Here is a 57,671-nt window from a genome sequence, read left to right as displayed (position 1 = left end):
CTTTCCTGGGCGCAGTCATTGAACGGGCTCGCCACCCGCATCTGCCCGATCGTGAGGCCTGCCTGGTACAGGAGGTCATAAAGGCGGTTGTAGTCAAAACCAAAGCGGGCATTGGCCGTCCAGACGTCACTGACGCGCCAGTCATAAAGAGGGTAGGCGCTGACGGTTATGGCATCAGCCCGTGTAATCCACTTCCTTCCCTCATAAGACGTCCTCTTATTGCCGCGGGCAACGGCGGCGTATCTGTTGAGACTTTCATCCGCCCGCAGCCCTACCATGACGGCAGTGCTTCCGTGTTTTTTGGCAAAATGGCGTGAAAGCTTATCCTGGAATTCATAGTCCACCATGCCGTGCCGGAACGGAACGTCCAGATTCTTTTCGTTGACTACATAGGGATTCTCCGGCATGGGCCGCACCCACAGTTTTTTTTGGGCGGCGCTCCACGGCGTCCAATAGGGTTCCCCCAGGGAGCATGCGGACTGGGCCCTGATCGGCACACAATACCACATTTTACGGATGCCGGGGAATTGCTCCAGAAATGTTCTGGTCACATACTCGGTCGTCATCTGGTATTGGGCCTCATAATCAAGGTGGTACATGGACAGTTTGTCCAGCAGGCCCTGTTCGGCGGCGTAACGATAGCAGAGATTAAGCATGACGCCGCTGTCCTTGCCGCCCGAAAAGGACACCAGGACATTGTCAAACTCCCGGAAACAATAGGCAATGCGTTCTAAAGCCGCCTCATAAACATTTTTATCCAGATATGTTTTCACAATTTTTCCAAAGCCTGGTTTCCGCCATCCGCCGCCAGCTCCCTGCCGGATGAGAACACGCCGCCCCGGATACGGTCGCCGGAAGCCATGCATTTTCCCTGAAACCGCTCTTGAAGCCTGCAGTTCATAGGGATATCCCCTGTTCTTTCAAACAGGATTGCAGCGCTTTTATTCCTGCATAAATAAGCAACATCATGTTTTTTCATGTTTTCAAACGCGCAGCATCTTATCGTCCGCTATTTTCCGTCAGCAATACCAACCTACTGAATTATTGCGGCAGGTCAATGTTTTTACTGCAATTATTTCAGTAATTTTATTGTCATCGCTCTTCTTCTCAAAATACCCGCGCTTTTTAGCGAGTAACGCCATTACCGAAACGCCTTGCCTATGGCGTCATGACCTTCTTTCCCTCTCCACGGCATCCCCGCCATGTTCAGAATGCACAAAGCTGCGGCGGCATACACGGTCCCGGAATAGGAGACGCAGAAACGATAATCCGCTTAAAATGATCGTGGCCGGGAAAAGCCCCCCTTTTCCTTGTTACAACCCGGGATCCCGACAGAACATGAATCTCCGGCGCACTCCTTAAACATGCCGCCAGATTAGCGCTTCAGGCGTTTCATGATTTTCTCTGAAACGCCAATGTTACGCCAAAACGGAATCAAAAAATGATATACGGCCAGCATTTATGGCTGTTTTTCCGTGGTTTTTTACACTTTCAGCCTCAAAACAGGCAAAAAAGAAGCCCTGTAATCCATTAAAATTACAGGGCTTAGAAAATTAGTGGCTCCCCCGGTTGGGCTCGAACCAACGACCTAGTGATTAACAGTCACCCGCTCTACCGCTGAGCTACAGGGGAGTTTGCATTCCATGGAACGCGGAAGGGTTTTTACTGGAGGCGCAGGCGTTTGGCAAGTACTTTTTTACTCTTGCAGGCTTTTTGACGCAAAAAGATTTCCGCGGCGCGGTCATGGCAACGGTGTTTTCTTGACCTTTGAAGGGAGAATGACCAGACTTTCAGCGACATGAGTGAACATCACCATCATATTGCTGTCCTGGCCGGCGACGGCATTGGGCCCGAGGTTATGGCAGAGGCCCTGAAGGTTCTGGATGCCGTAAGCGGCAAGTTCGGCTTCACTGTAAGTCGCAAGGAGGCTTTTGTGGGGGGTGCGGGCATTGACCACTGCGGCAAGGCCCTTCCCGAAGAAACCATTCGCGCCTGCGAAGAGGCGGATGCCGTTCTGTTCGGCTCCGTGGGCGGTCCCAAATGGGAGCATCTTCCCGCCAATGAACAACCGGAACGCGGAGCTCTGCTGCCTCTGAGAAAACATTTCGGCTTGTATGCCAACTTGCGTCCGGGCGTATGCCTTCCGGCCCTGACCCATGCCTCTCCCATCAAGAATGAACTGATTGAAGGCGGATTCGACATTTTATGCGTCCGGGAATTGACTGGAGGTCTGTATTTCGGCCAGCCCCGTTTCCGCGAACAGGAAGGAGACGACGAAGTCGTCGTGGATACCATGCGCTACCGTAAAAGCGAGATGGTGCGCATCGCCAAAGTGGCGTTCGAGGCCGCGCGCGGCCGCCGCAAGCGCGTCACCAGCGTGGACAAGGCCAATGTGCTGACCAATTCCCTGCTGTGGCGCGAGACGATGATTGAAGTTTCCAAGGATTATCCCGACGTGGAACTGCTGCATATGTACGTGGACAATGCCGCCATGCAGCTGGTGCGCAATCCCCGCCAGTTCGACGTGCTGGTGACGGAAAACCTGTTCGGCGACATTCTTTCCGATGAAATGGCCATGATTTGCGGTTCCCTGGGCATGCTTCCCAGCGCCAGCCTGTGCCAGGGCGCGCAGGACAACGGCCTGTTCTTCGGCCTTTACGAACCCTCCGGAGGCTCCGCCCCGGACATTGCCGGCAAGGGCATTGCAAACCCGATCGCCCAGATTCTTTCCCTTTCCATGCTGTTGCGCTACTCTCTGGGAGAAAAAGCCGCGGCAGACGCCATTGACGCCGCCGTCCGCCGCGTCATTGACCAGGGCTTCCGCACGGGCGACCTGGCTACGGGAGCGCCCGGAGAAATCCGCGTGAACACGGCGGAAATGGGCGACGCCATTATCGCCGCCCTGTAAGCAGAGCCCATTCTTCCGGTGCCGCAGGCCCCTTCCCCTGCGGCATCCCTTCCCTCCGTTTTCCTCTCTCATTTCCGGGATTTTCCGGTTCTTCATCCATCTATCATGAACATCCTTATCATTGGCCAGGGAATTGCCGGAAGCTGTCTGGCGTGGGAATTGAAACGCCTCGGCGCGGATTTCACGGTCGCAGACCGCCCCGTGGCGGAAACGGCCTCCCGGGTGGCGGCCGGATTGGTGAACCCTCTGACAGGCCGCGCCTTCCGGCCCGGATGGCGGCAGGAAGAATGCCTGGCGGCGGCAGAAGCCTTTTACCCGGAGACGGAACGGGAATTGGGCGGGTCCTGGTGGCAGAAAACTCCGATTTTCCGTGAAGTGGAGACGGAGGACCAGTTTGAAATCTGGCAGGAACGCCAGACGGCTCAGGAATCCTGCGCCTATGCCGGGCCTCTTTTTCCATGGCCGGAACACTGGGAAGGGCGCGGAAAAGCCGCTTATACGCGAGGCTCCGCCGTGTTGCACGTGGAGAACATGGTTACCGCCATGCGGCGGTTCTTTATGGAACAGGGCCGTTTTGTGGAAGCGGATGTGTCCCCCGCAGATATCCGGCCGGACGCAGACGGCCTCTTCCGCTGGAACGGCCGCACGTTTTCCCACATCGTCTGGTGTACCGGCTGGGAAGCCGGACTCCATCCGGACATGTCTCCGCTGAAGGGGCGCCCCTCCAAAGGAACTATTCTGGATTTGGATTTGAAAGAGCTGGACTGGCATGCCGGCGTCCTGCATTTCGGGCACTGGCTGGTTCATAACGGTTCTTTCTGGCGCTTCGGGGCCACTTACGCGTGGGCGTGGGATGCGCCCGGCATTCCGGAAGCCCCCGCCGTCCAGGAATTGATGCTGGATCTGGTTAAACGCTATTCAGGGAACATGGACGTCATCCGCGCCCGAGCCGCCGTCCGCCCCATCATCCGCCGCAGCCAGCCGGTCGCCGGCCCCATTCCCGGGCTGGACGGCCAGTTCGTCTTCTCCGGGCTCGGCAGCAAGGGGGTGACCACGTCCCCATGGTCCGCCGCCCAGCTTGCCGGGCATCTCGTGCACGGAGCGGACCTGCCGCCGGATCTGCTGCCTGCCGCGCTCTGGAAATGATGCGGGATGCCAGTCGCCCTGCCTTGAACGGAACAGCTATTTTCCTTGTCAAAAGGCTCTGAACGCGATTACATGCGGCCTTATATGCGAGCGGAGAAAGAGAACTGGGGAGATACGGTACGGGAGCGTCTGTTTGACCAGCGCAGCGCCGTCATGGTGCACTGGCTGATTCTGCTCAATGTAGTTGTCTTTATCCTGGGGTTCTTCTTCCAGGTGGACATCCCAAGGAACATTTACCCGCCCGTTCATTTGGACTTGATCCAGCTCTACGGGGCTTACAGCGAATATACGTGTTTTCACGAGGGGGAATTGTGGCGGTTGTTCACCTACCAGTTTCTTCACGCCAATCTGGGGCACATCATGTTCAACATGATTGCCCTGTGGTTTTTCGGCCCGGTTGTAGAGGAACGTTTCGGCCATGGGCGTTTCCTGCTGTATTACCTGTTTTGCGGCGTGGCGGCGGCTCTGTTTTCCTCCCTGCTGGGGTACATGGGATTCTTTGATCCGGAATGGCGCTTCATTCCCATGGTGGGGGCCTCCGGTTCCATTTATGGCATCATGGCCGCATGCGCGGTGCTCTTTCCCCATGCCCGGGTACAGCTTCTGTTTCCCCCGGTTAATCTGAGCGTGCGCCAGTTTGCCCTGGCCGTTCTCGGCATTGCCGCGGCCGTCATTATTTTCCAATGGAACAATGCGGGCGGGGAAGCCGGCCACCTGGGCGGCATGTTCGCCGGATTTATCCTGACATTGCTGATTCTATGGAAGGAAAAGCTGTCTTCTTCCAGACGGAGGGCGGCCTCTTCTTTCCACTATTCCCCTGAGCTTTCCGGCCGCCGCCCGGCGCAGGCCAGCCCCTCTGAAAAAGAAGTGGATGAAATCATGGAAAAAATATCCAGGTCCGGCCTGTCCAGCCTGACGGAGGAGGAACGGGAAATTCTCCGGCGCGCTTCCCGTCGCTGAACTATTTGTTAGATATTTTTATATTTTTCGTTATTTTCCTTCCTTTTCTGTCATCCATTCCCTAGCATGGACGAATGATGACGCGACTGTATTCCTCCACCGTCCTGGGCGTAGATGGGGTAGAAGTGGAGGTGGAAGTGGATTTCCGCCCCATGGCGGAAAAACGCACCTTTATTGTCGGCCTTCCGGATGCAGCCGTGAAAGAAAGCGGGCAGCGCGTGGACACGGCCATACAAAACAGCGGCCTTCCTTTTCAGCAGGGCGTCTTCGTCGTCAATCTGGCCCCGGCGGATTTAAGGAAGCAGGGCCCCGGATTTGACCTTCCCATCGCCCTGGGAATGGTTGCGGGAGCGGCGGAAAAGGAGATGGACGCTTCTGCCTGGTGCATTGTAGGAGAACTGGCCCTGGACGGAACCGTCCGCCCCGTGCAAGGCATTCTGCCGCAAATCACGGAAGCACGGCGCATGGGCAGGAGACGCATCATGCTGCCGCACGCCAACGCCTGTGAAGGGCTGCCCGTGCAGGGCGTGGAGATTTATCCCGTTTCTTCCCTGAGGGAAGCATGGCATTTGCTTACTTCCGACGCTCTGCCGCCTCCATTTACGGGTTCAGGGCAAGAGGTGCGCGCTTCCCGGGACAAAGACGCCGCTGTGGATTTTGACGAAATCAAGGGGCAGCCTTATGCACGCCGCGCCATGGAGATTGCGGCGGCAGGAGGCCATAATATCCTGCTTTGCGGCTCTCCGGGGTCCGGCAAATCCATGCTGGCGCAAAGGCTCCCGACCATTCTTCCGCCGCTGAGTCCGGAGGAAGCGTTGGAAACCAGCAAAATCCATTCCGTATGCGGCCTGTTGAAACGGGGGAATGGCCTGGTGGATCAGCGTCCGTTCCGGGCTCCCCACCACACCATTTCCGATGTCGGGCTGATGGGGGGAGGAGCAAACATCACGCCGGGAGAAGTATCCCTGGCCCACAACGGCGTTCTCTTTCTGGATGAATTGCCGGAATTCCGCCGCTCCGCTCTGGAAACCCTGCGGCAGCCGCTGGAAACCGGCCAGGTAGTTATTTCCCGCGCTTCCGGCACCATGACATTCCCGTGCCGTTTCATGTTGGCTGCCGCCATGAACCCGTGTCCCTGCGGTTATCTGGGAGACAGGAGACGGGCCTGCACCTGCCCCCCGGCGCAGATCGCGCGCTACCGCCGCAAGATTTCAGGCCCGCTGCTGGACCGGTTTGACCTGCTGATGGAAGTTCCCGACGTGGATCCCTCTATTCTGGCCTCCGCGCCTGCCGGAGAATGTTCCGCCAGTATCCGGGAACGCGTGGCGGCCGCACGGCGGCTCCAGGCCAGCAGATACGCAGGAACGCCTTTCCGCAATAATGCGGCCCTTTCCGGAAAAGCGCTCCAGAAATATTGCCGCCTGCAGCCGGAAGGACGGTCCATCCTGCTCCGCGCCGTGGAAGAACTGTCCCTTTCCGCCAGAGCCTACGACCGCATTCTCAAGGTGGCCCGGACCATCGCGGATTTGGAAGGAACTTCCGATATTCAGGATGCACATTTGTACGAAGCCGTGCAGTACCGGGCTTTCGAACAATCACTGAGGGATTAGAGCGCCATTAATCCCTTTTCTTTCGCAGTCAGCCAAAAATTATTCTCGTGCTAAAAATAAAAAAGAGGCAGCTTTTCAGCTGCCTCCCGAATAAAGAAGGTATTTACTATGAGCGTCTGCGGCGCAACAGCATAGCTCCCAGACCCAGCAGGCCCAAAGACGCGGCGGCAGGCTCGGGAACCGTTTCATAGGAAACCTGTATACCTGTAATTGTATAAGCGGAAGTAGCGGTTCCAGCGCCACCGCGCACCCCGGCGACTACCTTATACCCTTCTTCCCAGGTAAGGGGGAGCATCCGACATATCCAGAGAAACTGTTGTTGTTTCCGATGTAGAAGTAAATGAAAAATTCTGTACCCTGGAGAGCTCCTCAACCAGACTGCCGGTGGAATCATATACGGCAAGCACCACGGAATAACTGGTGATGACGGAAGAAGGAGTATTGCAGGAAAACGTAATGGAAGAAACGGAATCACCCTACTGCGACCCTCCAAGAACCATGGCGAAGGAATCCCCGCTAACTCCGACACGTCCGCATAATGTAATGGTTCCTGCATTGTCCTCATTCACCCAAGCGCCTTCATTATTTATCCCCCAATTTGAAATGGAATTGTTATTGCCGCCGGCATATATTCCATTTTGCAGGTCCTTTACTTTGTTCAGAAGCTCTTGCCCTGATGTTCTCGCCATAGTGGCGGTCTGTATTACGCTTTGCGATTCAGGAAGCTCGGCAATAACCGTAGCCGCCTGGACGGACATCATACATGCGCAACTGGCTGACAAAATATAATGATGAACTCTCATAACGCTTTGCGTTAGTTAGAGGATTTACAATCCGCTGTTCCCTTTATCCAATCCCTGATAATGAAAAAAGCCGCCTCAGCAACAGTGAGGCGGCTCTCTCCAAGAAGAAACTTTAACGAATAACTTCCAAAGCCTGTTTGAGATCCGCAATAATGTCTTCCGCAGCTTCCGTCCCTACGGAAAACCGGATGAGGTCGGGTCGTACGCCCGCCTCCATGAGCTGTTCATCCGTCAACTGACGGTGCGTATGACTGGCGGGATGGAGAACGCAGGTGCGGGAATCTGCTACATGGGTCACGATAGCGGCCAGTTTCAGACTGTCCATAAACTTGATGGAACGCTCACGGCCTCCCTTGATGCCGAAGGTTACTACGCCGCAGGATTGGCCGCCGCGGAATTGCTTCTGCGCCAGTTCATAATACTCATTGGAAGAAAGCCCCGGATAGTTGATCCAAGCAACATCTTCCTGCCCTTGCAGGAATTCCGCCACTTTTTGCGCGTTTTCACAATGCCGCGGCACGCGCAGGTGGAGGGTTTCCAGGCCCAGGTTGAGCAAAAAGGCGTTCTGCGGGGACTGGATGGAACCCAGATCGCGCATGAGCTGGACAGTCGCCTTGGTGATGTAGGCGCCCTTGCCGAAGCTTTTGCTGTAGGAGAGACCGTGGTAGGAGGGGTCCGGTTCCGTCAACCCCGGGAATTGATCCCTGTGCGCCTCCCAGTCAAAATTGCCGCTGTCCACAATCACGCCGCCTACGGCGGCGGCATGGCCGTCCATGTACTTGGTAGTGGAGTGGGTGACGATATCCGCGCCCCATTCAAACGGACGGCAATTAATGGGAGTGGCAAAGGTATTGTCCACAATGAGGGGAACGCCGTGCGCATGGGCAATGTCCGCCATTTTACGAATATCCAGCACGCAAAGCGTAGGATTGGAAATAGTCTCCGCAAAGAAAGCCTTCGTATTGGGACGGAACGCTTTGGCGATTTCCTCCGCCGGGGCGTCCTGGTCCACGAAAGTAACTTCAATGCCCATTTTCCGGAATGTGACGGCAAAGAGGTTGTATGTGCCTCCGTAAATGGCCGCAGCGCTGACGATATGATCTCCAGCCTCGCAAATATTGAAAACGGCAAAGAAGGAAGCCGCCTGGCCGGAAGACGTCAGAATGGCGGCCACACCGCCTTCCAGTTCAGCGATTTTTCTGGCAACCGCCTCGTTGGTGGGGTTCTGGAGGCGTGTATAAAAGAAGCCGGATTCTTCCAGATCGAACAATTTTGCCATTTGTTCGCTGGTCTCATACTTGAACGTCGTGCTCTGGTAAATGGGCAATACGCGGGGTTCGCCCTTTTTAGGCGCCCAGCCCGCCTGCACGCACAGGGTTTCCGGTCTCAATTCCCGATTCATCATGCGGGGCATGCTATGCCATGCCGCCTGCCTTGTAAAGCAGGGAAAACCAGACGTATGGCCAAATCCGCCCCATTCCCTGCCGAAGCGCGCTCCCATATTTTTTCCCGGCATAAAACTCCCTGTTCCCGGCAAATCAGCTGCAAAGGCAAGGTCGTTTTACCTGCGCGCGGGACGCTCCTACGATGGAATAAAGCGGCAATTCCGCCAATGGCCTTTTCCCGGAACCAACCGTTTTCCGGCGAATGAAGCCGGGCGCATGATTACCTGATTTCCGGCAGGGGGGTGGCAATTTCCTCTTCCGTCAGATAGCAGCCGGGATCTGATCCGTACCAGTGCCCATTGGCAAACGCGGCACGGGTTCGGAAGCCTCCGCCGCACAGGGCGAAGTGAACGCAGCGGCCGCAACGGCCTTCAATCTTTTTCTGCCGTTCCAGAGGGTCGTCGGAGCCGCGCAGCTCAGGCAGCATCTCCACCGCGGCTCCGGCCCTGGCGTCCCATAAATCGGAAAACCGGTCATTCTTCACATTGCCCAGAGTAACGGATTGCCAGAACTGGTCCGGATGCACGGCTCCCTGCGTGTCAATGTTGGCGATGCCCCGGCCGGAACTGTTCGCGCCGCCGCCATTCCACTGGAGCAGGCCAAGGGTTTCCTTCGCCAGAGGGGAGCCTTCCCGGAGCTGGCGCAAAAGCAGGTAAATGCCGTCCGCAGGCTGAGTCACAGTCAGCACTTCACGGTTTTTCCCCTCCGCTTTCCATTCCTCCACACGGGCAATCAGCGTATCCATGGCATTCCGCGCTTCTTCCTGGGTCAGGGTTTGCACTTCCACGCCGCGGCCAGTGGGAACCAGATGGTAAAAACAGACGCGCTGGATGTCGTTGGCGTCAATAAAGTCCAAAATCCGGCCCATGCACTGCACATTGTTGCGGGTCAGCGTCAGGCGCAGGCCTGTCTTCTGCCCCACTTCACTGCAAAGCCTGAACCCGCGCACCGCCTGTTCAAAAGAACCTTCCACGCCGCGGAATTTGTCATGGACGGCGCCAATGCCGTCCAGGGAAATGCCTACGTACGCCACGCCCAGTTCCTTGAACCGCGCTGCGGCCTCCGGCGTGATGCGGGTGCCGTTTGTGGAAATGGTCACCTTCAGCCCTTTCCCGGTGGCACGTTCCAGCAATTCCATAAAACGTGGATGCACCAGCGGCTCCCCTCCGGAAAAAAGGAGGGCGTTCACCTTGTAGCCCGCCAAATCATCAATAACCGCGCAGCACTGGTCCCAATCCAGCTCCCCCTCAAATTTCCGGGCTGAGGCATCCGCATAACAGTGTACGCATTTGAGATTGCAGGTGCGCGTAATGTTCCAGACCACAATGGGCTTGCGCACGCGGGACGAAGCCGGCGCACAGGAATCCACGGCGCCCCCTGCAAAACGACCGTGCCCGTGGCCCTGTCCGTATCTCAAATGGTCCGCGGGCTGTTCCGCCCCTGTCCAAAGTCTGGTAATATTAATCATGGTGTTGTGAAAGCCTGGGCTGATAAGGGCAGAGGTTGTCTTCCGCCATCATGTCTCCGTAAACGGCATAGGCGCGGGACCGGGACCCTCCGCAGATGGAACGGTACTCACACCGTCCGCATTTGCCCTGCAACGCATTGTCATCCCGGAGCTTGAGGAAAAGAGGGTGCGTGCGGTAGATTTCTCCAGGGTCATCCGTCCGGACGTTCCCTGCCGTCATGGGCAGAAAACCGGAGGGCTGGATTTCCCCGGTATGGGAAATAAACATAATGCCTTTGCCGTCCCGGGTGGGGATGGCGCGGCGGGCAGGCTTGCTGCCCTGGGCGCGGGCTTCCTGAAGCGCCACGCGGCGGTAATGGTGTCCTTCCGTAGTTTTAACGCCGAAGGATACCTCATGGCTTATCCTGCTCAGTTTTTTCCAGACGGCTTCCACTTCTTCCGCGGCAGGCATTTCATCCATGGCGGCGCGGCCTGTGGGCACCAGAAGAAACACGCTCCACATGCCCGGTTTCATCCTATTCATCAGCTCCACAAAGTCGTCAAATTCTCCCAGCGTGCTCCTGGTGATGGTGGTGTTGATTTGCAAGTGCATGCCGGCTTCCTTCGCCATTTCCGCTGCCCGGAGAGTCCGTTCATACGTGTGGGGAACGCCGCGGAAAGCGTCATGGGTACTCTCATGCGCGCCGTCCAGGCTCAACGACATGCTCTGGACTCCGGCTTCTTTCAACGCACGGAAATCCGTGTGCAGAAGCCGGGCGGTAGCAGCAGGGCTCAAGGCCACATGCAGCCCCTTGCCGGAAGCCGCACGGATCAATTCCAGAATATCCGGCCTCATGACCGGGTCGCCGCCCGTCAGCACCAGCATGGGAGGCCGCAGTTCCGCCAACTGGTCAATCAGGCGCAATGCCTCCTCATGGGTCAATTCATCCGGGTGGGGACGCGGCTGGGCTACGGCGCGGCAATGTCTGCACGCAAGCGCGCAAGCGCGCGTCACTTCCCAGAAAACCAGGAAGGGGCGTTCATTGAGATCTGTTTCACTAAAAACCGGTCGCATTTCTCAGGACAGTCAATTTAGAACAATTATAATTTTTGACCAGCTCAAAAGGACGCATCCCCTAAAAAGTTCACTTAACCGCCTCTTCACGGATTTTTTGAACTTCCTTAGGCAATTCGGAAAGGGAATTCACAGCTTCCTTCAGGCTCCTGGAAGCATCCGGAGAAAGCATGATGGCCGTCACATGCTTGACAATGGGCTGCATCATTTCCACAAGCTGCTGCTGCACTCCCATCAGCTTGGCCTGCTGGTTGCGGGTGAGAGGCGGCAGGGCGGCCTGTTTTTTGGCGACGTCCAGCAGAGCCTCCCGGTAACGGCCAATCTGTTTCACAGCAGCCTTGCTGGTTTCTTCATCCTTTGCCTTGGCCAGGGAATCATGAAGCTTTCTGACTTCATCCACAGTTTTGACCAGCAGGGTTTCATGCGTGTTGCCCTCCGCATCCTCCGGGAATGGCTCCGCATGCTCGGCCTTGTCCCGGGAAGCCTGCGCCAGTTCCGTCTGGACAGACCGCAAATCCGCCAGGGCCTTTTGCAAATCGGGCGTAAGCAGTCCTTCCTTCTTTAAACGGGCCAGGGATTCTACCAATTTGCCGGAAATTTTCTGCACTTCCGTCATCTGGGCAGAAACCTGAGCCTGCTCCTGAAGTGTAGCGCCGGGAAGTTCCAGCTGCCTTTTTCCAAGATCCAGCAGTTTTTCGCGCACTTTTTTAACTGTTTCCACAGCAGCGGCCGCGCCGGGTTCATCCGTCACCTTATCCAAGGCTGCCGCAATTTCATGCATGCTGGCAACGCTCTGTCTGGTCAGGGAAAGATGGGAATCCTGGGCAAATGAGGGAGCTGTCATGAAGACGGCAGCGCCTAAGCCGATGAAAGCAGCGGTTTTATTCATAATATGGAAGCCTTTCCGGCATGGAAGAATACGTTTTCCTCCCTTCCCCGTCAATGGCGGCTATTGTCAGGGCTACTGCATGAAAAAAGGGCTGCCCGCAAGCAAACGGACAGCCCTTCTGAGATTTTTAACAGCCCGGCTTTAGTCACGCTGCTGGCGTGAATACTTGTAGTAGCTCTGGAAGCTGAGTTCCGCAGGGAATTCGCTCAGACCGCCATTGGGATTGTACTCCTTGAGGCCGCTCATGCCGCAACGTCCCTGATACGGAGGCTTGTACGTGCATTTGTAAGTGGGAGCCCAGAAGGTGACAAGTTCATAGATTCCGTAGCCCATGCGCTCAAACATGGTAGCGGTGCCATCAACAATGCCTACGGAAAAACCGGCATAATCTCCTTCGCGGCTCGTCCAGTTGATGATTCCCAGCGGAATTTCTTCAACGGAATAAATAAGGTTGGCGATGGCGCGGCCCAGCTTGCGAGTGGGGGTGTATTCGGAAGCGGGGGGAGCCTGAATGTCCGCGCTGGCGACGCCAAGGACGCCGGCGGCAAAAAAAGCTGAGATGATGGCACGTTTCATACTGATTGTTTATATAGTATAATTTGTCGAGGAAAAGCAACTCAAAAAAACAGAAAATCAATCCGACTCCGGCCGGGGGTCACGCGTCATAAGTTCCGCAAGCGCTTCCATCGGCGGCTTGGATTCATAAAGAACGGAATAAACGGCGTCAATCAGGGGAGTCCTGACATCCAGCTTCCGCGCAATTTCATAGACGGAAAGGGTGTTGGGCACCCCTTCCGCCACCATGCCCAGGGTATCCAGGATTTCCTGGAGACTTTTCCCTTCCGCCAGTCTCCGCCCCACCGTCTGGTTGCGGGAGTGGCGGGAATAGCAGGTAACGATCAGATCGCCTACTCCGGAAAGGCCCATGAAGGTTTCCCTGCGGCCCCCGCTGGCGACGCCGATGCGCGTCATTTCAGCCAGGCCGCGGGTCAGCAGAGCGGCCTGGGCGTTGTCCCCCAGATTCAGCCCTTCACATAAGCCGGCCCCGATGGCAAAGACGTTTTTAATGGTTCCGCCCAGCTGCATGCCGATGATATCCGTAGCGGAATAAACACGGAAGGTTTTGGATGCAAATATCTGCTGCGCCCAATCCGCATATTTGGGATCTTCAAATCCAATCAGGGAAGCGGACGGAAGGCCCAGGCAGATATCTTCCGCATGATTGGGACCGGAAAGCACGCCTATGGGGTTGGAGGGCAGATATTCCTGGAGGATTTCCGTCATTCTTTTATGGGTTCCCTGTTCAATGCCCTTGGTGCAGGAGACGATGACGGCATCCGGCAGCACCGGCAGGCTGCGCAGCTGCTGGGCCACGGAACGCATGGCCACGGAAGGGACCACTACCACAATGAGCTCCGCGTCCCTTGCCTGATCCAGGTCGCAAGTAGGATGAATATTGGGGGCCAGAGGAAGGGCGGTTTTCGAAAGGACCGGGCTGCGCCTTGTTTCGGCCAGCTGCCTGGCCTGAGCCTCTTCCGGCGTCCACAGGACGACTTCACATTCCCGGGTCGCCAGAACCATGGAGAGGGCCGTGCCCCAGGAACCGGCGCCAATGACTGCTATTTTATGTAACCGATTCATCATCTTACTTGGACTTTTTGGAATAGAAGGAGTGCTCCGTTCCGTTGAGAAGCCTGATGATATTGGAACGGTGCTTGAGAATCACCAGCGCGCCCACTAACGTGAAAAAGGCGACGTAAAGTATCTGGGGGGAGACTGCCCCGGCTTGGCAAAGCGGATAAATCCACCATCCGGCGGCGATCATCACCACAGCGGCCACCAAGCTGGCCAGGGACACGATGCCGGAGATTCCCATAACCACCAGCCAAGAAGCCAGAGCCACACAGGCCACCACCGGATTGAGGGCAAATAAAACCCCCGCGGTTGTCGCTACGCCTTTTCCTCCCCTGAATTTCAGGAAACAGGTGTAAGTATGACCGAGTATAACAGCGAAACAGGAGAGAACGACCAAAACGTTGAAATCCCAGCCGCCCGCATCCCCCGTCAGGAACGGCAGCCAGTTCAAAGCGCCGAATACAGGAATGAATCCCTTTAAAAAGTCCAGAATGAAAACGGAAAGGCCCCATTTCCAGCCCAGCACGCGCCACGCGTTGGTAGCGCCTATGTTGCAGGAACCCTGCTGCCTCAGGTCAATTCCTTTGACTCTGCCGGCAAGGTAGCCGAACGGAACCGCTCCAATCAGGTAATAGAAAACTATCCAGGCGATCATGTTGTGTGGATTGTATTCTACCCCTCCGCCAGTCAAATGACAATGGGGAAATCAATTCCGGCCCAGTTCTTTCCGGAGGAGCCGCTCCTGTAAAAGAGCTCCATGCCTGAAGCTTCCTTCAACTCCGCATCTTCAGCATTCTCCGTCTCCCTGCCTGCGGAAAAAGCCTTGTTCAAAGCGCAATAAAAACAACGCGGACATTTTCCGCCCGTACAAAACCATGCTCCCGCATTTCCTTTGCCGGAATCAGCTTATTTCGCGCCCGCACAGGGTTTTCGCATGACGGCGGCCCAGACGGAAGCATTATCCTGCTGAGGCTCCAGCATATCCTTCACCTGTTCCATGATAGTTTCCACCAGCTCACGGCTGGAACAATCCCTGGCCTTTTGAAGAGCCAGGAAAGAAGGTTCTCTCAACAGCTCGCTCCAAACCTGCAGGCCATCCGAACAGGCCAGCACCGCATCTCCCGGATGCAGAAGCAGGGGCATGGCGCTGATATCCACCAGTTCCATGGGACCGCCCATGACGGCGGAACGGAGAACGGAACGCTGCCGAAGCGCGCCTTGAAGGGACATTTTCCCTTTCCGGTAAAGGCAATCCGCAATCGGTCTCATGGAATGGTCTTCATTCAGGCGGTCCATGCGGAAACTGTCTGCCCCGCTCCATAAATAAAGGGGGGAGTCTCCCACACTGATCCACCACAGGAAATGGTCGCGGATGAAGACGGCCAGCAACGTGGTCCCGGATTCCTCCGGTTCCTTCTGAATGGCGGCCAACGCCCTGTTGGCCGCATGCAGAGCAGCCGTTAAACGTTCCGGGATATCCTCTATGCCGCTTTCCGCAAAGACTGCGGCAAATTCCTGCGCTACCACACAGGAGGCACGATCCCCGCGAAGATGCCCTCCCATGCCGTCGCACACAATGCCCAGCGTCCCGCCGGCGGCGGGAAGACTTTTAACCACGTCTTCCTGTTCGCGGCGTTTGCCGATCCATTGGGCGGAAGCGCAATCCAGAATATCCAGGGTGCTGGAAGCCATGCAACGGTGGTTTGGATTAACTGTCCTTACGTTTCAGCTGCGGGAAGAGCAACACGTCGCGGATGGAGGAAGCCCCCGTCAGCATCATGACGACGCGGTCGATACCGATGCCGATGCCGCCTGCGGAGGGCATTCCGTATTCCAGCGTTTCAATGAAATCATAGTCCACACGCTGGGTCTCTCCGGCAGCCTGGTGTTCCAAGCGTTCCTTTTGCACGTCAGGATCGTTCAATTCCGAATAGCCGGGGGAAATTTCCTGCCCGTTGATCACCAGTTCATAAACGTCCACCACATCCGGATTTTCCCGGTTCAGTTTGGCGAGGGGGACCAGATCCTTGGCCACGTGGGTAACGAAGCAGGGGTTCATGGTCTTTTCCTCCACCAGTTTTTCATAAACCTGCTGGGAAACGTCCACATCTTTCATATCCGGGCTGATTTCCACTCCCAGCTCTTCACAGCGGGCGCGACGCGCTTCGGGGGAAATGTCAAACCAGTCTTCTCCCGCCACGCCGCGGATCAGGTCCTGATAGTCGGCGCGTTTCCAGGGACGGGTGAGGTCGATGGTGTAAAGCACGTTGCCCTCCGCGTCCTTGTGGTCAATCTGAAGGCCCCCGCAGAATTTTTCCGCCAGATGGCAGATGAGTTCCTCCACCATATTCGCCATGGTTTCAAAATCGCCGCAGGCGCAATAGGCTTCCAGCATGGTGAATTCCGGGTTGTGGCGGCGGTCAATGCCTTCATTACGGAAACTGCGGTTGAGTTCGAAAATTTTGGTGAAGCCGCCCACCATCAGACGCTTGAGGAAAAGCTCCGGGGCAATGCGCAATGTCAACGGCATATCCAGCGCGTTATGGTACGTTTCAAACGGCTTGGCGGCGGCGCCACCGGCCACATCCTGAAGCATGGGGGTCTCCACTTCCAGATACCCGCGTTCCTGGAGAAAGCGGCGGATTTCCGCAATCATGAGGGAGCGCGTAACGAACAGGGTGGCGCTTTCCTCATTGGAAATAAGGTCCAGGTGGCGCTTGCGGTAGGTGACCTCCTTGTCCGCCAATCCGTGCCATTTGTCCGGCAGGGGACGGAGGCTTTTGGAAAGAATGGTCAGTCCGGATACCTTCACGGTAGGTTCTCCGGTACGGGTCAGGAACGTGGTTCCCTTAATGCCGACCCAGTCCCCGCGATCCAGGAGCTTCCAAAGCTTCCAGGTAGTTTCATCCACCTCATTCTTATGCAGGAACCCCTGGATTTTCCCCCGTACGTCCCCAATGACGAAAAACTGGGACTTGCCCATGTCGCGAATAGCCAGAAGGCGGCCGGCGACGGCTACCTGTTTGTCTTCCTGGAAATCGGCTTTCAACCCGGCGGGAGTGGTGGTCACGTCAAATCTTGCGCCATAGGGATCAATTCCCAGCTCGCGGATTTTGGCGAGCTTGTCGCGGCGCACGGCAATAAGTTCGGATTCCGTCGTGGTCGGATGTGCCTGCTGTTGTTCGGACATAGTGCGGGGATTCTAAAGGCTTGCTTCCGTTTTGGCTAGCGCATTGTCAGGCAGAGGAGCATTTTTGGCAGCCGGGGTTGATCCGGAACACGCCCCGGCCTTCCCGCCGCTCTTGCAAAAAGCCCGGACAGAACCACATAAAACACGATATTCAAAGGAATTGAAAAGAAACTGGTCTTATTATTAAAAAATGACCCGCAAAACCCCACATACGCATAATTGCTTTTACCTTTGGCATCAGACATGTTATAAATATCCTCGTTAAGACGCACCTTATTTATCAATCTTATAACTATCCGTGCAGACTTATGAGTGATCAGACAACCGTAACTTACAGCACGATTGACGCTAACGAAGCCGTAGCCTCCGTAGCCTATCGTTTTTCTGAAGTCATTGCCATTTACCCCATTACACCATCTTCTCCGATGGGCGAATCAGCTGAAAGCTGGGCCGCCGTCAACAAGAAGAACCTGTGGGGCACCGTTCCCTCCGTGGTGGAAATGCAGAGTGAAGGCGGCGCGGCAGGCACCGTTCACGGCGCCCTCCAGACCGGAGCGCTGGCAACCACGTTCACCGCATCCCAGGGGCTCCTGCTGATGATCCCGAACATGTTCAAAATCGCAGGGGAACTGACTCCCGCCGTGTTCCACGTGGCCGCCCGCTCCCTGGCCTACCAGGCCCTCTCCATCTTCGGCGACCACAGTGACGTGATGAGCGCCCGTTCCTGCGGATGGGCCATGCTGTGCGGCTCCTCCACCCAGGAAGCGGCGGACTTCGCCGTCATTTCCCACGCCGCCACGTTGGAATCCCGCATTCCTTTCATCAACTTCTTTGACGGTTTCCGCACGTCCCACGAAATCGGCAAGATTGCAAACATCACGGACGACACCCTGAACGGCATGATCAAGCAGGAATGGCTGGATTCCTTCCGGGAACGGGCTCTGACTCCCGATGCTCCCGTCCTGCGCGGCACTGCCCAAAACCCGGACGTTTACTTCCAGGGACGTGAAACGGTCAACCGTTTCTATGAAGCCACCCCGGCCATTGTCCAGAACGCCATGGACAGGTTCGCGGAACTTACCGGCCGTTCCTACCATCTGGTGGACTACACCGGCGCTCCGGACGCCGAACGCGTCATTATCCTGATGGGATCCGGCGCTGAAGCCGTGGAAGAAACGGTAGAAGCCATGATGACCCGGGAAAACGCCAAAGTGGGCGTGCTGAAGGTGCGCCTGTTCCGTCCCTTCCCCGCCACCGAACTTGTCAAGGCGCTTCCCGCTACGGTCAGGAAAATTGCCGTACTGGACCGCACCAAGGAACCCGGCTCCCAGGGAGAACCGCTCCACCAGGACATCATCCAGGCCCTCTTCGACGCCCAGGCCAACGGCACGCTGCCCTTCACCGACGGCATGCCCAAGGTGGTAGGCGGACGCTATGGCCTCTCCTCCAAGGAATTCACCCCCGCCATGGTCAAGGGCGTCTATGACAACCTGGCTCTGGACACTCCCAAGAACCATTTCACCATCGGCATCAACGACGACGTGCTGGGAACCAGCCTTCCGTATGATGAAGATTATTCCACGGAAGCGGACGACGTGACGCGGGCCATGTTCTTCGGCCTCGGGTCCGACGGCACCGTGGGCGCCAACAAGGACGCTATCAAGATCATCGGCCAGCATACGGACCTGTATGTGCAGGGCTACTTCGTATACGACTCCAAGAAATCAGGCTCCTCCACCATTTCCCACCTGCGCTTCGGCCCCCGTCCGATCAAGTCCACATACCTGATCACCAAGGCAAACTTCCTGGCTCTGCACCAGCCCTCCCTGCTGGATCTGTTCGATTTTCTGAAGAATGCCGCCAACGGCGCCACTTTCCTGATGAACAGCCCGCATCCTGCGGACAAGCTTTGGGACACGCTGCCCGCCCGCATGCAGCAGCAGATTCTGGACAAGAACATCAAGCTCTACACGATTGACGCCTTTGCCGTAGCGCGTAAGACAGGCATGGGCGGCCGCATCAACATGATCATGCAGACCTGCTTCTTCAAGCTGGCCAGCGTGATTCCCGCGGATGAAGCTATCGGCTACATCAAAAAGGCCATTGCCAAAACCTACGCCAAGAAGGGGCAGGATGTTGTTGACAAAAACATTGCCGCCGTGGACGCCACGCTGGAAAATCTGCATCAGGTGGACACAACCGGCAAGACTGTCAACGGACACGCCATTCCGTCCGCCATGTCCCCGGACGCTCCGGACTACGTCCAAAACATCCTCGGCAAGATGATGTGCGGCGAAGGCGACAGCATCCCGGTCAGCCAAATGCCTGTGGACGGCACGTTCCCGAACGGCACGTCCCAGTACGAAAAGCGCAATCTGGCCCTGGACCTGCCGGAATGGGATCCGACCCTTTGCATCCAGTGCGGCAAGTGCACCGCCGTTTGTCCGCACGCGGTCATCCGCAGCAAATTCTTCTCTCCTGACGCCCTTGCGAACGCTCCGGAAAGGTTTGAATGCCTGGATGCCAAGCATCCGGACTGGAAGGGAGAAAAATTCGTCATTCAGATTTCCCCGAACGACTGTACGGGCTGTACGCTCTGCGCGGACGTCTGCCCCGCCAAGAGCAAGACGGACCCGACGCACAAGGCCCTGACCATGGTTCCGGCCGGGAAGATTCACGACAAGGAAGAAGCCAACTGGAACTTCTTCCTGAGCCTTCCGGACGTGGACCGCACCAAGGTAAAGACGGATAACATCCGCTCCATGCAGGTGCTGCGCCCGCTGTTCGAATTCTCCGGCGCCTGCGCCGGCTGCGGTGAAACTCCGTATGTAAAAATGCTCTCTCAGCTCTTCGGCAACCGCCTGGTGGTAGCCAACGCTACGGGCTGCTCCTCCATCTACGGCGGCAACCTGCCCACCACCCCGTGGTCCCATGACTCCGAAGGACGCGGCCCCGCCTGGGCCAACTCCCTGTTTGAAGATAACGCCGAATTCGGTCTTGGCTTCCGCGTCTCCCTGGACAAGCAGATGGAACACGCCATTGAGCTTCTTCATGAAGCCGCCGGCGTCGTGGGCCAGGAACTGGTGGACCGGATACTGTCCAATCCGCAGAAGGATGAGGCGGACATCGCCCAACAGCGTGAAAACATTGAAGAACTCAAGAAGAAAATCGCCGGCAAGCCGGAATGCGCTCGTCTCCTGACCCTTGCGGACAAACTCGTCCGCAAGAGCGTGTGGATTCTGGGCGGCGACGGCTGGGCCTACGACATCGGCTACGGCGGCCTGGACCACATCCTGGCCAGCGGACGGAATGTGAAGGTGCTGGTCATGGATACGGAAGTATACTCCAATACCGGCGGCCAGTGCTCCAAATCCACCCCGCGCGCCGCAGTAGCCAAATTCGCCACGACCGGCAAGCCCGGCGTGAAGAAGGATCTGGGGCTCATGGCCATGACTTACGGCAACGTGTACGTGGCCTCCGTCGCCCTCGGCGCCAAGGACGAACACACGCTGAAAGCCTTTGTGGAAGCGGAAGCCTATGACGGCCCGGCTCTCATCATCGCCTACTCCCACTGCATCTCCCACGGCATCAATATGGCCAAGGGCCTGCAGCAACAGAAGGCATGGGTGGATTCCGGCCGGGTTCTGCTCTACCGCTATAATCCGGACCTGACCCGCCAGGGCAAGAATCCGCTGATTGTGGAAGGCAAGGGCCCGAAGGGCGATCTGCGTGATGTGCTGCTCAGCGAAAACCGCTTCAAGCTTCTGGCGAAGACCAATAAGGAAGGATTTGAAAAACTCCTTGAAGAAGCCCAGAAGGATGTCTGGCACCGCTGGAACCTGTACCAGAGCATTGCCGGCATGGGTGCCGACAAGCCCGCAGAATAAGGCAAAGGCCGCTTAACTTCAACGCCCCTGTCCGGTGTATCCGGCAGGGGCGTTTTTTACTGCCGGATATTTCATGGGAAACAAACCATGAATATTTGGGAGGGGCCGTTTTTCCACCATGAAGCCGTGCAAGCAGGCTTTCCGAGCCAGAGCCGCCTTCCCTGAAAACCGGAATTCAGTCTTTCCACCCCTGCAACACAGAATAAGAACGCCCTATTATAGGGCTCCATTTCCGAACGGAGGTTCTAAAGGCTTCCATACAGCCGCAGCCTCCGCTGCCGACATGCCCAGGGCAAAGGCGAGCACTTCATGCGGCCAGGGAAATACCGGTTCCCTCGCGCCCTCCCACCAGAAAAGCGCGGCCCTTCTTTCCTGCGGGCCGCGCCAGCGGAGAAACCGGAAAAAGGAGTTAAAGCAGGAATGCTTCTTCAAGATTCCCGGAAATGGTGCACACCGGAGAAAGAGCATACCATTCCGGATGCCGTATCCGGAAAGTGGACCACATCGGGCGTCAGGCGGGTGCCCACATCCAGATAGACCAGCTTCTCCGTTGCGGATCCGTTGCGGATAACATGCGCTCCCTCCGGACTGGCGGGGAATGCAATCGCATCCCCTTCTTTCAAACTTATTTCACCCTCAGGAGTACGCACAACGGCATGGCCCCTGATGATATAAAATACCTCTTCATTCACTTCATGGTAATGATAGCCATAGGCGTACGCCCCCGGCTCCACTTCCACGAAACTGGCCGCACATTTTCCGGCATCCGCTTCCTGAATGACGGGTTTTACCGCAAAGGAATTGCCGTCCCGGCTGATAACCTGAGGCTCCGCCTCCCTGTAATTGGCTGTGATGATCTTGTTCATGACATTATCTGTTGATGCTTGCCGTAACGGCAGGCGCTTATTAAAATAGGCGGCAACATTCTTTCTGTAAAGTAGGCAGAAAATAGTGCCCTAGGTTCCTGAAAGAAACCATATCTTAAAATAAATGACTTATCATATTTCATCATGTCCTGTTGAAACGACTCTCCAACTGATTTCCTCCCGCTGGAAAGTGCTCATCCTCCGTGATCTGCTCCAAGGCACCCGGCGGTTTGGAGAGCTCCGCAAGTCCGTTGGTCCTGTGACGCAGAAGGTCCTGACCGCGAACCTGCGTTCCATGGAAAAGGATGGTCTCCTTACGCGAAAGGTGTACGCTGAGGTGCCTCCGCGCGTGGAGTACACTCTTACGGAACTGGGACGCAGCCTGCGCCCCATCCTGGCCTCCATGGAGGAATGGGGATCTCAATATCAAAGAAGAAACCGCTGATTCTCCCTGTCCGGCGTCTGAACCAAGCTCCCGGAAAGAGATGGAAATGCAGCGGTTTCTTTTTCCTCCGCGGAAAAGTCAGCGGGAAATTTCCGCCGTTTTACGGATGATTTCACGGGCTTTCCGCACATCATCCTCATGGGAATTCCCACGGCTTTTTTCCACGGTAAAGAGCCTGGAAAGCTCTTCATCCATGCGGGCTACAGCGGCTTTCGCCTTAGGATTTTTCGCGGCCCGGGCGCGCAGGATATTGACCTTTTCAAATTCTTCCAGGCCATCCCGCAGTTTTTCAAACCGCAGGGAACTGAGATTGCCGGGATAAACCAGGTAGCAGTCTCCCGCGGGCCAGTTCCCAAAATCCGTTTTTTCAAACGGATTGCGGTTCCAGGAATTATAAGCCCATCTCAAAAAGCCGTCCAGATGATTGGCGGCCGCAAAGAGGGGAAGCCATTCCGCCTCCGCCAGCGGGGAAATAGTGAAGGTGTTAGGCTTTTTGGGATGAACACAGACGTAGAACGTCGTCTTTTTCCCTTCCTTCTTGCGCTGCGCCAGCAAATCGCCCGTGACTGTGCCTGCATGGTCAATAACGGGAGAGACGTCATAAACGTCCCGGGTCATGGCCGTAGGCCGGTTGACGGCGGAAACGATTTTGAATTCCGGGGCATACTTGTCCAGCACGTTCTTGGCCGCTTTGACCATTGCGTCCGGCCGTTCATCCAGTCCGATGCAGGTTTTGTCCAGCCATCCTTTGCTCTTGACGTGTTTGCGGAAATCCGTCAGGAAAGGCCCCCAGATAGCTTCGTAAGAGGAATCATTCGGTTTAAGGTCCAGAAACTTGTACTTTCCGGTCGCCTCATCCAGATAACGGATTTTCATGTTCCAGGGAATCATGGTGTAGCAGGATATCTGCCCCTTAACGCCCACCTCGTTCATCATGAAGGAAACCCACTTGTCAAAATTGGCGTAATTCCAGCGCATGGTTCCGTTTTTGCCTCTGACCCATTCAATCATGGGCGGGAACCAGTCATAAGTCTGGGCATTCCAGGCTTCATCAATCAGGGAGCATGTAATGGCCTTCTGCCCGGCGTCCGCCAGCCTCTTCATCACCGGTTTCATCAGCGCGAAATGCTCCGGAGAGCACGGTTCCACATCATGCCAGCGGGCCACGGCCTGCGGATGCTGCCACAAGTCCAGATGAACTTGCCAATGAGCGGGAGCGGGCAGGGATTCCGGCGCCACCTCCAGAATTACCGGCACGCTGACGGGAGAGCCGCTTTCAGCGGAAACCACTATTTTTCCTTTGTACACGCCGGGTTTGGCAGACGGGGGTATATTGACTTCCACCCACACCGGACGCACGCCTCCGGCCTGCAGATCGCAGCTGTTTTCGCTGCCGATGATATCTGAAATCAGCCTGTTGCCGCCCCTGGTGTAGCGTATCATGGACGTCCGGACAGGGATAACCTGTCCGGCAGCGTTTTTTACCCCGGCGCAGGAGGCCGATAACTGGGGCTGCGCCCGGGAAGACCAGACGGCAATCTGCCCGCCGGCGCGTTCGCCTCTCCAGCCGGAGAGACGCACGGCATCCTGAAGCATTTCCTGCCCGGGAGCGCCGTTGTAAGGAATACGGTCATAATCCTTCACCGCTGCAGCTTGCAGGCTCAGGGCGGCATCGGGGCCGTACCCTTTGATTTCCACCAGGTGCCCCCCCTTATCATTGCCGGCGCTATTGTCTAAAAAAGTGATTTTAACGTAACGGACCGTCTGCGGATTGAATTTGAAGGGAACGCCTTCCGAAGTGGCGGCAATGCTGTTGGAAGACTGATCCGCCAACATGTTCCAATTCTTCCCGTCTTCGGATCCTTCTATTTTATATTTGTAAATGCGCCCTCCCTCCCAATAGGGCCATACATGCAGGGCGGAAAGCGTGCGGGGTTTTCCCATATCTATTTGAAGCCAGACGGGAATGCCCTCGCAACCCCAGTATTTGCCGGCGTTATTCGCCTGCCCGTCCACGGCCAGTTCCGGACGGTCACTGCCGTAATGACCGGAAGCGGTTACTTTGGCTCCGGCAAATAAATTACCCGCATCGCTTGGGGTTCCTGCGGAAACCAGGGCGGGTTCATACAGGGGATGCCTCTCTAGGGACTGGGCCTGGACAAAAGACGTTAAGGCAATGGCGGAGCATAGAGGGAAAAAAAGACGGCGCATACTTTATATATACGCCGGAATTCCCTTTTCTTTCAAAAGAAAAATCGTTGCCGCTATTCCGCCAGAGGACGTACGGGTATCCCTTTGGAAGCAAAGTAAGCCTTGGCTTCCGGCACCGTATATTCCCCGAAGTGGAAAATGGAAGCCGCCAGCACGGCATCCGCCTTTCCTTCCACCAGCACATCCACCATGTGGTCCAAATTACCCGCTCCCCCGCTGGCGATTACCGGAATGCGCACCGCACTGCTTACGGCGCGGGTCAACTCAATATCATAACCTGTTTTGGCCCCGTCCGCGTCCATGCTGGTCAATAAGATTTCCCCGGCCCCGCGGCGTTCCGCCTCCACGGCCCATTCCACGGCATCCAACCCCACGAACTTCCTTCCCCCATGGGTGGAAACGCCCCACTTGCCGGAAGTCTGGCGTTTGGCGTCAATAGCGACGACGATGCACTGGCTCCCGAAAGCCGCCGCACCTTCATTAATCAATTCCGGCCGATTGATAGCCGCCGTATTCAGGGAGACCTTGTCCGCACCCGCCAGAAGCATTTCGCGCATATCCTTCACGGAACGGATGCCGCCGCCCACCGTCAGCGGCATAAAACAGCATGCCGCCGTGCGGCGCACAACGTCCGCCATGGTGGCACGGCCATCGGAAGAAGCGGTAATATCCAGAAAAACAAGTTCGTCCGCCTGCTGGGCATCATACGCCCTGGCGCATTCTACCGGATCCCCGGCATCCCTCAGATTGATGAAATTGGTCCCCTTGACGACCCTGCCGTTCGTTACGTCCAGACACGGAATAATTCTTTTAGCCAGCACGGCCCTATCAAGCCATCACGGCCGCTAAAGGAAAAGCCTAAAATACGGCTTGCCGCGGGATGCCTTTTGATAAAAAATCTCTCCTTTTTGATCTGATGCCCTTTTCGGCAGCCCTGCCGCTCGTATACGCCAATAAGAAAAATTGATTGAAATTTATCAATGCCATTAACCCATTTTCCAGCGGCCCTGCCCCGCCGTGAAACAACGCAACGCGGCATCCGCCCCTTCTCGCCCGCATGTATAAAACGGCCTAAGAGCTTTTCTTCCCATGCCCAGGTGGTAAACTCCGCATCAGGCATCTCCATCCATGACTACCACACGCTCGGGATTCACCAAACTTGCAGCCGTCTGTATTGCCATTCTTCTGGGGGCGGTGGTCTGGGAGCTGGGATGGCCCCTGACGCGGACGGAATATGAATGGTCACGCCTGATTGCAGCCGTCGCCACGCTGGGCCACCTGACGGGCATTCTGGGATCCTATTTCCGGAAGGAAATCAACCGCCCTTCCCTGAGGCTCCTGATTTTCCAAATCGCCAGCTGCCTCATGATTTTTCTCCTGATTGCCAGGGAACAACAGGAAGCGGGATACATGAGGTTCACGGAACTTTCCCGCCTGGTGATTACGGCCGGGCTGATTGCCATTCCCACGCTGATGTCCCTGACCAGGATTTTTGAATGGCTGGTGGGCAAGCAAAAGAGAGGCCGGCCTCTCATGGCCCCCGCCATGCAGTTTGTAGCCTCCCTGGGTGTGGTCATCCTGGCAGGCGCCGGATTGCTTCTGCTGCCTAATTCCACATATCCGGGTATTACGCTCAGTTTTACGGATGTCCTGTTCACCAGCACCAGCGCAGTATGCGTCACCGGTCTGAACACCGTAGATTTTGCCCATACTTTCACTCCGCTGGGGGAACTGTTCACGCTTGCCCTTATCCAGATTGGCGGATTCGGCATCATGACGTTCGCCTACTTCGTAGCCATGGTGGCGGGCCAGGGTTTTTCCCTGAGGGACCGCGTGCTGCTGACGGATCTGCTTGATGAAGACAATCTGGGGGCCGTCGTCTCCTTTATCACCACTATTGTGGTCAGCACGTTGTTCATTGAACTGTGCGGTGCCGTCCTTCTTTATTTCTCCTGGGAAGGGAAGGACATCAACCTGATGGGGGAACCTTTGTGGTGGCATTCCCTGTTCCACTCCGTTTCCGCCTTCTGCAATGCAGGTTTTTCAACTTTCCCGATGAATTTGATGGAACCGGGCATCCGCCTGTGCCACAGCGGGCAGGCGGTTATCATGGCGCTGATCATATGCGGCGGCCTGGGATTCGGCATTTACAAGGAAATTAATTCACGCCTGGCGAACCGCTTCTTTTCCAAACACCGCCGCCTGCACATGCAGTGGACCCCTTATTTCAAGCTGGTGATGATTTCCACGGGGATTCTTCTGGCGGGAGGCGCCCTGGCTATCTTTGCCGTTTCCTCTCCCCATGCCGCGGAACCGTTGTGGGAACACCTCTGGATTTGTCTTTTCGACAGCGTTACGGCCCGCACGGCGGGATTCAACATCAGCGATTACAGCCGCTATCTGCCCGCGGCCAGCCTCATTATGTGCGGTCTGATGGTGGTGGGAGGCAGCCCCGGCGGGACGGCAGGCGGCATGAGAACCACTACCTGCGCCATTGCAGGCGCGGAAATACTGCGCATCCTCCGCGGCAGGGATCATGTGGAATTTTTCCGCCGCCGCATCGACCAGCGCACCGTAGCGCGCTGCGTGATTACCGTAGTAGTCTCCTGCGCCTGGATCGGCTGCTTTACCGTCCTGATTTGCGCCCTGGAGCCCTCCATGAGCTCGCTGGATATCTTCTTTGAAAACTGCAGCGCTTTTGCTACGGTAGGCGTGTCGCGGGGCATCACCCCAGATTTAAGCGATCCTTCCAAATATCTTCTTATCATCAACATGCTCGCCGGTCGCGTGGGGCTCTTCGCTTTTCTCATTGCGCTGGCCGGCGCCCCCACTCCGCGGCATTACCGCTATCCATCCGTCAAAATCCCGTTAACCTGAATATACCATTATGAGATACACCGTTATCGGCCTGGGCCAGTTTGGACAGGAACTCTGCACAGAACTTTCCGCCCGCAATATTGAAGTAGTGGCTGTCGCCTCCACGGATGAAGAATTGGAGCAAATCAAGGATCTGGTGACCTATGCCGTGGTGACGGATTACACTAATCCGGCCGCTTTGCGTGAATTGGAACTGGACGACCAGTCCGCCGTCATCGTCGCCATCGGGGACAGTTTTGAAGAAAATCTCCTCGTCGTCACGCACCTTCAGAAAATGGGCGTCCGCTATATTTACGCCCGCGTCATGAGTCCGGTGCACGAACATATTTTAAGCCAGATGAACGTGTATGCGCTCATCAACCTGTCCCGCGTGGCTTCCAAGCAGCTTGCCAGCCAGCTGGAATCCCCGGAATTCCTGCGCGTGTCCCCCATGGATGAAAACCACAGCATCGTGGAAATAGCCGTGCCGCGCATCTGGGTGGGCAAGCTCCTGCGGGATGTGGGCCTGCGCACGGAACACCACCTCAACCTGCTCACCATCCGCCGCGGGGAAGCCCAGACTCCGCAGGGCCGCCGGGAAATCCTGTCCATCCCGCGCATTCCCGTCATCGGCACTCCTTCCCCGGATCTCATTTTTGAAGACCACGACATTCTGGTCCTGTTCGGCAAGGAAACAAACCTGATTGAATTCGCCCAATTATCCAAGGGATTGTAAACCATTCTCCGCAAGTAAACTGGGGGGGTACTCCTCCCCATTTCAGAAAAACGGCCAAGCTGCCTTACCAGTCAGCCGCCAGTCTGTTTTACTGGTTTGATAACGCCTCAAAAGAAGCTATCAGACGTTTTTCAGAGACGCGGCCTTTGACGGAAATGGCGGGAGCGAAAATGGCCAGGCGGTATTCTTCCAGCAAATAACCGTATTGCATCCAGCGCAGGTCTCCGGCATGTTTCTCCAAAACCTGACGCCAGGGAAAATAGACGCGTTCAAAGAGGTCCAAGCGTTCCAGCTCCTTGGCAAGGGGTTGCTGGCCGATGCGCCTGATGCGCTCCGCAATTCCCTGCATGTACCGTTTCAGGTCCGGCAAGCGTTCCGCTCCATGCGCCCACAGGAAACGGGGGCGCAATAACCAGTCAAGCTGGCGCCGAAGGTCAGTCGTGATGCGCTCCGTATGGCGCACGCCCTTTTGCAACGCCATAAAGTCTCTGACGGCATGTTCCGTACCTGCCACCAGTTCCCATATATCCGCCACGTTATGCGCCGCGTCAAAAAGGTTTTGTCGCAGATTCATTTCCGCAGCAGCGAATTGTTCCGCCGTGCGCGGCAAAGGACGGCCCATAGCTGTCTCCGCAGCAACGTCCACGAGGTCTTCCGCATTGGTAGACGGTTCCCGTCCGAGCATCTGGAGAGAGAGCTTTCCTTCCATCTTCAACGGAAATTTTTTGCGGAGATGGTTAAGCTGGTCCGTCTGGCGCAGGCGCATGAAACGCAGGCATCCTTCCCGGTGGGATTCCGCAGCGCGCAGTTCATCCTCAAAAACACGGACGCCCACGGATGCGCCTTCATCCACCAGAGCCACATAACCCGGCCTTCCCGCCACATCCACCGTGTATTCCAAATCTCCGCAGAGCCATTCCCTCATGCCGGTTACGGACATGATATCCTCCGCTGTTTTCTGGAACCGGCGGGAAAGCTTTTTACCCAGGCGGTTATTCAGTTCCGCAACATCCGTGCCCATGGCAAGCTCCTCTCCTTCATCATCGCACACCCATATTTTCGTAACCAGCTCCGCAGGAAGACGGTTCATATCAAAAAAGGAGGGCGCGCAAAATTTTCCCGTTTCCACTTCCACAAATTCCGCCAGTTTCCCTGCCAGCGGTCCATCCGGTTCCAGGCCATGCCTCAGTTCCGCAAAGTAGGCTGCCTTTTGGCTGATGGGCTGGAGAAAGACGCGCAAATCCTTGGGAAGAGTGCGCAGCAGACATTCCGCCCGCTGGGCCAGATGGCCCGGAACCCCCCACTCCGGCAACCATTCGGGAATATCCGGCAACTGGTCGATATGAACGCCCAGGGTCACGCCGTCATCTTCCGCGCCGGGATCGTTCTGGTAATACACGACGTATTCCGCGCCGTTACAGGTGATTTCATCCGGAAAACCATCCAGCAGATCTTTCCCCCAGAATTCGTACATGGCTTCCTGCGGCGGAACATGCAGAGCTTCCGGGTTTTTCTTTTCCACACCGGCGGCCCATCGCAAAAAGGCCCTGGCCGTACAGCAGTCCGACGGAACAAGCCTGTTAAAGAATTCAAAAACTCCTTCCTCGCACCAGACTTGGTCCGGGCGGCGCAATTTCAGTTCTATCTGCCGAACTTCCTCCCGGAGCGTTTCCAAATGCCTGATACAGGCGGGTTTCGCACGGAAACCGCCGCCCAACAGCCCTTCGCGTATCATGATTTCCCGCGCATGGACGGGATTGATACGGCCATAGTGCACACGCCTGTTATCAATGATGCGCAAGCCGCCGCACACGACGCGTTCCACGGCGTAAACGGCGCCCTGTTCCCTGTCCCACCGCGCTCCGGAATAGTGTGATTCGCACAGATGGGGCGCTACCTGTTCCACCCATTCCGGTTCCAAAATGGAGGCGCGGCGCATCCACAGGCGCGTGGTGTCCACCAGCTCCACGCCCATGACCCACTCACTCCTTTTTTTACGGCGGAACAGAGCAGAACCGGGAAAAATGCCGAAGGAACGCCCTCCGGCGCCGCGATATTCCCGGTTGTCCGCATCCCAAAGGCCGAACTGGCGCGGAACGCCCGCCAGAATGCTCCGGTGAATCATGGCAAAGGAAGCCTGCCGCTCCGCTTCCTCTTCCAAAGGGGAAATCTTGCATTTCAGGGTTTCCCTGACCAGCCTGGAAAGGTCTTCCCATAAATTGAACCATTCCATCATGCGGTTGAAATTGAGGAAATTTTTCCCGCACCATTTCCGAAGCTGGTTTTTGCGCCAGCGCTTTCCCTCCCGGAATTGCCATGCAGCCTTCCACAACTTGAGCAGGGACAGGAAGTCGCTGTCTTCTTCCTTCCACTGAGCATGGGCCTGGTCCGCTTTCTGAACGGCATCCGCAGGGCGTTCGCGGGGATCCATGACGCCCAGGCCGGCTACAATGACCAGCATTTCCGGCAGGGCCTGTTCATGCTGCGCTTCCAGCAGCATGCGGGCCAGCCGCGGGTCAATGGGCAACCGCGCCAGCTTCCTGCCTACAGGCGTGAGCTGCCGGGCTTTGTCCAGGGCGCCGATCTCCCGCAAGGCGCGGTAACCTTCCGTCACCAGTTTGCATGAAGGAGGATCCGGAAGAGGAAACTCCGGCATTTCCGGCAACCCCAGGTCTTTCATCCGGAGAAGCGCTCCGGCCAGTGCGCTGCGCCTGATTTCCGGATCCGTAAATTCCGGCCTGTCTTCCCAGTCCTTCTCACTGTACAGGCGGATGCACACGCCTTCGCATACACGGCCGCAACGGCCGGCGCGCTGGCGTGCGCTGGCCCTGGAGACGGGTTCTATCTGAAGCCGCTGCACTTGGCGCGCCGGGCTATAGCGGCTGACGCGCGCCAGGCCGGAGTCAATCACGTAAATGATGCCGGGGATTGTCAGGGACGTTTCCGCCACATTCGTAGCCAGCACGATGCGGCGGTATCCCCGCTCCGGATGAAAAATCCTCTGCTGGTCCGCCAGGCCCAGCCTGGCGAACAGAGGCAGAATGCGCGTATTTCTCAAATTCCGGCCTTCCAGTTTTTCCGCCACTTCACGTATTTCCCGTTCTCCGGGAAGGAAGACAAGCACATCCCCGCGATCGTCCAGAGTATCCAGCCAATCCACGGCACGCGCCACATGAGCCGGGAGTTCCTCATCGTCATGCAGCGGCGGCAGATAGTGGACATCCACCGGATAAGTACGGCCTTCTACCTGAATAATAGGCGCGCCTCCGAAGAATTCGGAAAACCCTCCGGCATCCAGCGTCGCGGAACTGATGACCAGCCGCAAGTCCCTCCGCCTGCCCAGCAAAAGCCGCAGATACCCGAGCAGAAAATCAATGTTGAGGCTGCGTTCATGCGCCTCATCCAAAATCAGGGTATGATATTGGTGCAGATCCGGATCATGCTGCGTTTCCGCCAGAAGAATCCCATCCGTCATGAACTTCAGGCGCGTATCCGGCCCGGTTTTTTCCTCAAAGCGCACCTGGTAACCCACCAGACCTCCCAGGTCGCAGTTTAATTCTTCCGCCACTCGGCGGGAAACGGAAGCAGCAGCCAGTCTTCTGGGCTGGGTGCACCCTACTCTGCCCCGCGCCTCCCCGGCAAGCTCCATGGCCATTTTGGGAAGCTGGGTAGTCTTACCGGAGCCCGTCTCCCCCACTACGACAATGACCTGATGCTCCCGCATCGCCGCCAGAATGTCATTCCGGCGGCGGGAAATGGGGAGATCCGGATAAGTAATGTTCATGATAAAGAGAAGAAAAAACCCTGCAAGAACGTCCTGCAGGGTTGAAGAAGAAAGCCTGAAGGTTCTTTTACTGACAGGGTTTGGGGAGGGCGATGCGACCGCTCCGGGTCAGCATCTGCACATCATAATGCTCAATGAGGGACAGGAAACGGTCTATCTTGTGCTCGCCACCTGTCACTTCAATGGTCAGGGCCTCCCGCGTGACATCCACAATGTGGGCGTCCAGTATCTGGCAGAACTCAATGACTTCATGCCGCGTGGCGGAATCCACGCCTATGCGGGTCAGTACCGTTTCCCGGTACACATTGTCCGTATTGCGGAAATCTACTACTTCCACCGTGTTGACCAGTTTTTCCAGATGTTTGATAATCTGGTCCAGAACATCCTCCTTTTCGCGTACGACGATGGTCATCCGTGAAAAGCGCGGGTCCTGGCTAGGGGCAACGTTCAACGAATGAATATTGTAGCCCCGTCCACTAAACAAACCGGCAATGCGGGCAAGCACGCCGAATTTGTTTTCAACAAGTACGGAGATAGTATGACGAGTCATAATTTAATTTCTTAAAGGTGATGCATTGTAAGCGCTTTTGACTGCCAGTCAAGCCTGCGGACGGCGATGCCGGAAAACGTTTTCCCGAACGGAGATTCCGGCGGGAACCGCTCAGGCCGGATCAAAGCTCGTGCGGTATAATGGCGTTGCCTTCTGTCGCCTCAGGGATGCGGGGAAGCAATGTTTTTTCAGAAACAGGGCGCGCATCCACTTTCACATTGAATTGCTGCCCGTCGCGGGAAACGGTCAGCAACGCCGGCCCTTCCCTAAGGGCTTTGACCAAAGCTTCCTTGGTGCTGACACTCTGGTGATTTACGGCAAAGACCATATCGCCGGCCTGCAATATCTGCCCTACGGATTTCTTCGGATTTACCTGAATGACCAGCAGTCCCCGGGCGCCGATAGACTGCTCCTCCGCAGTCAGTTCACGCAAATGCATTCCCACTCCTTCCATGAAGTCTTCCCAAGGAGAAGGAACATTCTTTAAAATACTGTCTCCCACCTTCAGGGTGACGTTCATCTTTTGCCCCTTGCGCCAGATTTTCAGCCGGAACTTGTCGCCGATGGAAAGATTTTCAATGCGCTCCTTCACTTCCTCATCCGTCTGGATGGGAACTTCGTTGAAACTCAGTATTACGTCACCCGTTTGAAGACCTGCCTGCTCCGCCGGAGAGCCATGATTCACGATGTTGATGACCGCGCCTCCAGCCTCATGGTAATTCAGGAAGCTGCGAAGCGGAGGAGTATTGCGCACAATGTCCAGTCCCAGATACCCTTTCATGGGTCGTCCATGCTTGCAAATCTGCTCAAAGCTGTGCATCACCAGATTGGAGGGAATGGCAAACCCAATGCCGGCGTAATTTTTCTCCACGTTGGGAAGCACCGATTTGTTGATGCCGATGACTTCCCCGCGGATGTTGATGAGGGGGCCGCCTGAATTCCCCGGAAAGATGCTGGCGTCCGTCTGGATCAAGTTAATGCCGGAATCCACCAACTTGCGTTCACGGGAGCTGATAATGCCTCGGGAAACCGTCGTGCCCAGCCCATAGGGATTGCCGCATGCCAGGACAATCATGCCGGGCGCAATTTCATCACTGTTGCCGAACGGAAGGGGGGTAAAGGTCATCGGGTTTTCCACCTGCAACACGGCAATGTCCAGTTCCGGGTCCACTCCCACCAGACGTACGGAAACGCTTTTCCCATTACTCAGCGTAACGCGCAGAGCATGCTTGTTCTGAATGACATGATAAGCGGTAATAATATGTCCTTCTTCAGTAACAATGACGCCGGAACCCAAACCATGAACCGTCAGCCTTTTTTCAATCATGGAATCACCGTCCTCGGAAGGCTGTGGAACGCTTGTCACGCCTGTAGTATCTATGCTGACCAATACCCGTTCCACCAACCGGGCAACGCGTGAATATTCCTCATTGAGCTGGTGCAAAACAGGAATATCCTCCTTCTTCAGTTCAGGCTGCTGGGCCAGGGTAAACACCTCCGACCGGAAGGAAACATTTTTCTCCGTAACACGGCTGTTCCATCTCCAATAGGCAACGGAGACCACGGTCATCATAACCGTCATCATGATGACAAGTAAAGCCCGTGTCCATATGGTCGATCTCATGGAAATGCCCTGCCGTAATAACGATCAAACGATTTGCGGCTTGATCACAAGGGGATGCCTGAAAACGGAGCCCGTCAAGCTTCAGCCGCTTTTTGACATTCCGATTCCATTGATACTATTTAAGCCTTTTCTCTTCAAATGAAAAAACCTGCAAATGACAAATACGCCTTTCAACAAACCGTACTTTATGATATCATGCGGTTACGGTTTTATGGGTTCCAGCGCTTTACAACAACAAGCCATTCATCTCGTCTTCGGCACGGATGAAGGAATGGTGCGTGAAAAGGCTTCCGGCATTTTTGCCGCTCTGACGGAAGGCACGAACGAATTTTCCCATGAAATTCTGGAAGCGGCCTGCGGTGATTCCGATGAAGCGGCTCAGGTGGTACGCCAGGTTACGGAAGCTCTGCGGACCCTCCCATTTTTTCCGGGACGCAAAGTAGTCTGGATGAAGAACTGCAATTTTCTGGGAGACTCCGTCACGGGACGTTCCTCCACTACGGAAGCGGCTCTGGACTCCTTCAGGCAATTGCTAGAAAGCGGCCTGGGGCCGGACGTCCTGCTGCTTATTTCCGCCTCCGAATTTGACAAGCGCCGTTCCTTCAACAAATTCCTGCTTCAATCCGCCGTGTCGGAAGAATTGAACAAGCCGGACATCACCAAAGCAGGATGGGAAGGCAGTTTAATGCCCCTCATTAATAAGGAAACGGCAGCGCGAGGTATGAATTTCGATTCCGCTGCCCTGGAACTGTTCATTCACCGCGTCAGCGAATCCTCCCGCCAAATCATTTCTGAAATTGAAAAACTGGATCTTTATCTGGGAGCGGGCAGACGCACCGTAATGCCGGAGGATGTAGAGCGCATGGTTCCGCTGACGCGCACAGGCGTTATTTTTGAAATTTCCCGGGCTCTGGAAAACAAGAAAAGCGACGCGGCTATCTCTCTGATTGACTTTCAACTGGAACGCGGTGAAAACGCCATCACCATCATGCGCGCCGCATTCATCCCTACTCTAAGGAATCTGCTGGCCGCCAGACTTTTATGTGACGCATTCAACCTGAAGCCCACCAATTTCAAGGAATTTACGGCCCGCATTTCTTCTCTGCCCTCTTATGCAGCCGCGTTAATTCCCCTGAAAAAAGACGGCTCTCCCAATGCTTACCCGCTTTTTCTGGCGGCGCAGAACGCTTCCAAATTCAAGACGGAACGGCTGAAGCAAACTTTGAAAGAATGCATGAAAGCAGATAAAGCCCTAGTGTCCTCCTCTCTTGATCCCCGCCTGATTCTGCATCGTCTTGCCATCTGTTCCGCATCCTGATGAACTCCTCCTCTTCTTCCGTTTTCCCCCTGTTTGACGTTCTCGTCGTCGGCGCCGGGCACGCAGGTATTGAGGCGGCGCTGGCAGCATCCCGTCTGGGGTGTTCCGTCGCCGTCCTGACCCATAACCTGGATACCATTGGGCAAATGTCCTGCAACCCGGCTATCGGGGGACTTGCTAAAGGGCATATCGTCCGGGAAATAGACGCCCTGGGCGGAGCCATGGGATTGAACACGGATGCCACCGCCATTCAATTCCGGATGCTTAACGCCTCCAAGGGGCCCAGCGTGCGCGCTCCCCGCGCCCAGTGCGATAAAACAGCCTACCGCACAAGAATGAAAATGGTTCTGGAAACCGCCCCGGGCATACGCCTGTTTCAGGGAGATGTGGTCAGATTGCTCGTCAACGGGGAACAACAGGTAACGGGAGTTGTTACTTCTCTGGACTGCGCCATTCATGCCCGCAGCGTGATTATCTGCTCCGGGACATTCATGAAGGGATTGCTTCATGTAGGCCTTCAGCACATAACAGGCGGCCGAATGGGTTGCGCTTCTTCCAGCCTTTCCGCCGATCTTGCCATGCTGGGTTTTCAGGTGGAACGGCTTAAAACGGGAACTTCTCCCCGCGTCAATGGAAAGTCCATTGACTTTTCCGTCTGCGAAATGCAGCCTGGAGATACTCCGGAAGCCCTGTTCAGTTACCGTTCCCGCGATATACTGAAACGTGATTCCGAACCTTTTTGCACTTTGAACACATGGGGAGATGAAAATTTCCGGATGAAGCAAATGCCCTGCTGGATCACCTACACCAACCAGGCGACGCACGACATTATCCGGAAAAATTTAAAATTCAGCCCTCTTTACAGCGGTATCATTGAAGGCGTAGGCCCCCGGTATTGTCCCTCCATAGAAGATAAAATCGTGCGCTTTGCGGAAAAAACGAACCATCAGGTATTCCTGGAACCGGAAGGCCGCAGTACGGAGGAATTCTACCTTAACGGAGTTTCCACTTCCCTGCCCTACTCTGCTCAGTGCGATTTCATTCATACCATTCCCGGTTTGGAAAACGCGCAGCTGATCCGTCCGGGATATGCGGTGGAATATGACTTCTGTCCTCCTACGCAATTGCATCCCACACTGGAAACAAAACTGGTGGAAAACCTGTATTTTGCAGGTCAAATCAACGGCACATCCGGCTATGAAGAAGCCGCGGCGCAAGGTTTGATGGCGGGAGCGAACGCCGCCCTGAAAACCCTGGGCAAACCTTCTCTGGTGCTGCGCCGTGATCAGGCTTACATCGGCGTCATGATAGATGACCTCGTTACCAAGGGAACCGATGAACCTTACCGCATGTTCACCAGCCGGGCAGAATTCCGCCTGCTGCTGCGCCAGGATAACGCAGACCTTCGGTTGGCCCCTCTGGCTTTTGAAACGGGCCTTATTACCCGTGAAACGGCCCAAAAAGCGGAAGACAGGAAAAACGCCATTGATGAAGGAATAACAAAAGCAGCCGCCCTCAAACACGAAGGGGTTTCTCTCTCCACATGGCTTAAAAGGCCCGGCAACGACTGGACCCTATTGCCTGAAGAACTGAAAAAAATGTTCCACGTGGAACATTTGGATGCCATTGCCACGGATATACAGTACGAAGGACATATTGAAAGGCAGAAAAAACAGGCGGAAAAAATCATACGGATGGAAAATAAAACTATTCCCGCCGATATTGATTACGAACATGTCCACGCCTTAAAAAAAGAGGCTGTCATCAAGCTGGGCAATATACGTCCCGCAACTATCGGACAGGCCTCCCGCATTCCCGGAATTACCCCGGCAGATATTGCCCTGTTGCTCGTGCATCTGCAAAAACGCAGCAGGCAGCAAACATAATATCCTGTGCCTCTTTCATTCAGAAATTTAATCTGAGAGATATGCGGAGCCTGGATGATGGGAAAAACATGACAGAAGCTTCCCTGATCCGTATATGATCCCATTGTATCGCCCTGTCGTTATTGCGCGGAATTGATAAAAGAGATTCAATCCTGTTCCCTGAATTCTTTTTGTGCGACAGCAGATCCTTTTTCTCTCTGAGTAATCATCATTCCTCTGCCTGTTGCAAAAAGAAATGGAATTATCCCTTGAGTATTATTGAATACCGGTCTCTCTAATTGATCAATTTATCCATTACAAATCATTGACATACTGTCGATAACAAAAAAACAGCATGAGAAGATCACTCCAAGAAGTAAGGGGAGCAAAAAGGACTGAATAGTAAAATCTACCCGGAAATGAAAGTTACTTTCCCAAGTCTCAAATTCTTCAGATAATCAATAGACAAAGCCCTCGTCCATTAACGGTAACAGATATCTCCCCTGATGCACACATCATCTCCAAAGGCATTCACAACAGGCTGTTCAAGACAGGCTTCATGCTCCAGAAACGGACCGGACGCTACGCCGTCCGCACCGCCGCCGATAATGATGGGAGCATAAAATCCCACCCACTCATCGACCAAACGGGCTTTCAAGAATTCCCGGACCAGACAGCCTCCCGCTTCCAGAAGGAGAGTCCCTATTTTTTTATCATCATATAATTTTTTTAATAATTCCAAATAATTAAAAACATTCTCCACAATCAAGGTGCGGTCACGAAATTCATCCGTCAAACAAATGGAATCCGCAGGTATGGAAGCGACATCACGGGTCAGAATAATACGCCAGGGTTGTTCCTTGAGGAGAGAAACAGCACGATCCGGTTTCCTAATGGTCAGGGACGGATTGTCCAGACGAACGGTATTCCCTCCGGTGAGAACCGCATCGCATTCGGCACGCAGGGTATGTACAAAAGACCTGGATTTTTCATTCGTCAGCCATTGGGAGCGTTCCGGACTGCGGGAAATGCGGCCATCCAGAGACATGGCGCTTTTCGCAATTACCCAGGGACGTCCTTCCAGCATGTTCAACCTGAATCCCCGGATTAAATGATCACATTCCTTTTCCAGAACCCCGCGGGTAACCTTGATGCCGGCCTGCTCAAGAATATCAGCTGCAGCGCCGCGGTGCTTGGGATTGGGGTCTTCCGAACCATAAACCACCCGTTTGAAACGATATTGCAAAATAGCATCCGTACAAGGCGGCGTTTTTCCGGAAGTGCTGCATGGTTCCAGAGTAACATACAAAGTCGAATCAGCGAACAGGGCTGCATTGCCTCTCGCCGCTCCGTCAGCAATGGCCTCTCTTTCCGCATGGGGCAAACCGGCTTTTTTATGAAATCCTGAACCGATTACCCGGTTTTCATGTACAATGACCGCTCCCACGCAGGGATTCGGGCTCGTAAGTCCGATCCCATTTGAGGCCAGTTTTATGGCCATACTCATCCAACGGTCATCCTGGTTTTTCGTATTCACGCCGTTTTGTAGCATGAAAACCGGAAGAAGGACAATCACGTTGTGTGATTGAAGAATATTAGGTTTAACAATATTAAATTCCTTCTTCTTCTATCGTGTGTCTAGTGTGAATAAGATTTCAATTTACTGAAAATGAAAGCATTAAATCTCATTCCAACTGTTAATAAATTTGTCACGCAAAAATGTGGATAACATCTGAATAAGTTATTCACACCATATTCGCAGTTAATTGACTTATTCTTTCACAGGGTTATTGGCAGGCGCGGCTGTAAAACAGATTCGCGCATTCTTCCTTGCAGAGGCCACGGAGGAAAGCATACCATTCTTTTGTGAAGGTTGCCAAATTGATTTATATTCCGGAGAGGGATCATACTTTTCCCGCTACAAGCCCTGAAGCGCCCTTCCACGGCTTTTCTGTGGCTGGAGTGAATATAGCCCGTCTACTGCGCTGCCCGCCTTCGGGAGGCGGGCTTTGAAGCGGTTTTCGATCCGGAAACTCCGGTTTGGGAAGAAAAAGGGGAAATCATAGAGGTGTCCATGCATGATTTTTCCCCAGAGGCGGCCATATGGCTTGCCTCCTGCGGGGCAGGGGAGGCAAGGAGTGAAGAGGGGCATTTGCTGGCCCGGAAAGGCGGGGAAAGCGGATTGACGCGGGTATTCACGCGGAAGGAGGCAGCAATAGAGCGTCTCGTTTATCCCTGGGATCTGCTGGAATGGCAGGAAAAAGTGATGGAGAAGATGGAATGGGAGAATTTCTCCGGGAGGGAAGGGGTTTGTGTTATGGGAGCGCTCCGGGTGGGGGACGGGACCGTCATCATGCCGGGTGTGGTTGTGGAAGGGACCGTATGGGCGGGAGATGGCTGCCGCATAGGGCCTAATTGCCATTTGAGGGGTTATGTGTCTCTGGGGAATAACTGCGTAGTAGGGCAGGGAGTGGAACTGAAAAATTGTATTATCGGCGACGGCACATTGATCCCTCATTTGAGTTATGCGGGGGATTCCATCATTGGCAATGACGTTAACTTCGGCGCCGGAACGGTATGTTCCAATTTTCGCCATGATGGCGGCGAACACAAAATGATGGCGGGAGGGAGGCTGGAATTTACTGGAAGAAACAAACTTGGAGCCGTCATTGGAAGCCATGTGCGGCTGGGCGCCAATACCGTTGTTTTGCCGGGGCGGGTTCTTTCTCCCGGTACTTGGACCAGGCCGGGGGAAGTATTCACGGGGGACGTGAATGGCAGAATGGAAATTTCCTGAATGCCGAAAAGGCCGCATGCGGAAAAACGTCTCCCGGCATGCGGCCTTTGGTGAATGGTTAAAGTTGCTTCAGCAGCACCGGCGACGGCGCATCATCAGGGCGGCCAGCCCCAGCAGGCCCAGGGAAACCGTGGATGCTTCCGGCACGGGAAGCACGACGCCGTCGTAAAATTTGATGTTGTTGACATCCAAAGTGCCGTTCATGGGGCGGGTATTTCCGAAAGAAGCCCCAAACTGGGAGCCTGTCAGGGCAGGGGAGGATGGATTCCACTCGGTAATCGTGCCTGCCAAAGCGCCGTTGACGTAAATGGAAAGCGTTTGAGAGGAAAGATCGGAAATGATGCTTAGATTATTCCAGTTGTCCTGCTGGAGATCTGTCCAGGTCAACCCCGTATTGATATTTCCGCCGGTTTGGCCGCCGAACCCCTTGTTGTAGAAGTAAAGTTCTCCGTTGTCAGCGAATTCCAGCACCATGCTGTTGGATTCTCCGGAGACCGTCCCATTGGTGTACAGGCTGAAAATGTCTTTCCACCCGTTGCTGGTGGAACTCAGGTTTTTCAGGTCAAAGCTCACGGTAAAACTGCCTGTGATACCCGTTATGTTTGCGTTATAGGGAGTGCCGGAACCGCTGCCGAACGTGGCGTAATCATTACCGGAAGTGTAATTGAAGGAGCCGTTCCAGTTGGGGGCGGTTATTTGTGCTCCTTCCGCAGTCCATTCCCAGGAATAGACAGGAGTAGCCGCGTGGGTCATGCCTGCCGCTGCCAGTAAAGATAAAATAATCAATGAGCGTTTCACGGAAATTTTGAAATATGGGTTACAATCAATCCGATGGGAGGGTAGCGGATTATAAATCCGGATACTGTCTCTTTTTTCCGCAAGATGCGGCAAGTTTATTGGAGATGTACGTTTTCTTTCCACCAGGAACGCCGTTTCTGTTTTCTCTTCTTTTATTTTCTCCGTAATCTTTTTTCCGTTAAATGATTTGTTTTCAGAAAAATAATTTGACCCCGGATTTATAATCCGCACAAGGATATTGAAGAAATCTGATTCCCTGGAATGGATTTTTAAGAATGCTTAAATAATCTAAAAAACCTATTCATGCAAGATATGCCCGGAGAAATCACATATTACTATATATAGTATGCTTTTAAAAAAATACTGCCAAATATTAGGGTTTGACGGAGAAATGGCTTGAACTATGAAAGGCAGTTATGAGAAGATGCGAGGCAGATAAAAGCACAAACACATGAAGTTTACCATTTCCAAGCAAGTATTTCTCGACGGGCTGAGACAGGTTGCCAGCGTCGTGTCTTCCAAGACGACGCTGCCTATTCTTTCCAACGTCAAGATTGAAGCTGAAAACGGCCAGGTACGTTTTACGGCTACTGATCTTGACGTATGCATTACTGGCGTAGTTCCCGCGAATGTGCTGCGTGAAGGCTCCGTGACCCTGCCCGCTAAAAAGCTGGTGAGCATCATCAGCGAACTTCCTGAAGCCGAAGTTCAGGTGGATGTCAACCAGCGCAACCAGGCTGCTGTGGAATGCGGCCGCTCCCAGTTTAAGCTGAACGGTCTTCCGGCGGATGAATTTCCGGAATTGCCGTCCTTTGAACAGGCAACCGTGTACCAGGTGGACCAGAATGTATTGCGGGACTGCATCCGCCGCACGGAATACGCTATTTCCACGGATACGACCCGCTACGTGCTGAACGGCATTTCCCTCTCCTTCCGTAACGGCAAAATGACCCTGGTGGCCACAGACGGCCGCCGTCTGGCCCTGGCGGAAACCGCCCTGGAATTCCCGGAAGAACAGCAGCTGGACGCTATCCTGCCCACCAAGGCTGTTGGTGAACTCCGCCGCCTGCTGGATGAAGTGGGAACCGCCACCATCCGTTTCACCCGCAACCAGGCCGCTTTTGAAATCAATGATACGTTACTGATCAGCAAGCTGATTGACGGCAATTACCCGAACTACCGCCAGGTAATCCCGACGGACTGCAAGGAAAGCATTGAACTTCCCTGTGGAGAACTGCTGGAAACGGTGCGCCGCGTCTCCCTCCTTTCCGTGGACAAGAGTACGAATATCAAGCTGAACTTCCGTGAAAACGAGCTGGAAGTGGCTTCCAGTGCGGAAGGCGTGGGTGAAGCCCATGAATCCATGACGATCACTTATGCCGGAAGGCCGCTTTCCATTTCCTTCAATCCGGATTTCTTCATGGCTCCCCTGAAGACGATGGCCGGGGATACGATTATTACGCTGAATCTCATTGATGAAATGAGCCCGGGCGTCTTGAAGATCGGAGATGAGTTCCTGTATGTGCTCATGCCGATGAGATCTCCCAATTGATTTTGGTGGCACAAAATCGTTCATACAGAGGAACAGGCGCCGTGGCAACATGGCGCCTGTTTTTTATTTACTGAAAGTGTGAGGGATAAAGATGTTATTCACACAAATGTTCTACGTGGAACATTTTTTATTTTCCATTACGGGAAAACTGTAATCTCCTCCTTTGAAAAGGCAGGATTCCTACATGGAGTGCGAGGAACTATCACCGGAAACCTCTGCGACGGCGGAAGAATGCCATTATCGGTGAATGAAAAGATACGGCCACAGAATATTCAGAGAGCTGCATATCACTCGCTCAACAGCCCAGGAGGAGCGAACAAGTCCGGAGCGAGATGAAAGGGATAAGAACCGGATGCCTGAAGGATGGCTTCACGAACGGAGGTCATGGAATGGAAACAGGAGCGTTCCACATTCAGAATACGTCCGTCCTTCAGTTTGATCATCAATCCGGGTTCTGCTTCATTATTTGGAGTGCATCCTATGCGTTCAATTAATTCCAACGGTATTTCCCTGCGTGAAATGCTGTTGCCCCAGAGGATGGAGGAAGAAGTGATTGTGAGAAAATAAGGTCTGCCCAGGATAACGGGAAGCCACAGAAACAGCAGAAGAAAGCCGAAAAGAAGGTTCCACCAGCCGGAACCGAAAAAAGCCCAGGCCAGACCGCACCCCAGGGTTGCGAGGATTTTCCCTCCCAGCTGATAACTGCGGTAGAAGTAATAAGTATTCATGAGTTGCGAAGTCAATGAAACATCAGACTGACCATGGAACGCTAAGTTCCCAACCGTACTCTGTACGATACCGCTTTGTTTCGGAAAAGACAAGGTGATAAGTCAGGAAATCCAGTCCAGCATTCCAGACGGTATGGAACCGCAGGAACGTATCAGGGAAAGAAAACGTTCTTCCATTTCCGGCGGCGGTGGAAAAAGACCCGGCAAGACCCGGCCCGCAACAAGTTCCAGGGCGCCCTGGTTGTGAAGAGCCAGGGGAGGATCAATGTAACGCATTTGCGTAGGATCCGGCAGAATAAAATTAAGAGGGCGACCTTCGTTCAGCAGGCGGTTCTTTGGAATTTCCGGCCCCCATTCATCCCCACGCCCATATTGGCAAGCAAAATGCCGGAAGATAAGAGTATAACCGGGTCAATAAGCCCTGACATGGCATTCCGCTTCCCTGTAGCCGTAACGGCGCAGAAAGCACGCCTGGCTGCGTCAGTAAGAGCCGCCTGCCCGTTCCGCTTCCACCACGGGAATTCCATACTGCCCCAGCAATACGACTGTATCTGGATCATGGGGCATTACCGGAGAGATCGCTACTGTCAGCTTCGCTCCTGCGGCCAGAAGAGAAGCGTATTTAGCGCAGGTATTCCGGAATACGGGAGAAGCGTCAATAATCCGGCATCCTTCCAGCGGGCGGCTTTCCGACCACGTTTTATATTGATGCAGGAGAACGGGAAATTCTTCCTGCCGATAGAAGGGGAACAAATTTTCCAGAATGCGCTCCGGAGATACAGGCATAACAACAATTCAGGGGTTCTTGCAGAAGAAGGTAATCCCCATCCTGCCGTTTTCCCAGAAAAACTTTGTCAACAAAACATCTTTTGTTGAATGGTTGTTAAAGGCTGTAGCCGGTTCGTGGAAGACAAACTGTTAAGTTGTCAATGTCCGCTTGCAGGTATTCTATGCGCGTGCAGTGGCATGCTTGAGAAAAATCTTTTTAACGGCGTCCTTCACCTATTTGATGCGGGAGTGGTTTTCTTTTTGTGATGAAAGCAGCATCAGCAGAGGGATGCATATGTTGTTATGAGGCAATGCCGTCGCTTCCGATTCCATGACCGACAAGTATTCCGGTCTACCGCTGTTCCTGCTGGTATGCTGAGCATTCCGAATAAGGTGGTTGGTTTTACCCGGTCATTTTATCCGGCATTTTTATTTGCCCTCCGATGAGGATTACAAAACGCTTCTTTTCGTTGTATGGCCCGCAAAAATAGTGCAATAATTCAGGAAAGATAATTTTTGTACGTTATGCTTATGCCTCGGAAAAAACGGCATAGAAAAAAGGACTGCTTTTCAGGCAGCCCTTTTTAAAATTAGGTGGTGTTTTAAAGGGAGCATTGCTCCGGCAGGCTATTGCTTGCGGCCTCCGGATCCCTGTTGTTGTGCGGGAGGGATTTTCTGCGCTTCCGGCACGGGCAACGGCGTTTTCCGGATGGTAACGGGCGTTCCTATGCTGGTCTGCCTGTAGAGGATTTCCGCAACATTTCGCGGCAGACGGACGCAGCCATGAGAAACAGGATGCCGCCGAACTTTTCCTACATGCAGGCCCAGGCCCGCATTGGTAAGCCTCTGCCAGTAGGGCATGGGAGAGCCGTCAAAACGGCCTCCTTCCGGTACGGGATCCGTGGATTCGGCATTGTAGTTAATGCATTTGCCTTCGGCATCATACATTTTGCCGTAGAGGTTGGAGGCGTAGTCTTCCTTTTTGGAGATCACAGTATAGTCTCCCGTTTTAGTCGGATAGGCTTTGACGCCGGAGGAGAGGGGGAAATCCATGGCGACCAATCCGTCCACCAGATACTGGCCCCGCTGTTCGTCCAGGCAGACGAAGATTTTCCGGGATTTTTTCGGCTGGCGGTTCAACAGGGTGTCGTCCTTATAGACGTCGTACGTTTTCCGGTAGTCCTTGCGGGCCACGAAATGAGCGTACGTAGAAGGATGAAACGGGTTTTTATACTCCGGGACGGATTTGTCCACGGTGCGCGGATCCGGCAGGGCCGCATGGCCCGTGCCGGAGTGGGAACAGGACATCCACCCCATGAGAACCACGGGGAAGACGGCCAGGAGAAAGAGAGGCTTCATAAGTGGTGAAACCGGGAGGGGTTTCCCGGATTACTTGGAACGCGGGATTGTCAGCTTCTGGTTGATGTGAATCAGATCGGACTTAAGGCCGTTAGCCCTCTTGAGAGCCTTGACGGAGGTGCCGTTCCTGCGGGCGATGGCTCCCAGCGTATCGCCTTTCTTCACGGTGTAGGTGCGGGCCTTGGGAGCGGATTTACGGGAGGAGCTCTTTCTGGCAGCTGTGCTGCGGGAGGATTTGGTGCCGGACGTGCTCTTCCGCGCGGATGATTTTTTAGTGACGGAAGGTTTGGCGGGAGGATTGTAAGCGTAGCTGGAAGAATTCTGAACCGGGCTGTAATGGCCGGATTCGTAAGCGGGATCAGAGCTTTCCGCGATCCACGGCGGGATTTCGCCGCTGGCCGGTTCTGCGGTGTCATAGCCGGCCGTGGAGGAATTCTGGGTGGAGCAGGAAGAGAAGGGTAATACCAGCGCAACAGCGCAGGTTAAAATAAATGGCGTTTTCATGTGTGCCCTGTTCATACTAATTTATGATTTCGGATTCAAGGCGGCAGCGCGGATTGTCGGGATTTTTTTTCAGACCTTGCCCAGATTATAAAAGGTTTCCGCATTTCGGGTCGTCACATGGGCCAGGTCTTCCAGGTTCATGCCTCTGGCAGCGGCGATGAACCGGGCTGTATGAATGAGATGGGCGGGTTCATTCATGCGGCCCCGGAGGGGTTCCGGACTGAGGTAGGGGGAATCCGTTTCCAGCATGATACGGTTTTCCGGGCACCAGCTTGCGGTTTCCGCCACTGCGGAGGCGTTTTTAAAAGTAGCCACTCCGGTGAAGGAGACCATGCCGTCCAGTTCGTCAAAGATTCGCGTGGCCTGAGCGGCATTTCCGATGAAGCAATGAAAGACGGGACGCACGCGGCCCGCGTAGTTCCGGGCAATCGCCAGGGCGTCCTCAAAGCTTGCGGAGCCTTTCCGGTCCCGCGTATGCAGGACGATATTGAGGCCCAGGCGCGCCGCCAGGTCAAAATGCTGTTCCAGCATATTCTGCTGAAGGCGGCGGAAATTTTCCTGCTCCCAGCCCGGGGGGGGAACATGGAAATAGTCCAGCCCCGTTTCCCCAATGGCGGCCAGAGGAATGTCCTGCGCTATCCGGAAAAGACGGTCCGTCCAGCCTTCCGGCGTTTCATGGGCATCATCCGGATGGATGCCCAGCGCGCAGAAGACTACGCCCGGGAACTGGCGTGCCCATGCTATATTCATCTCCCAATCATCCGGCCGTGCCCCCAGCGTAATCATGCGGTCAGTGTTTGCCTGAAGGGCATGCTGAACGTAGGTTTCCCTGCGGGACTGGTCGAATTGGGAGGAGGCCAGATGGCAATGCGTGTCAATGATCATGGCATAGAAACCCCGGAAGGGCAGGGGAAGTTTGTGGATATTTGCCGGCTTTGAAAAGAGCAAACGCAGGGCATGCCTGATTTTTCCTTGCCACACGGAAGTGAAACGCACAAACTGCCCCGCATGAAATGTACGGCTTTGTGCATGTGCGCCGCCCTGTTGCCGGTGGCTTCCCTTCAGGCAGGAACCCAGCAGATGGAAGCTCCGCAGGAGGGCCCCGTTATCAGTTTTCATCTGGAAAACGATATGTTCGTGGGAGATGATGACAATTATACCAACGGCGTCCGGTTTGCCTGGATGTCCGGCACCACATCCCGAAGCCAGACTTTTTCCGGCATGCTGGGGACGGTTCTGGGGGGTACGAATGCTTCAGGTTCCTGGCGCCGGTTCATGGGAATGGACGGTTCTCCCAATTTGCGCCAGCAGTGGGGACTTGACTTGACTCAGCTTATGTATACTCCGGAGCAGAAAGCCACCTATCCCCTGTACAACCAGCATCCCTATGTGGGAAGCCTGACGTTGGGGCTTACTTCTCTGGTTAAGAATGAAGACAGGGCCAATTCCCTGGAATTGCAGCTGGGTACCACGGGCACGAATTCCCTGGCGAAAGGCTCCCAGCATTTTATTCATAAACTGTGGGGTATGGAGCAATGGCCCGGCTGGGCCAACCAGCTCCCCGGAGAGATGACCGCCAATTTGTTTTTCAAGCGTTATTACCGCCTGCGCGGACTGGAAAAGCGCTACGGCTCTGGTTTTGAAACGGACGCTCTGGCTTACTGGCACGCAGACGCCGGCACAGTAATGGTGCAAGCGGGGGGCGGCATGTCTTTCCGCTTCGGCTATAATCTGGGCAATACTTCTCCGGAGAACAGCATTCGCGGCGCGACCAGCGCCGCGCCTCCCTTCGTTTACAACAGGACGTCCGTTTCCAACTGGGGGTACTACGGTTATCTTCACGCCGCCGTGCGGGCCGTGGCCCATGACCTGTATCTGGATGGCACGGTGTTTCGTTCCTCCCCCAAGTATGTGAACAAGTATCCTGTGGTGGGAGAATGGGGCTATGGCTTCGGCCTCCGGTACAAGCGCTCAGAGTTGCTTTTCGGCCTGCATTACATGACCAAGGAGTACACCCAGCAGGAATCCATGCAGTGTGTGGGCGTTCTCCAGCTCCGGCATACTTTTTAACGGCTGCGTTTGCAGGCCGCGCATAAACGTGACAGCAGCTTGCAAAGGGCAAGTTTGCTGTTAGAATTAGAATTGCGGATTCGTATGTAACTGGACAATCCGTTTGTGCATATCAACTCCGACACATATTGATTTCATGAGAACGACCAGATCCTGGCTTTTATCCTGTACCGCGCTGGCGGTAGGTTCCGTCATGTGCGGCCTGGGAGCACCGGGCGATTCCGCCGCCGCGCCAGCCCCTACAGGGCTGGAATGGGAACAGGAACAGAACCTGCATTTGAATAAGGAAGCGCCAACCGCCTTCTTCGCGTCTTTCAGCGATTTGCAGTCCGCCTTGAAAGTGCTGCCGGAAAACAGCAAATGGCGCAGGTCCCTGAACGGTCAGTGGAAGTTTCACTGGGCGAAAGATCCCCAGAGCCGCCCGGCCGATTTCTACAAGCCGGATTACGACGTAAAGGACTGGAAGGAGATTAAGGTGCCTTCCTCCTGGCAGACGCAGGGTTACGGCACCCCCATTTATTCCAATCAGCCGTATCCCTTTGAACGCTCCTGGCCTTATGTAATGAAGGAGCCTTCCAACAAGAATTACACGTCCTACAAGGAACGGAACCCCGTAGGTTCCTACCGCCGCACCTTTGAAGTGCCTGCGGATTGGGACGGCAGGGAAGTGTACATGCAGTTTGACGGCGTGGATTCTTTCTTCTACCTCTGGATCAACGGGCAGTATGTAGGTTTTTCCAAAGATTCCCGAAATCCGGCCCGTTTTGATATCAGCCCCTACCTTAAGAAGGGGGAAAACGTGGTGGCCGCAGAAGTGTACCGCCATTCCGACGGAGCATATCTGGAATGCCAGGACATGTTCCGCTTGTCCGGCCTTTTCCGCAATGTTTCCATTTTCGCGCTGCCCAAAGTTCACATCCGCGACTTTTTCGCGCAGACTAATCCGGTGGACCAAAGGGATTGGGCCCTGAATATTGACCATGCCAAACCGGGCACCGTGAACGGTGATTGGCGCCTTCAGGTGGATGTGGATGTACGCAATCTGTTTCCGGCAACGGAAAAACTGGATGGCTGCACGGTTTCCATGGCCCTGTATGACGCTGCCGGCAAGCTGGTGGAACCTGTCAAGCCCAAGGACGCGCCATATGACGGCGTATTGGAAAAGCGCTTGCGTCTTACCGGCATGAAGGATTTTAAAACCTCCCTGCTTGGCATTTATTCCAAACCCAGGCTATGGTCCGCGGAAGATCCCAACCTGTACACCCTGGTACTGACGCTGAAGCGTGACGGGAAAACGGAAGAAATGGTTTCCGCCCGCGTGGGTTTCCGCAATGTGGTGATTAAGGACAGCGTGTTCCTGGTGAACGGCCAGCCGGTGAAGGTAAAAGGCGTGAACCGCCATGAAAGCCATCCGGAAACAGGGCATTACGTGACTCCGGAGCAGATGGAGGAAGAAGTGCGGATGATGAAACGCGCCAATATCAACCATGTGCGCTGTTCCCATTATCCCGCGGATCCTTATTTCTATTACCTCTGCGACAAGTACGGCATTTACGTGCAGGATGAGGCCAACATCGAGTCCCACGGCTATTACTATGGCAAGGAGTCCATTTCCCATCCCATTGAGTGGATGCCGGCCCACGTGGACCGCATCATGGCGATGGTGGAGCGCAACAAGAACCATCCCTGCGTGATTATGTGGTCCCTGGGGAATGAAGCCGGCCCCGGCCAGAACTTCCGCACTGCGGAAAAGATGGTGAAAGCCAGGGACATGTCCCGCCCCACCCATTACGAACGCAATAATGACATTGTGGATCTGGGGTCCAACCAGTACCCGTCTGTGGACTGGACGCGTTCCATGGCGGGCAACAAGGATTTCCCCAAGCCTTACTATATTTCCGAGTACGCGCACAACATGATGAACGCCATGGGCAACCTGGCGGATTACTGGGAGGCCATTGAGTCTTCCGACCGCATTATGGGCGGCGCTATCTGGGATTGGGTGGACCAGGGCTTGTACAAGACCCTGCCGAATGGAGAAAAGATGCTCTGCTACGGCGGCGATTTCAACGATCATCCCAACAGCGGCCAGTTCGTGTTCAACGGCACCATCCTGTCGGACCGCACGCCGGAACCGGGTTATTTTGAAGTCAAGCATGTCTATCAGAATATTTCCACATCTCTGACGGACGACGGCAGGATTTCCATCTTCAATAAGAATTTCTTTACGGATCTTTCTCCCTATGACATTACCTGGACCCTGACGGAGAACGGAAATGTGGTGGCTGAAGGCAAGCTGGACACGCCTCCGGCCGGACCCAGAGAAAAAATCGTGGTTCCCATTCCGGACATTCCCCAGTTGAAAAACCGGAAACCGGGGGCGGAGTATGCTCTGCGTATAGGCTACAAGCTGAAGAAGGACAAGGAGTGGGCCAAGAAGGGGTACGAATTGGCCTTTGACCAGCTTCAGCTTCCCGTACAGGGAGATCTACCTTTGTTCAAGGCCCCTGCGGGCAAAGTCAGCCTCAGCGCGGACAAACATACCGTTTCCGGCAGGGATTTCTCCGTTCAGTTTGACGCGGCCACCGGAGAACTGGCTCAGTTCACAGTGGACGGCAAGCCTCTGTTCAAAACGCCCATGGCGGTGAACGCCCTGCGCGCCGCCTCCAGCAATGAGCCGGGCGTCATGGCCAAGAGCATGGCTAACGGCCTCCGTGAACTGAAGCATGAACTGCTCAGTTACGAAGCCATTGATAACGGCGACAGCGTCACCGTCAAGCAATCCGTCAAGGTGAGCGGCAAACAGGCTGAAAACATCAGCGGCTACGGCGATACCAAGACCACCATCACGGCCAGGAAGCAACCCCTGAACGATACGAACACCCATTTCATCAATAATCTGGAATGGACTATTTACGCTGATGGAACGGTTGTCTGCCAGTCCGTGCTGCTTCCGCGCGGCAATCCCCTGGAGCTGCTGCGCCTGGGATACGAGCTCCAGTTGCCGGCGAATATGGACAACGTAGCCTACTATGGCCGCGGGCCGGAAGAAAACTACGCGGACCGCAAGAGCGGCATGCCTTTGGGCGTGTATAAAACGACGGCCTGGGATTCTTTCTTCCCGTACGGCAGACCGCAGGATTGCGGCAACCATGAGGATACCCGCTGGGTGGCCGTTACGGACGACAAGGGGCGGGGCCTGCTTTTCGGTTCCGTGGGCGCGCCGTTCGCTTTCTCCGCTCTTCCGTATACCACCACGGATTTGATTCAGGCAAACCACCCCGTGGAACTGCCGAAGACGACGGATAAGACCGTGCTGGTTCTTTCTTCCGCCACGCGCGGTCTGGGGGGGGCTTCCTGCGGTCCCGGCCCCATGGGCAGGGACATCATCAAGGCGAATAAGCCTTACCCGATGTCCTTCTTTATGCGGCCCATTACCGCCAAGTCCTACAAAGGTGAAATCCGCGTGCCCGCGGCCCGGCTGGATATGACCATGTTGGCCCGCACGGACAAGTACACGGTTAAAAGCGTAACCAGCCAGGAGCAGGGCGAAGCGGACGCCGAATTCGCCATTGACGGTGATCCCGGCACTTTCTGGCACTCTGAATACAATAAAACCGTGACCAAGCATCCGCATGTGCTGGCCGTGGACCTGGGTAAGGAGCGGGAATTCTCCGGAATTACTTATCTTCCCCGCCAGGATGGCAACAACAATGGCCGCGTGAAAGATTATTCCGTGGAAGTGAGCGCGGACGGAGAGAAATGGCAGCCTGCCGCCAAGGGTTCCTTCCCCGACAGTGCGGACCTCCAGGAAGTGAAATTCCAGGCCCCCGTCAAGGCGCGTTATTTCCGTTTCTCCGCCCTCAGTGAGACGCAGGGGCGGGATTACGCCGCCGTAGCGGAACTGGATATCATTCCCGTTAAGAAATAACTCCCGCGGTTTTCACTGCGTGAATAGACGCCCCGCCGCTTTTCCAGAGCGCGCGGGGCGTTTTATTGCCGGGCACTATGGGTATTCTGGCGGGAAATGCAGAGGGAAATGGAGTACGAATAGTTGACGGCACAAAAAACCTCTGTACAGAAAATACCCGTACAGAGGTTTGACGAAAGAGGAAACTTTTATTTCCGTTTACGGCGTACCATCAGGGCTGTCAAGCCCAGCAAGCTCATGGTGGTTGTTGCGGGTTCCGGAATCAAAAGCTGGATGGTATTGTTTTCCAGATTGATATTTCCCAGGATGCATTCCGTATAGTAGTCAAGATCGTTTATGAGAGCCTGCTCCTTCGTCGTAAGCCACAGATCGAACGGCTCGTTGCCGGATATCTTTATATTATCATAATTAAGCAGACTGTCGCTGGATGCGTTTTTAAAGACAAAAAAAGCTGTTTCTCCATCCTGTCCCGTCACCATTAAATAAACGGGGGATGTCGGGGTATAAGAAGAATAATCTCCAGACAAATTAAAGCTGCCGTCAGTGACGCTGCCATTTTGCTCTTCAGGTATATTTGTCAGCGTGCTGGTGAAATTGTTCTGTATGCTCATCAGATCACTGTATTTCAGTTGATCCTGTGCATACGAATTACCTTGTAAGTTCCATTGCCGGCTGGTCACATCATAACTCCAAGTATTTCTGTTGAAGGCGCCTAAAACAGCATTGCCTGCATTCAGCGGATTTCCGAGGGAATTGGTTAGGGAATACGCGGAGGGATCATCATTGCTGATATTGAAACTGTCCGCCAGGGCAATCCCTCCAGAAAAGAAAGCGCAGGCGGTAAAAGCATTGGTGAAAAGGGAGCGATAGAACATGGCTGGTTATTTATTGGTTTGATGTTTGCTGGACACCGTGATGTAGGAAGGTGTCTTGGAAGATTCATAGTAGATGGAAAAAACTCCATGGAAAGGGACGTTGGAAACATCCTCTCCATTGTCTTGACGTTTCCAGGAACCGTTGTTGTTGACGACCTTGACCATGGCATTCTTGCCATCTGCGGGAATGTTGATGACGGCGTCATCAGGCAATTGCAGAGCTGTTTCAGCCAGGGTCTGGGAAAGAGGCAGGCGGGTGTGAAGAAGGGAGTTGAATGTGGGAACGACCAGCTTCTGGTTCTTCAGGGATACTTCCCCAACGACCACAGCTGTAACATCGGAACCGGCCTTGCGCGTAATGGTCAGGGGTTCATGGCTGAACACCGGCATGCCGCCGATATTTTCCGTAGATCCCCTCCTTCTCCATTCGCTTCCGGAGTAATAAGCGGCAAGCTTGGTGGTTGCGGAATTAAAGATGTTAACGGTGTCCGCAGACATGGCGGAGCCGCTTTTCAGGCCAAACTGGTTGTCCACGCCAAGAATATCATCCAGAGTGCGCGTTTTGCGCAGAGCGTATGAATCGGGGGGAGTTCCCTTTCTTACCAGGTCGGAAAGAAGGCGGTCATCCACTTTAATGGAATGTTCCGTCCAGCAAGATCCCGGTTTTTTCCATCCATCCCGGTTTAAGGGAAGAGCCATGACTTCATTGCCGAAGTGAAGAACCAGCACATAGGCGGAGTTTTCATTCATCAGGTCGTTGAAATTGACGTCCGGATCCGTGATGGTGACTTTATTGCCGGAAATGGCAATGTTGTCTTCTTTGAGGGTGTGCTGTACCAAGGCTTCCGGATGCACCCCTAAACCCAGATAACCCGTTGCTTTGGCGTACAGGGGTGTTTGGATATAGCCGCAGGGCGTACTGTAAGCCGTTTCCGCATGCAGGGAGGCGCTTGCTGCCGAAAGCAGCACGCATGTGCAAAGAGACACTGGCAGACAGTGTGCCGGATTGATAAACATTAACCCATTAAAAAGAAAGGGAATCGTTTGTCAATTAGGAAAGGAAGGAACATTTCCGTTCTTCATTTGTTAAACTTTTTCCCGGACAGAGGAAGCCTCCGGTGTATCCGGGGATACGCCCGGGATTTAAAACATTAGGGAGGATGGTCGCCGTTTTTTCAATTCCCCCGGAACAGAAGCGGGGGAAACGTAATCAACGTGATGACCTTGAACGCAGCGCTGGATACATTGTTCCCGATGAGTGGGATGTAATTGACCGCCCCGGTCCGGAGAATATCCTGGCGGAAAAATCGTCCGGCATTAGCCGGTGCCTTGGTTCCGCGTCTTTCTCCGGTTATCGGGGCGGTTTTCACACTGGATTTTTGTCGGTTTGGTTTAATCAGTTGAAAGACAGGGACAGCGGATCGGCAGTCGTGCAATATCCTCTCTTTGGTTTTTTAGACTGATATGAAGTTTCTTCAATCCTGAATGAGATTATTTGCAAATAATCTTCCCTTAGCGGCATGAACATATCGGCACCCTCACCGCTTTCCGTCAGCTCAAGGCGGACTTTCCAATAATTCGTTGAGCGTGCAGGTGATATTGCGGGGGATCCGAAGGGGTAAAAAATTTTTAGATAACAGGAAAAATCCTGTTTTTCCATTCAACGGTTGGAGTTATTCTTATGTCTAAAATACCAACATACCATGCTTAACAATCTAACAACAAAATTTCAGGAAGCGCTGATGCAGGCGCAGCAAACTGCAGGCCGGCTTGGAAAACCGGAAATTTCCTCTCTGGACGTTCTGGTGGCGTTACTGGAGCAGGAAGGCGGAATTCTTTCCCCTATTCTCCGCAAAGCCTCTTGCGATCCGGGGCTGCTTCTCCAGGCAGCCCAAAGGGAGGTTTCCCACGAACCTACTCAAAGCGGCGCTACCACGCAGCCGCAGATGGGGCGTGACCTGGCTACCGTCATGCAGGCTGCGGAAGAGGAACGCAAAAAGCTCAAAGACGACTACCTCAGCGTGGAACACTTCATGCTTGGGGCGTTGGACACGCAAAACAAAGTGCACCAGTTGACGGACACCTTTGGGCTGACCAAGGATAACTATCTGGCCGCCATGAAGGAAGTGCGCGGTAACCAGCGCGTGACGGACGACAACCCGGAAGGCAAATACCAGACGCTGGAAAAATATGGGACGGACCTGACGGCCCGCGCCCGCGCCGGTAAAATTGACCCCGTCATCGGCCGCGATACGGAAATCCGCCGCGTTTTGCAGATTCTTTCCCGCAGGACGAAAAACAATCCCGTCCTGATCGGGGAGCCCGGCGTTGGCAAAACCGCCATTGCGGAAGGTCTGGCGCGGCGCATTGTCAACGGCGACGTGCCGGAAAGCATGCGCAACAAGCGCATTGTATCCCTCAACATCGGCTCCATGCTTGCCGGAGCCAAATATCGCGGTGAATTTGAAGAACGCTTGAAATCCTTCCTTAAGGAAGTAACGGATTCCAACGGTGAAATCATTCTGTTTATCGATGAACTGCACACCATTGTAGGCGCGGGCGCCAGTGAAGGGGCGGTGGATGCCTCCAACCTGCTCAAGCCCGCCCTGGCCCGCGGGGAACTGCGGACCATCGGCGCGACAACACTGGACGAATACCGCAAATACATTGAAAAAGATGCGGCTCTGGAGCGCCGGTTTCAGCCCGTCATGGTCTCCGAACCCAGCGTGGAAGATACCATCGCCATTCTGCGCGGCTTGAAAGAACGCTATGAAGTCCACCATGGAGTGCGTATTACGGACGCTGCCATCGTAGCGGCGGCCACCCTTTCCGACCGTTATATTTCCGACCGTTTTCTGCCTGACAAGGCAGTAGACCTGGTGGATGAAGCGGCAGCCCGCCTCAAAATTGAGCTGGACTCCATGCCTACGGAAATTGATCAGATTGAACGTGAGGCCATGCAGCTTGAAATGGAGCGGCAGGCGCTGGCGAAGGAAGAAGACGCCGACAGCAAGGCCCGTTTGGAAAAAATCACCAAGGACCTGGCCGACTTGAAGGAAAAATCCGGTTCCATGATTGCCAAATGGAAAAGCGAAAAAGAAGTGCTGGACGCCGTCCGCAGGGAACAGGAAAAAATAGAAACCCTCAAACTGGAAAGCGAAAGGGCCAAACGTATGGGTGACCTGACCCGCGCGTCGGAAATCACCTATGGCGAACTTCCGGAAGCCCAGCGCGCCCTGACGGAAGGCAAGGAAAAGCTCAGCAAAATGCAGAAGGAAGATGGGGGGCTGCTGAAGGAGGAAGTCACGGAAGGAGACATTGCCAAAGTGGTTGCCACCTGGACCGGCATTCCCGCCGCCCGTCTGCAGGAAGGGGAGCGTGCCAAGCTGGTGCACATGGAAGAGCGTCTGGGCGCCCGCGTAATCGGGCAGAAACAGGCCGTTAAGGCCGTATCCGACGCCGTGAGACGCGCCCGCGCCGGGTTGCAGGATGAAAACAGGCCCATCGGCTCTTTCCTGTTCCTGGGACCCACCGGCGTGGGCAAGACGGAACTCAGCAAGGCGCTGGCGGAATTCCTCTTTGACAGTGAGAACGCCATCGTCCGCATTGACATGTCCGAATACATGGAAAAACATTCCGTCGCGCGCCTCATCGGGGCGCCTCCCGGATACGTGGGGTATGAAGAAGGCGGTCAGCTCTCTGAAGCCGTGCGCCGTCGTCCGTACTGCGTGGTTCTCTTCGATGAAATTGAAAAGGCTCACCCGGACGTCTTCAACGTATTGCTCCAGGTGCTGGACGACGGCCGCATTACGGACGGCCAGGGGCGTACGGTTGACTTCCGCAACACGGTCATCATCATGACCTCCAACATCGGCAGCCAGTACATCCTCAATGAAGCCAATGCGGAACAGAGGGAAGCCAAGGCTCTGGAAGCGTTGCGCGGCCACTTCCGTCCGGAATTCCTGAACCGCATTGATGAAATCATCATCTTTGACCGGCTCACGGCGCAGGAACTCAAGGGCATTGTGGACATTCAGCTTCAGCGTGTCCGCAGGCGTCTGGAAGCCAAGGGCCTGTTTTTGCGCATGACTCCGGAAGCTACGGCTCTGGTGGCGGATCATGGTTTTGATCCTGTGTATGGAGCCCGTCCTCTCAAACGAGCCATTCAGCATGATCTTCTGGACCCGCTCAGTCTCAAGCTTCTGGAAGGAGACTTCCCGGAAGGAACGGAAATCGTGGTGAGGGAAAAAGACGGCAAACTGGACTTCACCAAGGAGAAAAAATAACTGAAAAGCATGCTTGCCGGTATATTGCCGGGAGCGGACAGGGGCGCGGCATTAGCTGCGCCCCTGTTTATTGTTCGAATGGGAAGGAGCATTTTTTTGGTGAGAGTAGTGACGCTATGGAGAGGGAATAGAGTGTGCTTGGAAAACCAGCCTTCCTTGTAGAGGGGCGGAAGGGGGCTGAATTCCCCTGGGAGGCGGGGAAGTGGGATGGGAAAAAAGGGAAGCGTTCAAAAAAAGACGCGACAGGATGGGGGATTATGACAAAACGGCATCTCATTGATTATATGTGTGTTAATGGCTGTATGGACAGGGGTGGTCTGAATGAGGCGCGGGAAAAAATGAAAAAACATCTCGAAAAAAATTGACAAAAAGGGGGAAGTTGATAAAGTTCTCGGCACGCCAACACGGCGACGGGATGAAAAGCCCGGCGGCAGACGGACTCGGAAGAGTAACGGAAGCGGCTGGAGCCGGCCACCCGGAGAGCTCCCTGGAAGCAGGGGCGATAAGAAGATTTCAAGGGAATGACTACCGAAAACCGCCGAGGGTTTTCCGAGGGCGCCGAGAGGTGCCGGAGGAGTAAAAGGCCCGAAGGAGCGACCTGGCTCTGAGAGGGGTGGTTTGGTAGAAGCGAGGGGAAAGAAAAAAGGTCGTGACGCGCGCCGTGCAAGGCAGAGCGAAGAGGCCTTCAAGAGACACAACTTGAAGGAAGAGCCGGCTGAAGCATGGCGCAAATGAAATCGCAAGATTCCATTT

Annotated in this window: 47 protein-coding genes and 1 tRNA gene (1 of these 48 running past the window's edge); 16 read left to right on the top strand and 32 right to left on the bottom strand. The window is 54.8% G+C overall.

From position 1 onward, the window contains the following. Both CI070_RS11110 and CI070_RS11100 read right to left on the bottom strand, forming a co-directional pair. Positions 1-773: the 5' portion of a phosphoadenosine phosphosulfate reductase gene (locus CI070_RS11110; protein WP_094136683.1), read on the bottom strand. Its footprint begins 523 nt before the window's first position; 773 of the gene's 1,296 nt are visible here — the first part of the coding sequence; it begins with the start codon at positions 771-773; the stop codon falls past the left edge of the window. 784 nt (positions 774-1,557) lie between these two features. Then, positions 1,558-1,632 (bottom strand) — tRNA-Asn (locus CI070_RS11100). Positions 1,633-1,798: 166 nt separating this feature from the next. Between CI070_RS11100 and leuB the strand changes: the two genes are divergently transcribed. The 4 genes from leuB (at position 1,799) to CI070_RS11080 (ending at position 6,624) form a co-directional block, all read left to right on the top strand. Continuing rightward, on the top strand, positions 1,799-2,908 hold the full coding sequence (gene leuB / locus CI070_RS11095; protein WP_094136681.1) for a 3-isopropylmalate dehydrogenase: 1,110 nt from the start codon (positions 1,799-1,801) through the stop codon (positions 2,906-2,908). 105 nt (positions 2,909-3,013) lie between these two features. Then, positions 3,014-4,054, top strand: coding sequence for an NAD(P)/FAD-dependent oxidoreductase (locus CI070_RS11090; RefSeq protein ID WP_143245655.1), 1,041 nt, complete (start codon positions 3,014-3,016; stop codon positions 4,052-4,054). Positions 4,055-4,138: 84 nt separating this feature from the next. Beyond that, positions 4,139-5,014, top strand: a complete 876-nt coding sequence (locus tag CI070_RS11085) for a rhomboid family intramembrane serine protease (RefSeq protein ID WP_179218440.1) — start codon at positions 4,139-4,141, stop codon at positions 5,012-5,014. A gap of 74 nt (positions 5,015-5,088) precedes the next feature. Further along, positions 5,089-6,624, top strand: a complete 1,536-nt coding sequence (locus CI070_RS11080) for a YifB family Mg chelatase-like AAA ATPase (RefSeq protein WP_094136678.1) — start codon at positions 5,089-5,091, stop codon at positions 6,622-6,624. A gap of 106 nt (positions 6,625-6,730) precedes the next feature. Here CI070_RS11080 and CI070_RS14620 read toward each other — a convergent pair whose 3' ends face one another. The 13 genes from CI070_RS14620 to CI070_RS13665 form a co-directional block, all read right to left on the bottom strand. Next, entirely contained in the window at positions 6,731-6,919 is a 189-nt protein-coding gene (locus CI070_RS14620) for a PEP-CTERM sorting domain-containing protein (protein WP_094167851.1), read from the bottom strand. Positions 6,920-7,100: 181 nt separating this feature from the next. Continuing rightward, positions 7,101-7,427 (bottom strand): hypothetical protein, encoded by a 327-nt coding sequence (locus tag CI070_RS13675; RefSeq protein WP_179218438.1) that lies wholly within the window; start codon positions 7,425-7,427, stop codon positions 7,101-7,103. 112 nt (positions 7,428-7,539) lie between these two features. Next, positions 7,540-8,829 (bottom strand): aminotransferase class I/II-fold pyridoxal phosphate-dependent enzyme, encoded by a 1,290-nt coding sequence (locus CI070_RS11065; RefSeq protein ID WP_094136967.1) that lies wholly within the window; start codon positions 8,827-8,829, stop codon positions 7,540-7,542. Positions 8,830-9,092: 263 nt separating this feature from the next. Then, complete coding sequence (locus tag CI070_RS11060) at positions 9,093-10,340, bottom strand: radical SAM protein (protein ID WP_094136676.1); 1,248 nt, start codon at positions 10,338-10,340, stop codon at positions 9,093-9,095. Then, a complete protein-coding gene (locus tag CI070_RS11055; protein WP_094136675.1) occupies positions 10,333-11,394 on the bottom strand; it encodes a radical SAM protein in 1,062 nt (353 codons plus the stop codon). The genes CI070_RS11060 and CI070_RS11055 overlap by 8 nt, the downstream gene beginning before the upstream one ends. Positions 11,395-11,464: 70 nt before the next feature. Then, positions 11,465-12,238, bottom strand: a complete 774-nt coding sequence (locus tag CI070_RS11050; protein WP_143247170.1) for a hypothetical protein — start codon at positions 12,236-12,238, stop codon at positions 11,465-11,467. Positions 12,239-12,424: 186 nt separating this feature from the next. Next, positions 12,425-12,859, bottom strand: coding sequence for an exosortase system-associated protein, TIGR04073 family (locus CI070_RS11045; RefSeq protein WP_094136673.1), 435 nt, complete (start codon positions 12,857-12,859; stop codon positions 12,425-12,427). 57 nt (positions 12,860-12,916) lie between these two features. Then, positions 12,917-13,927, bottom strand: coding sequence for an NAD(P)H-dependent glycerol-3-phosphate dehydrogenase (locus tag CI070_RS11040; RefSeq protein WP_094136672.1), 1,011 nt, complete (start codon positions 13,925-13,927; stop codon positions 12,917-12,919). A gap of 1 nt (position 13,928) precedes the next feature. Further along, positions 13,929-14,573: a glycerol-3-phosphate 1-O-acyltransferase PlsY gene (gene plsY / locus CI070_RS11035; RefSeq protein ID WP_094136671.1), complete on the bottom strand. Its 645-nt coding sequence runs from the start codon at positions 14,571-14,573 to the stop codon at positions 13,929-13,931. Between the two features lie 32 nt (positions 14,574-14,605). Then, positions 14,606-14,749, bottom strand: coding sequence for a hypothetical protein (locus CI070_RS13670; RefSeq protein WP_179218436.1), 144 nt, complete (start codon positions 14,747-14,749; stop codon positions 14,606-14,608). 75 nt (positions 14,750-14,824) lie between these two features. After that, positions 14,825-15,610 carry a PP2C family protein-serine/threonine phosphatase gene (locus CI070_RS11030; protein ID WP_094136670.1) on the bottom strand — a complete coding sequence of 262 codons (786 nt, stop codon included), beginning with the start codon at positions 15,608-15,610 and terminating at the stop codon, positions 14,825-14,827. Positions 15,611-15,626: 16 nt separating this feature from the next. Beyond that, positions 15,627-17,108 carry a lysine--tRNA ligase gene (gene lysS, locus CI070_RS11025; RefSeq protein WP_094136669.1) on the bottom strand — a complete coding sequence of 494 codons (1,482 nt, stop codon included), beginning with the start codon at positions 17,106-17,108 and terminating at the stop codon, positions 15,627-15,629. A gap of 35 nt (positions 17,109-17,143) precedes the next feature. Continuing rightward, a complete protein-coding gene (locus tag CI070_RS13665) occupies positions 17,144-17,353 on the bottom strand; it encodes a hypothetical protein (protein WP_094136668.1) in 210 nt (69 codons plus the stop codon). Between the two features lie 63 nt (positions 17,354-17,416). Here CI070_RS13665 and nifJ point away from each other — a divergent pair, with 63 nt between their 5' ends. Beyond that, a complete protein-coding gene (nifJ, locus tag CI070_RS11015) occupies positions 17,417-20,995 on the top strand; it encodes a pyruvate:ferredoxin (flavodoxin) oxidoreductase (protein ID WP_094136667.1) in 3,579 nt (1,192 codons plus the stop codon). 428 nt (positions 20,996-21,423) lie between these two features. On the opposite strand, the gene CI070_RS11005 is transcribed toward nifJ, so the two are convergent. Continuing rightward, positions 21,424-21,861: a cupin domain-containing protein gene (locus CI070_RS11005; protein WP_094136665.1), complete on the bottom strand. Its 438-nt coding sequence runs from the start codon at positions 21,859-21,861 to the stop codon at positions 21,424-21,426. Between the two features lie 124 nt (positions 21,862-21,985). Here CI070_RS11005 and CI070_RS11000 point away from each other — a divergent pair, with 124 nt between their 5' ends. Continuing rightward, positions 21,986-22,306, top strand: a complete 321-nt coding sequence (locus CI070_RS11000) for a winged helix-turn-helix transcriptional regulator (RefSeq protein ID WP_094136664.1) — start codon at positions 21,986-21,988, stop codon at positions 22,304-22,306. A 78-nt stretch (positions 22,307-22,384) separates the two neighbouring features. On the opposite strand, the gene CI070_RS10995 is transcribed toward CI070_RS11000, so the two are convergent. From CI070_RS10995 to CI070_RS13220, 3 genes are read right to left on the bottom strand one after another with little or no spacing between them, the layout of a single operon-like run. Beyond that, a complete protein-coding gene (locus tag CI070_RS10995; RefSeq protein ID WP_094136663.1) occupies positions 22,385-24,517 on the bottom strand; it encodes a glycoside hydrolase domain-containing protein in 2,133 nt (710 codons plus the stop codon). Positions 24,518-24,570: 53 nt separating this feature from the next. Further along, on the bottom strand, positions 24,571-25,338 hold the full coding sequence (gene hisF, locus CI070_RS10990; RefSeq protein WP_094136662.1) for an imidazole glycerol phosphate synthase subunit HisF: 768 nt from the start codon (positions 25,336-25,338) through the stop codon (positions 24,571-24,573). Beyond that, a complete protein-coding gene (locus tag CI070_RS13220) occupies positions 25,302-25,643 on the bottom strand; it encodes a hypothetical protein (RefSeq protein WP_143245652.1) in 342 nt (113 codons plus the stop codon). The genes hisF and CI070_RS13220 overlap by 37 nt, the downstream gene beginning before the upstream one ends. Positions 25,644-25,645: 2 nt before the next feature. On the opposite strand from CI070_RS13220, the gene CI070_RS10985 reads away from it, so the two are divergent. Together CI070_RS10985 and CI070_RS10980 are read left to right on the top strand one after the other, a co-directional pair. Then, positions 25,646-27,394 (top strand): TrkH family potassium uptake protein, encoded by a 1,749-nt coding sequence (locus CI070_RS10985; protein WP_094136661.1) that lies wholly within the window; start codon positions 25,646-25,648, stop codon positions 27,392-27,394. A 10-nt stretch (positions 27,395-27,404) separates the two neighbouring features. After that, positions 27,405-28,109, top strand: coding sequence for a potassium channel family protein (locus tag CI070_RS10980; protein ID WP_094136660.1), 705 nt, complete (start codon positions 27,405-27,407; stop codon positions 28,107-28,109). An 88-nt stretch (positions 28,110-28,197) separates the two neighbouring features. Here CI070_RS10980 and hrpA read toward each other — a convergent pair whose 3' ends face one another. From hrpA to CI070_RS10965, 3 genes are all read right to left on the bottom strand, one after another. Then, on the bottom strand, positions 28,198-31,893 hold the full coding sequence (gene hrpA / locus CI070_RS10975; protein ID WP_094136659.1) for an ATP-dependent RNA helicase HrpA: 3,696 nt from the start codon (positions 31,891-31,893) through the stop codon (positions 28,198-28,200). Positions 31,894-31,960: 67 nt separating this feature from the next. Further along, on the bottom strand, positions 31,961-32,443 hold the full coding sequence (gene ilvN, locus CI070_RS10970) for an acetolactate synthase small subunit (protein WP_094136658.1): 483 nt from the start codon (positions 32,441-32,443) through the stop codon (positions 31,961-31,963). Positions 32,444-32,564: 121 nt separating this feature from the next. Next, positions 32,565-34,028 carry a trypsin-like peptidase domain-containing protein gene (locus CI070_RS10965; RefSeq protein WP_179219375.1) on the bottom strand — a complete coding sequence of 488 codons (1,464 nt, stop codon included), beginning with the start codon at positions 34,026-34,028 and terminating at the stop codon, positions 32,565-32,567. A 226-nt stretch (positions 34,029-34,254) separates the two neighbouring features. Between CI070_RS10965 and holA the strand changes: the two genes are divergently transcribed. Both holA and mnmG read left to right on the top strand, forming a co-directional pair. Continuing rightward, complete coding sequence (gene holA, locus CI070_RS10960) at positions 34,255-35,385, top strand: DNA polymerase III subunit delta (RefSeq protein WP_218824898.1); 1,131 nt, start codon at positions 34,255-34,257, stop codon at positions 35,383-35,385. Next, on the top strand, positions 35,385-37,271 hold the full coding sequence (gene mnmG, locus CI070_RS10955; protein ID WP_094136655.1) for a tRNA uridine-5-carboxymethylaminomethyl(34) synthesis enzyme MnmG: 1,887 nt from the start codon (positions 35,385-35,387) through the stop codon (positions 37,269-37,271). The genes holA and mnmG overlap by 1 nt, the downstream gene beginning before the upstream one ends. Positions 37,272-37,731: 460 nt before the next feature. Here the strand turns inward: mnmG and ribD are convergent, their stop codons facing one another. Further along, a complete protein-coding gene (gene ribD / locus CI070_RS10950; RefSeq protein WP_179219374.1) occupies positions 37,732-38,787 on the bottom strand; it encodes a bifunctional diaminohydroxyphosphoribosylaminopyrimidine deaminase/5-amino-6-(5-phosphoribosylamino)uracil reductase RibD in 1,056 nt (351 codons plus the stop codon). A 537-nt stretch (positions 38,788-39,324) separates the two neighbouring features. On the opposite strand from ribD, the gene CI070_RS10945 reads away from it, so the two are divergent. Continuing rightward, on the top strand, positions 39,325-40,047 hold the full coding sequence (locus CI070_RS10945; RefSeq protein WP_094136653.1) for a hypothetical protein: 723 nt from the start codon (positions 39,325-39,327) through the stop codon (positions 40,045-40,047). 69 nt (positions 40,048-40,116) lie between these two features. On the opposite strand, the gene CI070_RS10940 is transcribed toward CI070_RS10945, so the two are convergent. Continuing rightward, entirely contained in the window at positions 40,117-40,845 is a 729-nt protein-coding gene (locus CI070_RS10940; protein WP_143245650.1) for a LamG-like jellyroll fold domain-containing protein, read from the bottom strand. A gap of 451 nt (positions 40,846-41,296) precedes the next feature. On the opposite strand from CI070_RS10940, the gene dnaN reads away from it, so the two are divergent. Further along, a complete protein-coding gene (gene dnaN / locus CI070_RS10935; RefSeq protein WP_094136651.1) occupies positions 41,297-42,397 on the top strand; it encodes a DNA polymerase III subunit beta in 1,101 nt (366 codons plus the stop codon). A gap of 287 nt (positions 42,398-42,684) precedes the next feature. Here the strand turns inward: dnaN and CI070_RS10930 are convergent, their stop codons facing one another. From CI070_RS10930 to CI070_RS10910, 6 genes are all read right to left on the bottom strand, one after another. Next, positions 42,685-43,125, bottom strand: coding sequence for a hypothetical protein (locus CI070_RS10930; RefSeq protein WP_094136650.1), 441 nt, complete (start codon positions 43,123-43,125; stop codon positions 42,685-42,687). Positions 43,126-43,227: 102 nt separating this feature from the next. Next, positions 43,228-43,401: a hypothetical protein gene (locus tag CI070_RS13995; protein ID WP_218824063.1), complete on the bottom strand. Its 174-nt coding sequence runs from the start codon at positions 43,399-43,401 to the stop codon at positions 43,228-43,230. A gap of 204 nt (positions 43,402-43,605) precedes the next feature. Beyond that, the gene (locus tag CI070_RS10925) at positions 43,606-43,911 is read right to left on the bottom strand and encodes a hypothetical protein (RefSeq protein ID WP_094136649.1); all 306 of its coding nucleotides are present in this window, start codon (positions 43,909-43,911) and stop codon (positions 43,606-43,608) included. 609 nt (positions 43,912-44,520) lie between these two features. After that, entirely contained in the window at positions 44,521-45,252 is a 732-nt protein-coding gene (locus CI070_RS10920) for a L,D-transpeptidase (protein WP_094136648.1), read from the bottom strand. Positions 45,253-45,282: 30 nt separating this feature from the next. Continuing rightward, entirely contained in the window at positions 45,283-45,756 is a 474-nt protein-coding gene (locus CI070_RS10915) for a LysM peptidoglycan-binding domain-containing protein (protein WP_094136647.1), read from the bottom strand. Between the two features lie 69 nt (positions 45,757-45,825). Further along, complete coding sequence (locus CI070_RS10910) at positions 45,826-46,641, bottom strand: TatD family hydrolase (protein ID WP_179218431.1); 816 nt, start codon at positions 46,639-46,641, stop codon at positions 45,826-45,828. 123 nt (positions 46,642-46,764) lie between these two features. Between CI070_RS10910 and CI070_RS10905 the strand changes: the two genes are divergently transcribed. Both CI070_RS10905 and CI070_RS10900 read left to right on the top strand, forming a co-directional pair. Then, the gene (locus tag CI070_RS10905) at positions 46,765-47,826 is read left to right on the top strand and encodes a lipid A deacylase LpxR family protein (protein ID WP_179218429.1); all 1,062 of its coding nucleotides are present in this window, start codon (positions 46,765-46,767) and stop codon (positions 47,824-47,826) included. A 193-nt stretch (positions 47,827-48,019) separates the two neighbouring features. Further along, positions 48,020-51,757 (top strand): glycoside hydrolase family 2 TIM barrel-domain containing protein, encoded by a 3,738-nt coding sequence (locus tag CI070_RS10900; RefSeq protein ID WP_440588066.1) that lies wholly within the window; start codon positions 48,020-48,022, stop codon positions 51,755-51,757. A gap of 188 nt (positions 51,758-51,945) precedes the next feature. Here the strand turns inward: CI070_RS10900 and CI070_RS10895 are convergent, their stop codons facing one another. Further along, entirely contained in the window at positions 51,946-52,632 is a 687-nt protein-coding gene (locus CI070_RS10895; RefSeq protein ID WP_094136644.1) for a PEP-CTERM sorting domain-containing protein, read from the bottom strand. 6 nt (positions 52,633-52,638) lie between these two features. Continuing rightward, positions 52,639-53,619 carry a hypothetical protein gene (locus CI070_RS10890; protein ID WP_143246914.1) on the bottom strand — a complete coding sequence of 327 codons (981 nt, stop codon included), beginning with the start codon at positions 53,617-53,619 and terminating at the stop codon, positions 52,639-52,641. A gap of 173 nt (positions 53,620-53,792) precedes the next feature. Here CI070_RS10890 and CI070_RS13215 point away from each other — a divergent pair, with 173 nt between their 5' ends. Then, positions 53,793-54,095, top strand: a complete 303-nt coding sequence (locus CI070_RS13215; RefSeq protein WP_143245649.1) for a hypothetical protein — start codon at positions 53,793-53,795, stop codon at positions 54,093-54,095. A 240-nt stretch (positions 54,096-54,335) separates the two neighbouring features. Beyond that, positions 54,336-56,918: an ATP-dependent chaperone ClpB gene (clpB, locus tag CI070_RS10880; protein ID WP_094136641.1), complete on the top strand. Its 2,583-nt coding sequence runs from the start codon at positions 54,336-54,338 to the stop codon at positions 56,916-56,918. Positions 56,919-57,671: the final 753 nt, after the last annotated feature.

This window comes from Akkermansia muciniphila, from assembly GCF_900184965.1.
Taxonomy (GTDB): domain Bacteria; phylum Verrucomicrobiota; class Verrucomicrobiia; order Verrucomicrobiales; family Akkermansiaceae; genus Akkermansia; species Akkermansia muciniphila_A.
The sequence above is the reverse complement of the archived record's forward strand: the minus strand, read 5'-3'. Positions and strand labels throughout refer to the sequence as shown.

Coding starts and splice junctions, on each gene's coding strand:
- holA (WP_218824898.1), top strand. CDS start 34,255: ATGATATCATGCGGTTACGGTTTTATGGGTTCCAGCGCTTTACAACAA.
- CI070_RS11065 (WP_094136967.1), bottom strand. CDS start 8,829: ATGAATCGGGAATTGAGACCGGAAACCCTGTGCGTGCAGGCGGGCTGG.
- CI070_RS13215 (WP_143245649.1), top strand. CDS start 53,793: ATGGTCGCCGTTTTTTCAATTCCCCCGGAACAGAAGCGGGGGAAACGT.
- ilvN (WP_094136658.1), bottom strand. CDS start 32,443: ATGACTCGTCATACTATCTCCGTACTTGTTGAAAACAAATTCGGCGTG.
- CI070_RS10910 (WP_179218431.1), bottom strand. CDS start 46,641: ATGATCATTGACACGCATTGCCATCTGGCCTCCTCCCAATTCGACCAG.
- CI070_RS11055 (WP_094136675.1), bottom strand. CDS start 11,394: ATGCGACCGGTTTTTAGTGAAACAGATCTCAATGAACGCCCCTTCCTG.
- nifJ (WP_094136667.1), top strand. CDS start 17,417: ATGAGTGATCAGACAACCGTAACTTACAGCACGATTGACGCTAACGAA.
- CI070_RS10905 (WP_179218429.1), top strand. CDS start 46,765: ATGAAATGTACGGCTTTGTGCATGTGCGCCGCCCTGTTGCCGGTGGCT.
- plsY (WP_094136671.1), bottom strand. CDS start 14,573: ATGATCGCCTGGATAGTTTTCTATTACCTGATTGGAGCGGTTCCGTTC.
- CI070_RS13220 (WP_143245652.1), bottom strand. CDS start 25,643: ATGGAGATGCCTGATGCGGAGTTTACCACCTGGGCATGGGAAGAAAAG.
- CI070_RS11005 (WP_094136665.1), bottom strand. CDS start 21,861: ATGAACAAGATCATCACAGCCAATTACAGGGAGGCGGAGCCTCAGGTT.
- clpB (WP_094136641.1), top strand. CDS start 54,336: ATGCTTAACAATCTAACAACAAAATTTCAGGAAGCGCTGATGCAGGCG.
- CI070_RS10980 (WP_094136660.1), top strand. CDS start 27,405: ATGAGATACACCGTTATCGGCCTGGGCCAGTTTGGACAGGAACTCTGC.
- lysS (WP_094136669.1), bottom strand. CDS start 17,108: ATGTCCGAACAACAGCAGGCACATCCGACCACGACGGAATCCGAACTT.
- CI070_RS11085 (WP_179218440.1), top strand. CDS start 4,139: ATGCGAGCGGAGAAAGAGAACTGGGGAGATACGGTACGGGAGCGTCTG.
- dnaN (WP_094136651.1), top strand. CDS start 41,297: ATGAAGTTTACCATTTCCAAGCAAGTATTTCTCGACGGGCTGAGACAG.
- CI070_RS11090 (WP_143245655.1), top strand. CDS start 3,014: ATGAACATCCTTATCATTGGCCAGGGAATTGCCGGAAGCTGTCTGGCG.
- CI070_RS11045 (WP_094136673.1), bottom strand. CDS start 12,859: ATGAAACGTGCCATCATCTCAGCTTTTTTTGCCGCCGGCGTCCTTGGC.
- CI070_RS11060 (WP_094136676.1), bottom strand. CDS start 10,340: ATGATTAATATTACCAGACTTTGGACAGGGGCGGAACAGCCCGCGGAC.
- CI070_RS10900 (WP_440588066.1), top strand. CDS start 48,020: ATGTGCGGCCTGGGAGCACCGGGCGATTCCGCCGCCGCGCCAGCCCCT.
- CI070_RS10930 (WP_094136650.1), bottom strand. CDS start 43,125: ATGAATACTTATTACTTCTACCGCAGTTATCAGCTGGGAGGGAAAATC.
- CI070_RS10965 (WP_179219375.1), bottom strand. CDS start 34,028: ATGATGACGGTTATGATGACCGTGGTCTCCGTTGCCTATTGGAGATGG.
- CI070_RS11030 (WP_094136670.1), bottom strand. CDS start 15,610: ATGGCTTCCAGCACCCTGGATATTCTGGATTGCGCTTCCGCCCAATGG.
- hrpA (WP_094136659.1), bottom strand. CDS start 31,893: ATGAACATTACTTATCCGGATCTCCCCATTTCCCGCCGCCGGAATGAC.
- CI070_RS13675 (WP_179218438.1), bottom strand. CDS start 7,427: ATGAGAGTTCATCATTATATTTTGTCAGCCAGTTGCGCATGTATGATG.
- CI070_RS13995 (WP_218824063.1), bottom strand. CDS start 43,401: ATGCGTTACATTGATCCTCCCCTGGCTCTTCACAACCAGGGCGCCCTG.
- CI070_RS10985 (WP_094136661.1), top strand. CDS start 25,646: ATGACTACCACACGCTCGGGATTCACCAAACTTGCAGCCGTCTGTATT.
- leuB (WP_094136681.1), top strand. CDS start 1,799: ATGAGTGAACATCACCATCATATTGCTGTCCTGGCCGGCGACGGCATT.
- CI070_RS10925 (WP_094136649.1), bottom strand. CDS start 43,911: ATGCCTGTATCTCCGGAGCGCATTCTGGAAAATTTGTTCCCCTTCTAT.
- CI070_RS11050 (WP_143247170.1), bottom strand. CDS start 12,238: ATGACAGCTCCCTCATTTGCCCAGGATTCCCATCTTTCCCTGACCAGA.
- CI070_RS11040 (WP_094136672.1), bottom strand. CDS start 13,927: ATGATGAATCGGTTACATAAAATAGCAGTCATTGGCGCCGGTTCCTGG.
- CI070_RS14620 (WP_094167851.1), bottom strand. CDS start 6,919: ATGCTCCCCCTTACCTGGGAAGAAGGGTATAAGGTAGTCGCCGGGGTG.
- CI070_RS10895 (WP_094136644.1), bottom strand. CDS start 52,632: ATGTTCTATCGCTCCCTTTTCACCAATGCTTTTACCGCCTGCGCTTTC.
- CI070_RS10920 (WP_094136648.1), bottom strand. CDS start 45,252: ATGAAGCCTCTCTTTCTCCTGGCCGTCTTCCCCGTGGTTCTCATGGGG.
- CI070_RS11000 (WP_094136664.1), top strand. CDS start 21,986: ATGACTTATCATATTTCATCATGTCCTGTTGAAACGACTCTCCAACTG.
- CI070_RS10995 (WP_094136663.1), bottom strand. CDS start 24,517: ATGCGCCGTCTTTTTTTCCCTCTATGCTCCGCCATTGCCTTAACGTCT.
- mnmG (WP_094136655.1), top strand. CDS start 35,385: ATGAACTCCTCCTCTTCTTCCGTTTTCCCCCTGTTTGACGTTCTCGTC.
- CI070_RS13665 (WP_094136668.1), bottom strand. CDS start 17,353: ATGTCTGATGCCAAAGGTAAAAGCAATTATGCGTATGTGGGGTTTTGC.
- CI070_RS11080 (WP_094136678.1), top strand. CDS start 5,089: ATGATGACGCGACTGTATTCCTCCACCGTCCTGGGCGTAGATGGGGTA.
- CI070_RS10915 (WP_094136647.1), bottom strand. CDS start 45,756: ATGAAAACGCCATTTATTTTAACCTGCGCTGTTGCGCTGGTATTACCC.
- CI070_RS10945 (WP_094136653.1), top strand. CDS start 39,325: ATGCATGATTTTTCCCCAGAGGCGGCCATATGGCTTGCCTCCTGCGGG.